The organism is uncultured Paenibacillus sp., from assembly GCF_963515335.1.
GTDB lineage: Bacteria > Bacillota > Bacilli > Paenibacillales > Paenibacillaceae > Paenibacillus_I.
This window is the reverse complement of sequence record NZ_CAUPYC010000016.1, coordinates 1-57,671: the sequence shown is the minus strand read 5'-3', so window position 1 is coordinate 57,671 and position 57,671 is coordinate 1. Positions and strand designations below refer to the sequence as shown.

The 57,671-nt window shown below is 60.4% G+C and carries 54 protein-coding genes (1 of these 54 running past the window's edge); 45 read left to right on the top strand and 9 right to left on the bottom strand.

The window, feature by feature from the left end:
• The 3 genes from RWM61_RS08005 to RWM61_RS07995 all read right to left on the bottom strand — a co-directional run.
• On the bottom strand, positions 1–393 hold the start of the coding sequence (locus RWM61_RS08005; protein WP_313999304.1) for a glycosyl hydrolase family 18 protein. The gene continues 1,524 nt to the left of window position 1, outside the view; the window shows 393 of its 1,917 coding nt (coding positions 1–393); it begins with the start codon at positions 391–393; its stop codon lies off the left edge, out of view.
• 189 nt (positions 394–582) lie between these two features.
• Positions 583–861, bottom strand: coding sequence for a YxcD family protein (locus RWM61_RS08000; protein WP_313999301.1), 279 nt, complete (start codon positions 859–861; stop codon positions 583–585).
• Between the two features lie 2 nt (positions 862–863).
• Complete coding sequence (locus RWM61_RS07995) at positions 864–1,283, bottom strand: hypothetical protein (protein ID WP_313999299.1); 420 nt, start codon at positions 1,281–1,283, stop codon at positions 864–866.
• A 157-nt stretch (positions 1,284–1,440) separates the two neighbouring features.
• On the opposite strand from RWM61_RS07995, the gene RWM61_RS07990 reads away from it, so the two are divergent.
• On the top strand, positions 1,441–1,974 hold the full coding sequence (locus tag RWM61_RS07990; RefSeq protein WP_313999297.1) for a DUF309 domain-containing protein: 534 nt from the start codon (positions 1,441–1,443) through the stop codon (positions 1,972–1,974).
• Positions 1,975–2,008: 34 nt separating this feature from the next.
• On the opposite strand, the gene RWM61_RS07985 is transcribed toward RWM61_RS07990, so the two are convergent.
• Positions 2,009–2,596, bottom strand: coding sequence for a carbonic anhydrase (locus RWM61_RS07985; protein WP_313999295.1), 588 nt, complete (start codon positions 2,594–2,596; stop codon positions 2,009–2,011).
• A gap of 45 nt (positions 2,597–2,641) precedes the next feature.
• Complete coding sequence (locus RWM61_RS07980) at positions 2,642–2,959, bottom strand: iron-sulfur cluster biosynthesis family protein (protein ID WP_313999292.1); 318 nt, start codon at positions 2,957–2,959, stop codon at positions 2,642–2,644.
• 103 nt (positions 2,960–3,062) lie between these two features.
• On the opposite strand from RWM61_RS07980, the gene RWM61_RS07975 reads away from it, so the two are divergent.
• The 20 genes from RWM61_RS07975 (at position 3,063) to glnA (ending at position 28,297) form a co-directional block, all read left to right on the top strand.
• The gene (locus RWM61_RS07975) at positions 3,063–4,577 is read left to right on the top strand and encodes a carboxypeptidase M32 (RefSeq protein WP_313999290.1); all 1,515 of its coding nucleotides are present in this window, start codon (positions 3,063–3,065) and stop codon (positions 4,575–4,577) included.
• Positions 4,578–4,703: 126 nt separating this feature from the next.
• Positions 4,704–5,708, top strand: a complete 1,005-nt coding sequence (locus RWM61_RS07970) for an ABC transporter substrate-binding protein (protein ID WP_313999287.1) — start codon at positions 4,704–4,706, stop codon at positions 5,706–5,708.
• Positions 5,709–5,753: 45 nt separating this feature from the next.
• Positions 5,754–6,593, top strand: coding sequence for an ABC transporter ATP-binding protein (locus RWM61_RS07965; RefSeq protein WP_313999284.1), 840 nt, complete (start codon positions 5,754–5,756; stop codon positions 6,591–6,593).
• A complete protein-coding gene (locus RWM61_RS07960) occupies positions 6,562–7,455 on the top strand; it encodes an ABC transporter permease (RefSeq protein WP_313999282.1) in 894 nt (297 codons plus the stop codon). The genes RWM61_RS07965 and RWM61_RS07960 overlap by 32 nt, the downstream gene beginning before the upstream one ends.
• Before the next feature lie 44 nt (positions 7,456–7,499).
• Positions 7,500–8,456 carry an aromatic acid exporter family protein gene (locus tag RWM61_RS07955; RefSeq protein WP_313999280.1) on the top strand — a complete coding sequence of 319 codons (957 nt, stop codon included), beginning with the start codon at positions 7,500–7,502 and terminating at the stop codon, positions 8,454–8,456.
• A 91-nt stretch (positions 8,457–8,547) separates the two neighbouring features.
• On the top strand, positions 8,548–9,108 hold the full coding sequence (locus tag RWM61_RS07950) for an outer spore coat protein CotE (protein WP_313999278.1): 561 nt from the start codon (positions 8,548–8,550) through the stop codon (positions 9,106–9,108).
• A 232-nt stretch (positions 9,109–9,340) separates the two neighbouring features.
• Positions 9,341–11,191, top strand: coding sequence for a putative amidoligase domain-containing protein (locus RWM61_RS07945; protein ID WP_313999276.1), 1,851 nt, complete (start codon positions 9,341–9,343; stop codon positions 11,189–11,191).
• A 291-nt stretch (positions 11,192–11,482) separates the two neighbouring features.
• Complete coding sequence (mutS, locus tag RWM61_RS07940) at positions 11,483–14,215, top strand: DNA mismatch repair protein MutS (protein ID WP_313999274.1); 2,733 nt, start codon at positions 11,483–11,485, stop codon at positions 14,213–14,215.
• A 19-nt stretch (positions 14,216–14,234) separates the two neighbouring features.
• Positions 14,235–16,259: a DNA mismatch repair endonuclease MutL gene (mutL, locus tag RWM61_RS07935; RefSeq protein ID WP_313999272.1), complete on the top strand. Its 2,025-nt coding sequence runs from the start codon at positions 14,235–14,237 to the stop codon at positions 16,257–16,259.
• Positions 16,256–17,032 carry a class I SAM-dependent methyltransferase gene (locus RWM61_RS07930; protein WP_313999270.1) on the top strand — a complete coding sequence of 259 codons (777 nt, stop codon included), beginning with the start codon at positions 16,256–16,258 and terminating at the stop codon, positions 17,030–17,032. The genes mutL and RWM61_RS07930 overlap by 4 nt, the downstream gene beginning before the upstream one ends.
• Positions 17,029–18,072 (top strand): tRNA (adenosine(37)-N6)-dimethylallyltransferase MiaA, encoded by a 1,044-nt coding sequence (gene miaA / locus RWM61_RS07925; RefSeq protein WP_313999268.1) that lies wholly within the window; start codon positions 17,029–17,031, stop codon positions 18,070–18,072. Before RWM61_RS07930 ends, miaA begins: the two co-directional genes overlap by 4 nt.
• Complete coding sequence (hfq, locus tag RWM61_RS07920; RefSeq protein WP_313999266.1) at positions 18,069–18,311, top strand: RNA chaperone Hfq; 243 nt, start codon at positions 18,069–18,071, stop codon at positions 18,309–18,311. The genes miaA and hfq overlap by 4 nt, the downstream gene beginning before the upstream one ends.
• A 177-nt stretch (positions 18,312–18,488) precedes the next feature.
• On the top strand, positions 18,489–21,149 hold the full coding sequence (locus RWM61_RS07915; protein WP_313999264.1) for a PBP1A family penicillin-binding protein: 2,661 nt from the start codon (positions 18,489–18,491) through the stop codon (positions 21,147–21,149).
• A gap of 237 nt (positions 21,150–21,386) precedes the next feature.
• On the top strand, positions 21,387–21,944 hold the full coding sequence (locus RWM61_RS07910; RefSeq protein WP_313999262.1) for a DUF402 domain-containing protein: 558 nt from the start codon (positions 21,387–21,389) through the stop codon (positions 21,942–21,944).
• Entirely contained in the window at positions 21,941–22,636 is a 696-nt protein-coding gene (locus RWM61_RS07905; RefSeq protein ID WP_313999260.1) for a YdcF family protein, read from the top strand. Before RWM61_RS07910 ends, RWM61_RS07905 begins: the two co-directional genes overlap by 4 nt.
• 129 nt (positions 22,637–22,765) lie before the next feature.
• Positions 22,766–23,743, top strand: a complete 978-nt coding sequence (locus RWM61_RS07900; RefSeq protein ID WP_313999258.1) for an AAA family ATPase — start codon at positions 22,766–22,768, stop codon at positions 23,741–23,743.
• An 18-nt stretch (positions 23,744–23,761) separates the two neighbouring features.
• Entirely contained in the window at positions 23,762–25,054 is a 1,293-nt protein-coding gene (hflX, locus tag RWM61_RS07895) for a GTPase HflX (RefSeq protein ID WP_313999256.1), read from the top strand.
• A gap of 136 nt (positions 25,055–25,190) precedes the next feature.
• Complete coding sequence (locus RWM61_RS07890; RefSeq protein ID WP_313999326.1) at positions 25,191–26,459, top strand: methionine gamma-lyase family protein; 1,269 nt, start codon at positions 25,191–25,193, stop codon at positions 26,457–26,459.
• Positions 26,460–26,520: 61 nt separating this feature from the next.
• Complete coding sequence (locus RWM61_RS07885; protein WP_313999254.1) at positions 26,521–26,934, top strand: MerR family transcriptional regulator; 414 nt, start codon at positions 26,521–26,523, stop codon at positions 26,932–26,934.
• Between the two features lie 34 nt (positions 26,935–26,968).
• A complete protein-coding gene (gene glnA / locus RWM61_RS07880) occupies positions 26,969–28,297 on the top strand; it encodes a type I glutamate--ammonia ligase (RefSeq protein WP_313999252.1) in 1,329 nt (442 codons plus the stop codon).
• A gap of 118 nt (positions 28,298–28,415) precedes the next feature.
• Here the strand turns inward: glnA and lexA are convergent, their stop codons facing one another.
• The gene (lexA, locus tag RWM61_RS07875) at positions 28,416–29,039 is read right to left on the bottom strand and encodes a transcriptional repressor LexA (RefSeq protein WP_313999250.1); all 624 of its coding nucleotides are present in this window, start codon (positions 29,037–29,039) and stop codon (positions 28,416–28,418) included.
• A gap of 214 nt (positions 29,040–29,253) precedes the next feature.
• Between lexA and RWM61_RS07870 the strand changes: the two genes are divergently transcribed.
• The 5 genes from RWM61_RS07870 (at position 29,254) to RWM61_RS07850 (ending at position 32,523) form a co-directional block, all read left to right on the top strand.
• Positions 29,254–29,649 carry a LysM peptidoglycan-binding domain-containing protein gene (locus RWM61_RS07870; protein ID WP_313999248.1) on the top strand — a complete coding sequence of 132 codons (396 nt, stop codon included), beginning with the start codon at positions 29,254–29,256 and terminating at the stop codon, positions 29,647–29,649.
• A gap of 243 nt (positions 29,650–29,892) precedes the next feature.
• Positions 29,893–30,081 (top strand): DUF896 domain-containing protein, encoded by a 189-nt coding sequence (locus RWM61_RS07865; RefSeq protein WP_313999246.1) that lies wholly within the window; start codon positions 29,893–29,895, stop codon positions 30,079–30,081.
• Positions 30,082–30,155: 74 nt separating this feature from the next.
• Positions 30,156–31,142, top strand: a complete 987-nt coding sequence (locus RWM61_RS07860) for an aldo/keto reductase (protein ID WP_313999244.1) — start codon at positions 30,156–30,158, stop codon at positions 31,140–31,142.
• Positions 31,143–31,185: 43 nt separating this feature from the next.
• A complete protein-coding gene (locus RWM61_RS07855; RefSeq protein ID WP_313999242.1) occupies positions 31,186–31,716 on the top strand; it encodes a hypothetical protein in 531 nt (176 codons plus the stop codon).
• 21 nt (positions 31,717–31,737) lie between these two features.
• On the top strand, positions 31,738–32,523 hold the full coding sequence (locus tag RWM61_RS07850; protein WP_313999240.1) for an HAD family hydrolase: 786 nt from the start codon (positions 31,738–31,740) through the stop codon (positions 32,521–32,523).
• A gap of 84 nt (positions 32,524–32,607) precedes the next feature.
• On the opposite strand, the gene RWM61_RS07845 is transcribed toward RWM61_RS07850, so the two are convergent.
• Positions 32,608–33,150 (bottom strand): acireductone dioxygenase, encoded by a 543-nt coding sequence (locus tag RWM61_RS07845; protein WP_313999238.1) that lies wholly within the window; start codon positions 33,148–33,150, stop codon positions 32,608–32,610.
• 157 nt (positions 33,151–33,307) lie between these two features.
• On the opposite strand from RWM61_RS07845, the gene metH reads away from it, so the two are divergent.
• Positions 33,308–36,745, top strand: a complete 3,438-nt coding sequence (gene metH / locus RWM61_RS07840; RefSeq protein ID WP_313999323.1) for a methionine synthase — start codon at positions 33,308–33,310, stop codon at positions 36,743–36,745.
• A gap of 98 nt (positions 36,746–36,843) precedes the next feature.
• On the top strand, positions 36,844–37,788 hold the full coding sequence (rnz, locus tag RWM61_RS07835; RefSeq protein ID WP_313999236.1) for a ribonuclease Z: 945 nt from the start codon (positions 36,844–36,846) through the stop codon (positions 37,786–37,788).
• 89 nt (positions 37,789–37,877) lie between these two features.
• Here the strand turns inward: rnz and tlp are convergent, their stop codons facing one another.
• Positions 37,878–38,105, bottom strand: a complete 228-nt coding sequence (gene tlp / locus RWM61_RS07830; protein WP_313999320.1) for a small acid-soluble spore protein Tlp — start codon at positions 38,103–38,105, stop codon at positions 37,878–37,880.
• A gap of 194 nt (positions 38,106–38,299) precedes the next feature.
• Here tlp and RWM61_RS07825 point away from each other — a divergent pair, with 194 nt between their 5' ends.
• From RWM61_RS07825 to RWM61_RS07745, 17 genes are all read left to right on the top strand, one after another.
• The gene (locus RWM61_RS07825; protein ID WP_313999234.1) at positions 38,300–40,585 is read left to right on the top strand and encodes a DEAD/DEAH box helicase; all 2,286 of its coding nucleotides are present in this window, start codon (positions 38,300–38,302) and stop codon (positions 40,583–40,585) included.
• Positions 40,582–41,919 carry a ribonuclease H-like domain-containing protein gene (locus tag RWM61_RS07820; RefSeq protein WP_313999232.1) on the top strand — a complete coding sequence of 446 codons (1,338 nt, stop codon included), beginning with the start codon at positions 40,582–40,584 and terminating at the stop codon, positions 41,917–41,919. The genes RWM61_RS07825 and RWM61_RS07820 overlap by 4 nt, the downstream gene beginning before the upstream one ends.
• Positions 41,916–43,004 carry a Gfo/Idh/MocA family oxidoreductase gene (locus RWM61_RS07815; RefSeq protein ID WP_313999230.1) on the top strand — a complete coding sequence of 363 codons (1,089 nt, stop codon included), beginning with the start codon at positions 41,916–41,918 and terminating at the stop codon, positions 43,002–43,004. Before RWM61_RS07820 ends, RWM61_RS07815 begins: the two co-directional genes overlap by 4 nt.
• Positions 43,005–43,036: 32 nt before the next feature.
• Positions 43,037–43,834, top strand: coding sequence for a TIGR01457 family HAD-type hydrolase (locus RWM61_RS07810; protein WP_313999228.1), 798 nt, complete (start codon positions 43,037–43,039; stop codon positions 43,832–43,834).
• Positions 43,835–43,926: 92 nt separating this feature from the next.
• Entirely contained in the window at positions 43,927–44,742 is an 816-nt protein-coding gene (locus tag RWM61_RS07805; protein WP_313999226.1) for a DNA-formamidopyrimidine glycosylase family protein, read from the top strand.
• A 5-nt stretch (positions 44,743–44,747) separates the two neighbouring features.
• Positions 44,748–45,599 (top strand): deoxyribonuclease IV, encoded by an 852-nt coding sequence (locus tag RWM61_RS07800; RefSeq protein ID WP_313999224.1) that lies wholly within the window; start codon positions 44,748–44,750, stop codon positions 45,597–45,599.
• On the top strand, positions 45,596–45,937 hold the full coding sequence (locus RWM61_RS07795) for a cyclic-phosphate processing receiver domain-containing protein (protein ID WP_313999222.1): 342 nt from the start codon (positions 45,596–45,598) through the stop codon (positions 45,935–45,937). Before RWM61_RS07800 ends, RWM61_RS07795 begins: the two co-directional genes overlap by 4 nt.
• A gap of 53 nt (positions 45,938–45,990) precedes the next feature.
• A complete protein-coding gene (locus RWM61_RS07790; RefSeq protein WP_313999220.1) occupies positions 45,991–46,773 on the top strand; it encodes an ATP-binding cassette domain-containing protein in 783 nt (260 codons plus the stop codon).
• Positions 46,773–47,789, top strand: coding sequence for an SAM-dependent methyltransferase (locus tag RWM61_RS07785; protein WP_313999217.1), 1,017 nt, complete (start codon positions 46,773–46,775; stop codon positions 47,787–47,789). Before RWM61_RS07790 ends, RWM61_RS07785 begins: the two co-directional genes overlap by 1 nt.
• Positions 47,790–47,908: 119 nt before the next feature.
• Positions 47,909–49,600, top strand: a complete 1,692-nt coding sequence (locus RWM61_RS07780; protein ID WP_313999215.1) for a serine/threonine-protein kinase — start codon at positions 47,909–47,911, stop codon at positions 49,598–49,600.
• Between the two features lie 87 nt (positions 49,601–49,687).
• A complete protein-coding gene (locus tag RWM61_RS07775) occupies positions 49,688–51,244 on the top strand; it encodes an ABC-F family ATP-binding cassette domain-containing protein (protein WP_313999213.1) in 1,557 nt (518 codons plus the stop codon).
• Positions 51,245–51,289: 45 nt separating this feature from the next.
• Positions 51,290–52,465: a chromate efflux transporter gene (gene chrA / locus RWM61_RS07770; protein WP_399538167.1), complete on the top strand. Its 1,176-nt coding sequence runs from the start codon at positions 51,290–51,292 to the stop codon at positions 52,463–52,465.
• Positions 52,466–52,594: 129 nt separating this feature from the next.
• Entirely contained in the window at positions 52,595–53,293 is a 699-nt protein-coding gene (locus RWM61_RS07765) for a response regulator transcription factor (protein WP_313999209.1), read from the top strand.
• Positions 53,290–54,657: a HAMP domain-containing histidine kinase gene (locus RWM61_RS07760; RefSeq protein WP_313999207.1), complete on the top strand. Its 1,368-nt coding sequence runs from the start codon at positions 53,290–53,292 to the stop codon at positions 54,655–54,657. Before RWM61_RS07765 ends, RWM61_RS07760 begins: the two co-directional genes overlap by 4 nt.
• 116 nt (positions 54,658–54,773) lie before the next feature.
• Entirely contained in the window at positions 54,774–55,442 is a 669-nt protein-coding gene (locus RWM61_RS07755; protein WP_313999205.1) for a GNAT family N-acetyltransferase, read from the top strand.
• A 42-nt stretch (positions 55,443–55,484) separates the two neighbouring features.
• Positions 55,485–56,153, top strand: coding sequence for a GNAT family N-acetyltransferase (locus tag RWM61_RS07750; protein WP_313999318.1), 669 nt, complete (start codon positions 55,485–55,487; stop codon positions 56,151–56,153).
• Positions 56,154–56,164: 11 nt separating this feature from the next.
• Complete coding sequence (locus RWM61_RS07745) at positions 56,165–56,962, top strand: MBL fold metallo-hydrolase (RefSeq protein ID WP_313999203.1); 798 nt, start codon at positions 56,165–56,167, stop codon at positions 56,960–56,962.
• A 117-nt stretch (positions 56,963–57,079) separates the two neighbouring features.
• Here the strand turns inward: RWM61_RS07745 and RWM61_RS07740 are convergent, their stop codons facing one another.
• A complete protein-coding gene (locus RWM61_RS07740; RefSeq protein WP_313999315.1) occupies positions 57,080–57,529 on the bottom strand; it encodes a PH domain-containing protein in 450 nt (149 codons plus the stop codon).
• Positions 57,530–57,671: the final 142 nt, after the last annotated feature.

The following is a 57,671-nucleotide window of genomic DNA, read 5'->3' as shown; positions in this document are numbered from 1 at the left end:
CCGGTAGCGGGCATAGCGGCTGTACGCCCAACCCGGCTGCTCCAAATCGCGGATATGTACGTTCGTCATCGTCTTGGCGACGCGAAGCGCTTCCGCATACGTCCGGAATTGCCAGTTGTCCGTCGTGACGCCGTTCTGATACACCTCATAGCGGGGAAAATTGTCCCAAGTCCATTCGCGGCCGGCTATTTTCTCGACGCGGCTGTAACGAAAGCTTTTCGCATAGGCGACGGCCTGCGACTCGGTCGCAAATTCCCGCAAGGCCTTGTCGTTCTGATACACCCGAAACTGCGTCATGCGCGCGGCATCCGGCGCCGCGGACGCGATCCCGGCCGTGAGGGTTGCCTGGACGGTAAGCAGCATCGCCAATCCAAGCTTGATCCTGTTGTTCATAAATGCGTTATCCACTCCTCTCCCAAATCATTAGACGCAAAAGAGTGGAAGAGGTTGCACAGTATGTTCACAGAATCTTCGGGAATGAAGCGGATTTTTCCGGCTTGGAGCGGCGGCAATTATAAAATTCGAAACAAAAAAGCTGCCGCCAAGTCATTGGACTTGTCCGGCAGCCTTTTGCCTGTTCAATTAAACGGCGATGTCAGCCCAGATTTCATCATCCAAGCCGAGCGTAATTTGCGAGCGGAAGGCGCGCATGCCGTATTGGCGCAGCACATATTGCTCGATCGCTTCAAGCAAATTCGCCTCGATCAGAAACTGGCTTCTGCCTTGCACCCAAACCTCGGCGGTATAGCCGTATTCCTCGTCCCATGCCAGCTCCACTTCGACCTCGGTCGGCTGGACGCCCTTCCGGTCGGCCATGTGGAGGCAGACGGCATTGATGACTTCATCCATATAAATCCGCATGCTTAGTACGGTCTCCGCTGATTATCCAGTCTGCGTTTCTCGCGGAAGTAGCGGATGGCCGAGCGGATCGCGACGATAATGAAATAGATCGCGAGCACATTGACCAGCAAGCCGAGAAAATCTCCGAACCCGCCCATATTGGCAAACATGCCGCCGAACAGAAGGCCGGCCAAGCCGCCGATCATCAGGCCTTTCACCAAGCTGCCGCCGCTGAAAAAGCCGCGGTTCTGCGCCGTCGTGCCTGCTGTGGCGCCCTGTTTATTCGGCTGCGACTTCTGCACGTTGTCGGCCGGTTTGGAAGGCGTTTGCGTGTAGCTTTTCCTGGGAGATTTGAAGCCCCCGCGTCTAGCGTCGGATGTATCCGGCATCGAGAATGCAAAAAATACGGTAAAAGCCATGACCAACAACATCAATTTCTTCATTTCGTCAATTCTCCTCCTGGTGAATGGATAGATTCTTTGCCTTCAACTATAATTACGTCTAATATAGACATTGGTTTCAGTTTTTATCCGATACAGCCGAGTGCGGGTTTCGGCCGGTCGCCGCAAGCCGGCAGCCGAATAAGGAGTGTGCGGGGTTATGCGCGATTATCCTGAAGCTTACCGGGATTATCTGATACAATTTCACGCGACGAGAGATTTTTTCGAGTGCCACGAGCTGCTTGAGGAATATTGGAAGAAGCTGCCGCCGTCCGAGCCGGACCGGGACGTATGGGTCGGCCTGATCCAGATCGCGGTGGCTTCCTATCACCATCGACGCGGCAACCGGAGCGGCGCGCGCAAAATGTTCGGCCAGGCTGCCGGCAGATTGAAGCGGGACGCGCTCGGCCGGCTCGGCCTGGACGGGGAAGCGCTGCTGCGCGTCGTCGACGGGCGAATAGCGGAGCTGGACGCGCATCCGGAATCGGCGCCGTACCGCGAGTTTGATCTGCCTTTTGCCGATCATGCGCTCCTGCAATGCTGTATGGAGGAGAGCAAGCGGAGAGGCTTGAAATGGGGAACGCCGAGCCCGATGGGGGATCGACGGTTGATCGACAGGCATACGCTGCGCGACCGTTCCGACGTCATTGAAGCAAGGGCGGAGGCGGCCGCATCGAGAAAGAAAAGGACTTGACGGCGCATCGCCTGCGCCTTCAAGTCCTTTTTGCTCACGGCTGAGACACGGCATCCGTTGCGCCGGTGTAACCGTCCACTACCAGCTCAAGCGCGCCGGTCTCGGGATCGACGATCATACCATGCACCGGCGTTCCGGGCGGCAGCAGCGGATGATTGTGGACGATGCGCACGCTGTTCTCGACGCTCTCGCGCACGCTGTCGAAGCCGGTCAGCCAGCGGTGAAGGTTGAAGCCCGCGTTCGTCAGCGTTTCGATCGTGCTGTCTTCGATGCCGCGCTCCGTCATATGGGAGAGAACGATATCGGGGTTGAGTCCGGTCATGCCGCATTTATGATGTCCGATGATGAGCACCTCGGCCGCATTCAGTTCGTAGAGGGCAATCAGAATGCTGCGCATGATGTTGCCGAACGGCTGCGTGACGATTGCGCCGGCGTTCTTGATAATCTTGACGTCCCCGTTGCGCAGGTTCATCGCCTTCGGCAGAAGCTCCGTTAGACGCGTGTCCATGCAGGTTACGATGACCATCCGCTTGTCGGGAAATCTATCAGTCAGATAGGCCTCGTATTCTTTGTCTTCGACAAACTTCTTGTTGAACGACAGTATGCTCTCAATGTTGTTCATTCTATTATTACCTCCTATACGCTCTCTTTATTGGCTTGCCTGGCTCTATTTAAGAAGACGAAGGTGGGTGGTGTAGGTCTGGTTGTCGCTCCGCAAAATGAAGGAGGGAGTCCCGGGCCGGCAGTCCACCTTCAGCTCGTCTTCAAAAAAGACTTCGTATCGCTTCTCATACCATACTTCAAAAGGTCCGCCGGCCGCCTTCACATCGCCTTCCTCGGGCCGGTCGATCCGCAGCAGCGTCGGCACGCCGTTCATGACGCAGCCGCAGCCGTCCGTATCGTAAAGCAGCTTCAAGCGGGCGGATTCTCCGGGCAGCTCGGACGATAGACGTTCGGACGCCGCCGGCGAAAATGTGATTTTCATGGTGCAACTCCTTTCGATCGCCTGGCGATTTGGATTAGATTTGATTATACGACGCGCAAAAAGTATGATCAAGTGGAGTACATAAGCGAAAGGTGGGCTTTCGATGGAGAACGGCGCGAACGGGACGCTGCAGACGTTCCGGGACCGGATCAAACAGATCAAAAGCTATGAAGAAGCGCTTGGCGTTTTGTACTGGGATTTGCGGACCGGAGCGCCCAAAAAAGGGGTGGAGCAGCGTTCCGAGGCGATCGGCGTGCTGTCGGCGGAGTCGTTCAAGCTGGCGACCTCGGCCGAGATGGGCGAGCTGCTGGACGCATTAGGCGCGGCCGGGACGAAGGAGCGGCTTGGAGACATCGACCGCAGGCTGGTGGAAGAAACGAAAAAGGACTACGACCGCAACAAGAAAATCCCGCCGAAGCTGTATCAGGAATACGTCGTGCTCACTTCGCAGGCCGAATCGTTCTGGGAGGAAGCCAAGGAGAACGACGATTACGCGGGCTTTCAGCCTTACCTGGAAAAAATCATCGATTACACGAACCGGTTCATCGACCTGTGGGGAGCCAGGGCTACCCGCTACGATACGCTGCTGGATATGTACGAGCCGGACATGACGACCGCGGAGCTCGATCGCTTGTTCGGCGGCCTGCGCGAGAAGCTGGTGCCGCTCGCCGCCGCCATCGCCGCTTCGCCGCATCAGCCGGACCGCTCGTTCCTCGGGCAAACCTATGATAAAGACGCACAGAAAAAATTCAGCCTGTTCATTCTCGGGCAGATGGGCTACGATTTCAGCGCCGGCCGGCTGGACGAGAGCGTGCATCCGTTCGCGACCGGCCTCAGCCCGGGCGACGTGCGGATCACGACGCGATACCTGCCGAACGACGTGACCAGCGCCTTGTTCGGCACGATCCATGAAGGCGGGCACGCGCTCTACGAGCAGAACATCATGCCGGAGCTGATCGGCACGACGCTGTGCACGGGCACCTCGATGGGCATTCACGAATCGCAATCCCGGTTCTGGGAAAATGTGATCGGCCGCAGCCGTCCGTTCTGGCAGCGATATTTCGGCGAGCTGCGCAAGCTGTTTCCTGGACAGCTGGACGTCGACGCGGAGGATTTCTACCGGGCGATCAACACGGTAGAACCGTCGCTGATCCGGATCGAGGCCGACGAGCTGACCTACAACCTGCACATCATCATCCGTTATGAGATGGAGAAGGCGATTTTCAACGAAGGCGCGAAAGCGGCGGATCTGCCCGCGCTGTGGAACGAGAAGTATAAGGACTACCTCGGCATCACCCCGCCCAGCGATAAGGAAGGCGTGCTGCAGGACGTCCACTGGTCGGGAGGCGCGTTCGGTTATTTCCCTTCCTACTCGCTCGGCAACATGTACGCGGCGCAGTTCGCCGATACGCTGGAGAAGGAACGGCCGGAGATCTGGTCGGAGGTCGGGCGTGGCAAGCTGCTGCCTACTAAGGAATGGCTGACCGACCGGATTTACCGGTACGGCAAGCTGGAGACGCCGTCGGAGATCGTCAGGCGCGTAACGGGCAAGCCGTTGGATCCTTCCTATCTCGTAGCGTACCTCGAAACGAAATACATGGATATCTATAAATTGTAGAATGAATCTGCAGGAAGCCGATTTGCGGAGCCCACGGGCGCCGCAAGTCGGCTTTCTGTGCTGAAAGCACCGCCGGGCGTCCGGCTGCATAGGCTATCGTACCAAACGTTTAGGTAGGTGGTTCGGATGCGGTGGCGCAAAGCCATGGCGCTGGTGCTGTTTGCGGGAATGCTCGCTTCGCTTGCGGCCGGGTGCGGGCAAGGGAAAGAGGAAGGCAAGGTGAAGGTCAGGGTGGGCGAAGTAACCCGCTCGCTGTTCTATGCGCCGGAATATGCGGCGCTCAGCCAGGGATTTTTCGCGGAGGAAGGGCTCGACGTCGAACTGCAGACTACCTTCGGCGGCGATAAAACGATGACCGCGCTGCTCTCCGGCGGCATCGACATCGCGCTGGTCGGATCGGAAACGTCCATTTATGTGTACCAGCAGGGCTCGGATGACCCGGTCATCAATTTTGCGCAGCTGACCCAGACGGACGGTACCTTTCTCGTCGCGCGCGATAAGCCGGCGAAATTCGATTGGAACCAGCTGAAGGGCAGCACGTTCCTCGGGCAACGCAAAGGCGGCATGCCGCAGATGGCCGGCGAGTTCGCCCTTAAGAAGCGCGGCATCGATCCGCAGGGCGATCTGGAGCTGATCCAGAACGTCGACTTCGCCAACATTCCGGCGGCGTTCGCGTCGGGAACGGGCGAGTACGTGCAGTTGTTCGAGCCGCAGGCGTCGATTTTCGAGAAAGAAGGCAAAGGATTTGTGGTCGCTTCGTTCGGCGTCGAGAGCGGACGTCTGCCCTATACGGTTTTCATGGCTAAGCGGAGCTTTATAGACGGCAACAAGGATACGATCCGGAAGTTTACAAACGCGCTCTACAAGGCCCAGAAATGGATCGCCGAGCAGCCGCCCGAGACGATCGCGGACGCGGTGCTGCCTTACTTCGAGGATACCGAACGCGAGCTGGTCGTCAGCGTCATAAAAAGATACAAGGATCAGCAGTCGTACGCGGCCGACCCGGTTATCGACGAGCAGGAATGGAACAACCTGCTTGACGTCATGGCGTCCGCCGGCGAGCTGAGCGAAAGGACGCCGCACGAGGCGATCGTCGACAACAGCTTCGCGGAGCAGGCGATGAAGCGGTAGAACCGGAGCCGGTCGGCGCAGGACTGCGGAAAGGAGAAAGAGCCCATGCAATCGAAGCATCGGAACGGCGCGCGCAACGTGATGCTCGAGCTGACGGGCGTTTCACACGCCTACGTCGGCGCGCACGGCGCCCGCCTGGCTGTGGAAGGCTTTAACCTGGCGATAGGAGCGGGCGAATTCGTCACCCTGGTCGGACCGAGCGGGTGCGGCAAAACGACCGTTCTCAACCTGCTTGCCGGGCTCTTTCCGCCTTCAAGGGGACGGGTGCTGTTGTCCGGGAAGCCTGTAACGGGACCTTCCGCAAAGATCGGCTATATGCTGCAGCAGGATTATTTGTTTCCGTGGCGCACGATCCGGGACAATGTGCTCGTCGGCTTCGACATTGCGGGCAAACGAAGCGCAGAAGCCGCCGCTGCGGCGGACGGATTGCTCGCCGAGCTCGGCCTGCCGGACTCGGGCGGCCGTTACCCGCACGAATTGTCGGGCGGCATGCGGCAGCGCGCCGCGCTGGCGCGCACGCTCGTCGCCGGGCCCGACGTGCTGCTGCTCGACGAGCCGTTCTCCGCGCTGGATATGACGATCAAGCTGCAGCTTGAGGATCTCGTCTGGGAGACGCTTCGCAGACTCGGCAAGACGGCGGTTCTGGTCACGCATGATTTAGCCGAGGCGGCGGCGATGAGCGAGCGGGTCGTCGTGCTCGCCGCCGATCCGGGAAGGATCGCCGACGTCGTCGACGTGCCTGCTGAAATCCGGCGGTTGAAGCCAACGGAAGCACGCAAGGCGGAAGGGTTCCATGCGCTGTTCGAGCGGCTTTGGAAAGGGAACGGTTTGAGCGGCTCGGAAGGAGGCGGGGATGTTGGCGATGGAGAAGGATCGCGGCAATGACAGGGAGGCTGCGCGGATCGCTTCGGCTGCGGCCCGGGTGGCCGGCGCGGGGCAGCCGGGTTGGCTTAAGGCGCTTGAAGCGGAATATGCGCGGCGGGCAAGACGAACGACGGCGGCCGTACGGCTGGTGCAGCTGCTCTTGCTCGCGGGTATGCTCGTTCTCTGGGAAGCGGCGGGGCGCAACGGGTGGATCGACCCGCTGCTGTTCAGCTATCCGAGCAAAATTTTCACGTATTTGGGGACGACGGCGGCGGACGGCACGCTCTGGCCCCATCTGCTGACGACCGTGACCGAAACGGTGTCCGGCTTTGTGCTCGGCACGCTGCTGGGGGCGGGGCTGGCCGCGCTGCTGTGGCGGGTTCCTTTTTTGTCGCGCGTGCTTGATCCTTACATGGTCGTGCTGAACAGCATGCCCAAGGTGGCGCTCGGACCGATTCTTATCGTCGGCCTCGGCCCCGGCTACCTTTCGATCGTCGCGACGGCGCTGTCGGTCACCGTCATCATCACGACGCTCGTGATCTACAACCGGTTCCGCGAAATCGACGCCAATTACGTCAAGGTCGTCCGCCTGTTCGGCGGCACGCGCGCCCAGGTATTCCGGTTCGCGATTCTGCCCGCCTCTTTTCCGGCGATCGTATCGGCTTTGAAGGTGAACGTCGGGCTTGCGTGGATCGGCGTGATCGTCGGCGAATTTCTGACGGCAAAGCGGGGACTCGGTTACTTGATCATTTACGGCTTTCAGGTGTTCAATTTCACGCTGGTGCTGTCCAGCCTCATGGTGATCGCCGTCGTCGCGGCGGCGATGTACCGGCTCGTGTCGGCGCTAGAGTCGTGGTTGACGTCCGGATGGCGGGAACGGTAGACTTTCTGGTAAAGTACAGAAAACGGCCGTTGGAGGTTCCCCGGATGGGCATTCGCGTCATTAAAACCGCTTTGGCGGCTCTGCTTGCGATTTATACCGCTTATTATTTTCAATTGGCGTCTCCGCTGTCGGCCGGCTTGCTTGCGGTCATCGGCGTCGAGGTGACGCGCATGAAAGGCCTGCAAAGCGCGCTCGTCCGATTGGCGGCGGCGGTGCTCGGCCTTTTTTTCGCTTCCGTCATCTTTCTCGTGTTCGGGTTTCATATCTGGGCGGTTTCTTTATTTATCCTGATCGGCTTTCCGGTTATGTCGCGATTGGGGCTCAAGGACGGAATCGTGACGAGCTCGGTCGTCGTATTTCATCTGTTCGCGGAGGGTGAAGTGTCGGAAGCCTTGTTCCTGAACGAAGCGCTTCTGCTGCTGACCGGCCTTGGCTGGGCGACCGTCGTCAATCTCGTCTACATGCCGCGCGAGGACCACAGGCTGGAGGAGCTGCGGCGGAGAGCGGAGGAGAAGCTGACGGACATTTTCCGCGAGTTGGCCGCCACGCTGCGCGATCCGTCCCGCGTCTGGAACGGGGAGCAGCTGTTGGACGCCGAGAGCGCGATCGAGGAAGGCGCCCGCCTGGCGGAGCTGAGCCGGGAAAACCGGTTTTGGCGGTATCAGGCTTATTGGGGGACGTATTTCGATATGCGCGCAAGGCAATTCGAGACGGTCGGGCAGATGACCGCGATCATCGCGTTTGTCTATGAAAAAAGGCCGCAAGGCGAGCTTATCGCCGACCTGCTCGATATTCTCTCGGAAGATATCAAGTCGGACGTATACACAGGCGTTGCCGAGCGGGAGCTCGCGGCCCTGGAGCGGCGCTTTCGTTCGATGCCGCTGCCGCAGACGCGCGAGGAATTCGAAGTGCGCGCTGCGCTGCTGCAGCTTTGCCGGGAGGTCGACCGCTTTCTCTCCATCGCCAAGAGATGGAAGAAAAAAAGCTTTCAACAGCCGTAAGTCGTCCGAAATAAAATAAAAGAAACAGTCACCCTAGACGAATGTCCTGCATACACTTTAAATGAATGATTGTATGGAGGAGGTTAAATACATGGCATTGGCAGATAAACAGCTTTCGTGCAGAGAGATTATTACAAAAGCTGTCTGCGGCAAAGGTCGTAAGTTCTCCACCGTAAGCCATACCGTAACGCCGCCTCACCATCCGTCGAGCATCCTGGGGGCATGGGTCATCAACCACCAGTACGAAGCGGTTCGGTCGGGCGACGGCATCGAGGTGATCGGTACTTACGATATCAACATCTGGTATTCTTACAACCGCAACTCCGAAACGGATGTGGCAAAAGAAACGGTTTCGTATGTAGACAGCGTGCCGCTGTCCTATCTTGACCCCAAACATAGGGCTTCCACGGAAGAGGTGTCCGCGGAAGCCACCCAGGAGCCGAACTGTGTGGAGGCGAACATCACTTCCGGCGGAACGGGCGTCCTCGTGCGCGTCGAGCGCGAGTTCGCCGTCGAGATGATCGCCGAGACGAAAGTGTGCGTAGCGGTATGCAAGGGAGGCTGCGACGACGACGGCAAGGATTACGAATACGGGATTGCGGACGGCGGTTACGAGGATCTTGATCCGGATTTGCTGGACGACGAGCTGTAATCCGGAGCCTCGGGCCGCATATCGGCCGGTCTCGGGACCCCCGCAAAGTAATCGGTGTTGCTTCAAAGCTTCACGTCACTTTGTGGGTGAGTTGTTGGGATCAGTGTATGCGGCAAAGGTCGGCGTTTTGAGGGCGGAAGCCCTCTTTTTTGTTGAAAACGCCAAAATAGGCGAGGGATAGGCGCGAGATGGCACGTGTGTTTCGGTCTGCGTAAGCGAAGGGGGGGTGAACGTGGCTGGAATCGTATGGATCGCGTCGACCGGGGAGAAGCGATCGGCAATCGCGAAAGCGGCCGCTCTGCTTGACTGGCCCGTAGCAGGGAGGGACGGTGAGCCGGAGGACGGCGACGTCGTGCTGGACGCCGTGCCGGCGGCCGGACGCGGCGCGAAGCCGGACGGTGGAGGGACTGCGGAGCGGAGCGATGGGCTGCGGGGCGAAGCGACGTCCGGGCGAAGCGAAAAGGCAAAAAGCGCGCCGGGTACCGGCGAGCGCATGGCCGAGTGGGAGCAGCGGGGCATCTGGGTGCTTCGCGGCTGGGGCTCGCATGGAGGCCCGTCCGATTGGGCGGAAGCCTCGTTGCGGCTTGGGCGCGCCGGATTCCGGACGGGTTTGGACGAGGGAGGCTTCGACCTCCCCGCCGGGCTTGCGTCCGTTCGCGGCCATCCATCCACATCGCGGAGCACAGGCCGATCGGTTCCCATCGGACCGGCGGCTGTCGGCGGGGGGGCGGGCGGAGCCGCAGACGCGGCGCAACGGCGGAACGCTGCCGACAGGGCCGTTGAAGCCGCTGCGGCAGCCGGTGCGGGCGTCGATGAGGCAGCTGGTGCCGGAGCTAAAGCGGTTGCCGCGGCGGGAGGTGAAGCGGCGAAGCGAGCGCCGGTTGATGCGGAGGAGCGCTCGCGTTCGAATTGGCGCTTTTTCGAGGTGCCGGTATTCCATCTCGAAGCTTTGGCGATCCGGCGAACCGGGCAAGGCCGGGTGCCTGCGGATTGGAGCGCAGCCCATCCGCTGTACCGGAAGCTGTCGCGCGAGGCGGTGCGTGCCGTATATGCGCTGGGACTTGACTACGCGGCGGCGCGCTTGGCTGCCGACGATGAAGGAAGTATTCGCATTGTAGGAATGCGAGCCCCCGTTGTGCAAGAAACGCGACTATGGAATGCGGCGATGGCGGCGTTCGCCGCGGAATGGCGGCGGGCTGTTCGCGGCGAAGCGGATGATAGCGGAGACCGCATTCGAGCGGTGGGAGACGGAGGGCACGGGGACGGAAAAGGCAATCGGGCGGCGGGCGGCGGAAAGCAGACGGCGTTGTTGATCGGAGCCGACCCCGAGTTCGTGCTGCTCCGTCCCGACGGGATGATCGCTTCCGCCGACCGGTTTTTTCCGCCGTCGGGCGCCGCGGGAACGGACACGGTGCGGGCGGGTACCCGGCTGCTTCGCCCGATCGTCGAGCTGCGTCCGGATCCCGCGGAGGATCCGGGCGAGCTGTCGCGCAACCTGTGGAGGCTGCTCCACCGGGCTGCCGGCTTGACGGTCGGACAACCGCTGCGTTGGCTGGCCGGCGCCATGCCGGTGCGGGGAGTGGCGCTTGGCGGCCATCTCCATCTTAGCGGCGTTGAATTGAACGCGCGGCTGCTGCGTACGCTCGACAGCCTAGTCGCGCTGCCGCTCGCCGCGGCGGAGGATTCAGCCGGCCGCAGGAGACGGCTCCGATATGGGGCGCTCGGCGATTTCCGCCGCCAGCCCCACGGCGGATTCGAGTACCGGACGCCGCCCAGTTGGCTCGTATCGCCGATGGTCGCGAACGCCGCCTTCGCCTTGGCGCTGGCGTCGGCCCGCGACTACAGGCGCCTTACCGTACCGGAGCTGCCCGCCTGCGACGAGCGTTACCGGCGCGCTTATTACGATGGGGATCGGGAGCTGCTGCGGGAGGCATGCGGAAAAACGCATGACTCATTAAGACGGCTGCCGTCCTACGCCGCGCTCGGCCAATGGATCGAGCCGCTTTTCACCGCGATCCGGCTTGGAGCAACGTGGGACGAAAGCGCCGATTTTCGGCCGAAGTGGGGCATTCCGGTGCCGTAATGATGTGAAACGGCGTTTTGTCCGGGCGGGGCGCCGCAGTAAGCCGCAACAACCGTGCTGCAGCGCGTCCGGACCGCCGGTTGCGCAACGCAACGTCTTATCCGGCATGGTCCCGCCCGAAACCGCTCATGCCGGCGAATCGACTCCGGATGCAGGTGTTTTGCGGAACGCAAACCGGACGATAAGCGAGAGACGATGAAACCCTCCCGGCCTGTTCGCTCCACGCGCCGGACCATTTCTGGTATAATGGCGAAAGACGTTGAATACGGGCGAACCCCTAGGAGGAGCGGCATGACCACCACATATACGCCGATGATGCAGCAATATCTCGCCATCAAGGAAGAGGCAAGGGATGCGTTCCTGTTCTTCCGGCTCGGCGATTTTTATGAAATGTTTTTCGAAGATGCGATTCTCGCATCCCGCGAGCTTGATATAACGCTGACCGGTCGCGAAGCCGGGACGGCAGACCGTGTGCCGATGTGCGGCGTGCCGTATCATTCCGCGGAAAATTACATAGCGCGCTTGATCGAAAAGGGCTACAAGGTCGCCATCTGCGAGCAGGTGGAGGACCCGTCCGCCTCCAAAGGCGTCGTGCGCCGCGAAATCGTGCGCGTCGTCACCCCGGGCACCGTCATGGAGACGAAGTCGCTCGATGGCAAAGGAAACAACTTCATCGCCGCCGTAACGGAGGAGAACGGCTTCTGTGGCGTCGCAGTATGCGATCTATCGACCGGCGAGCTGTATGTCACCTCATTTTCGTCGTCGTTTGAGCTGATGCTGGACGAAATCAACATTTACCTTCCGGCCGAAATCGTCGGCGACGTGCAGCTGCTGGACCGTCTCCGGGCGGGAACCGGCTCGACCGGACGGCCGATCGTCTATACGGAGCGTGAGCCGATTGAAGAAGAACGCCTTGCCGAGCGCTTCGGGCAAGAGAAGCTGGCGCAATTGCCGTCCGTCAGGCGCAAAGCCGTCAGCCTGCTGACGGGATACCTGGAGGATACCCAGAAGCGTTCGCTCGGCCATGTGACGCAGATCCGAACTTACGAGCCAAACCAATATATGATTTTGGACCAGTTCACGCGCCGTAACCTGGAGCTTACCGAAACGGTGCAGGAACGCAGCAAGAAAGGCTCGCTGCTCTGGCTGCTTGACCGCACCTGCACGTCGATGGGCGCGCGGCTTATCAAGCGGTGGATCGACAAGCCGCTGCTCAGCAAACCGGCCATTGAAGAAAGGTTGGATGCGGTGGACAAGCTGTATCATGACCTGATTCTGCGTGACGAGCTTCGCTCTTCGCTCAAAGAGATTTACGATCTGGAGCGGCTTGTCGGCCGCGTCGCTTACGGCAGCGCAGGCGGACGCGACCTCAACGCGCTCAAGGCGTCGCTGCGCCAAGTGCCGGCGCTCGCCCGGCTGTGCGCCGATTCTGCTTCCGGGACGCTTCAGGCGCTCGTGAGCAACCTGGACGATTGCGCCGACCTGGCCGACTTGATCGATACGGTGCTCGTCGACGAACCGCCCGTATCGGTGCGCGAAGGCGGCCTGATTCGTCCGGGCTACGACGAGTATCTGGATCAGCTGCGCGAGGCAAGCACGAACGGCAAGAAATGGCTGGCCGACCTGGAACGCCGCGAACGCGAGGCGACCGGCATCCGGTCGCTGAAGATCGGCTACAACAAAGTGTTCGGCTACTATCTGGAAGTGTCGAAAGCAAACCTCTCGATGCTGCCCGAAGGGCGTTACGAGCGCAAGCAGACCTTGGCCAATGCGGAGCGATTCGCGACGCCCGAGCTGAAGGAAAAGGAAAGGCTCATCCTCGAAGCGGAAGAGAAGACGGTCGATCTCGAATACGGGCGCTTCATCGAGCTGCGCGACCATATCGCCTCCCACCTGCGCCGACTGCAGCGGCTGGCGGAGGTCGTTGCGGCGGTCGACGCGTATCAGTCGCTGGCGACGGTCAGCGCGGACCATCGGTTCAGCAAGCCGGCCATAGCGGACGGCTATGACCTGAGGATCGAGGAAGGGCGGCACCCGGTCGTCGAAGCGGTCATGGAAGGAACGCCTTTCATCGCGAACGGCTCGGCATTGACGAAGGACAGCCCGATGCTGCTCATTACGGGGCCGAATATGGCGGGCAAAAGCACCTACATGCGGCAGGTCGCGCTTATCTGCATCCTTGCGCAGATCGGCTGCTTCGTGCCGGCGAGGCGCGCGCAGATTCCGCTGACGGACCGGATTTTCACCCGGATCGGCGCGGCCGACGACCTGATCGGCGGACAGAGCACGTTCATGGTCGAGATGAAGGACATTCAGGTCATGACCGAAAAAGCGACCGCGCAAAGCCTCGTCATTATCGACGAGCTCGGACGAGGAACGTCGACCGGCGAAGGGATGGCGATCGCGCAGGCGGTCATCGAGTTCGTGCACGACCGAATCGGCTGCAAGGCGCTGGTGTCGACGCATTTTCACGAGCTTGCCCATCTGGAGGAGTCGCTCACCGGCTTGAAGAACGGCTGCATGGCCGTGGAGGAAAGCGGGGACGACGTCACGTTTCTGCGCAAGCTTGTCGCCGGAGCGGCCAGCACAAGCTACGGCATTTATTGCGCGCAGCTCGCGGGCTTGCCCGATTCGATCATCGGGCGCGCGTATCAGCTGCTCCATGCGGACGCCGCCGCAATCGCGTTCTCGCCGCCGGCTCGCCCGCGTGCCGCAGACGCCGTACGCGAGACCGCGGCGGCGGTTCAGGTGCTGGAGGCGGAGCCTGCCGAATCGATACGATCGGCACTATCGTCTCTATCGTCACCATCGGCAGTATCGGCAGTATCGGCTTCATCCGCTTTAGCGCCGGGCGTAACGCAGCTTTCCCTGTTTGAGGAAGCGGCTCCCGATCCGGCCAAATCGAAGCGGGCGGCCAAAGCGGAGCAGCTGGCGGACCAGCTCAAGAAGGTCGATTTAATGAATATGACGCCGATGCAGGCGATGCAGTGGATTTACGATATGAAGGCGAAGCTGTCGGAATAGGCGGCGGGGAGGGACGAGCATGGGCAAAATCAAAGTGTTGGACGAGCAGCTGGCGAACCAGATCGCGGCCGGCGAAGTCGTCGAACGGCCGTCCTCGGTCGTGAAGGAGCTCGTGGAAAACGCGATCGACGCCGGGAGTTCGGCGATCGACGTCCAGGTGGAGGAGGGCGGACTGGCGCTGATCCGCGTCACCGACGACGGCTCCGGCATCGAGCCGGAGGATCTCGAAACGGCATTTCAGCGGCATGCGACGAGCAAGCTGCTGACGAGCAGGGATTTGTTCCGTATCGCGAGCCTCGGCTTCCGCGGAGAGGCGCTGCCGAGCATCGCGGCGGTGGCAAGGGTTGAATGCGTCTCCTCCGCGGGCGACGGCGGCTTGGGCAAGCGGCTCGTGATCGAAGGGGGCGCGGTTCGCGCCTTCGAGAACGCGAACGCTCCGCAAGGCACCGATATGACGGTGCGCGATTTGTTTTACAATACGCCGGCCCGTTTAAAGTACATGAAGTCGATCCAGACCGAGCTCGGCCATATTTCCGATTATATGAACCGGCTTGCGCTCGCCCATCCGGGCATCGCTTTTACGTTGAAGCATAACGGCAACACGCTGCTCAGGACGCTCGGCAACGGCGACCGTCTGCAGGTGATCGCCGCCGTATACGGCACGAACACCGCCAAAGGGATGATACCGGTATCCGGCGACCACCCGGATTATCAGCTGCTCGGCTTCGTCTCGAAGCCGGAGCTGACGAAGGCGAACCGCAACGGCATTACCGCGATCGTCAACGGCCGATACATACGCAGCTTCGTCATCAACCAGGCGATTTTGCAGGCGTTCCATACGCTGCTTCCGATCAACCGTTATCCGCTGGCGGTGCTGGAAATCGGCATGCATCCCGGCCTCGTGGACGTGAACGTCCACCCGTCCAAAATGGAAGTCCGCTTCAGCAAGGAGCCGGAGCTGAAGTCGTTCATCGAGGAGACGCTCCGCGCGGCGCTCGGCGGATGCGTTCATATTCCGTCCGGCGCCCCGCAGCAGCGGTCCAAACCGGTTTTGGTGCAGGAGCGCATATCGTTCCGCCGGCCGGAGCCGGATTTCCCGCCACCTTCCCCTACGGCGAATGAACGTTCGAATGGCGGGCGCGGCCAGGCGCCGAACGGGACATTCGCCGCTGAGAGGCAGCCGCTGCACCGCGGCCCGGACACGTTCGACAAAGGCCGGGACAAGCGTGCGGGCGTTCCGCCGCTGCCCGCCGTGCCGCCGGACGCCGCGGAGAAGCTGTATGCCCCGCCTGGCAAGCTGCAGGCGGATTGGGCGATCCGGGAATCGTCTGCCGCGCTTGAAGCGGCCGGGCATCCCGAACAAGCGCAAACGGTAGCCTTGCCTGAACGGCCGCCGGCTCCCGGCGAAGCCGAGCTTTTGGCGCCGTCGGAGAAATCGGAAGCGGGCGACAAAGGCCGTTTCCCCGAGCTGTCCTGGATCGGCCAGCTGCACGGGACGTATTTCGTCGCCCAGAATGAGAACGGCCTTTATCTGGTCGATCAGCACGCCGCGCATGAGCGGATCAACTACGAATATTATTTGCGCAAATTCGGCGAGCCCGCGCCGTACACGCAGCCGCTGCTCGTTCCGCTGACGCTGGAATTTACGGCGGGCGAAGCGGAGCTCGCGCGCAGCCGGCTGCAGGCTTTCGCCGAGGCCGGCGTCGAGCTGGAGCCGTTCGGCTTGAACGCCTTTCTCGTCCGCGCCCATCCCGAATGGCTGCCGAAGGGCGAGGAGCAGGCGATCATCGAAGAGATGGCCGAATGGATCCTGTCCGAGAAAAAGGCGGTCGACATCGCCAAGCTTCGCGAGAAGGCGGCGGTCATGTGTTCCTGCAAGGCGTCGATCAAGGCAAACGACCGGATGACGCGCGAGGAGGGAGAGGCGCTGTTAGGACGTCTCGCAGCCTGCGAGCAGCCGTATACGTGTCCGCACGGAAGGCCGATCGTCGTTCATATATCCACCTATCAATTGGAGAAAATGTTCAAACGGGTGATGTCATGATCGTCACGACCTCGGGCAAGCCGACGGAGGCGCAGATTGCCAAGGCGGCCGCATTGGCCGGCGAGCTGGGAGGCCGCTTCGTCAGGAGGGGCAATGAGACGTTGGCCGGCATCCGCCGCAAGCAGGCCGACGACAAACTTCTTGTCGCCGGCCCGGAAGGCATTCGTTTCTATGACGGGGACGAGCCGGCGCTCTATTTTCATCCCAGCATGGCGTTCGTCCGGGTCAAGCGGCTTCGCGGCGGCGAGCGCGACCCGATGATTGAGATAAGCGGCTGCGAGCCAGGCGACAGCGTGCTCGATTGCACGGCGGGCCTCGCCTCCGACGCGATCGTGTTCTCGTACGCGGTAGGCGGCGGGGGCGCCGTCACCGCGCTGGAGAGCGAAGCGGTGCTGCATGCCGTAGTCAAGGACGGACTGCAGACGTACGATACCGGTCTGCCGGACGTCGACGAAGCGCTCAGGCGCATCGTCCTCCTGCGGACTCACCATCTTGATGCGCTTGCTTGCATGCCGGAGCGCAGCGCCGACATCGTCTATTTCGATCCGATGTTCAGACGCCCGCTGCACGACTCCAGCGCTTTGGAGCCGCTTCGAACCGCAGCCAATGCCGAGCCGCTGACAGTCGAGGCGATCGCGCACGCGAGGCGCGTCGCCCGCAAAACCGTCGTGCTCAAAGAGCACCGGGACAGCGGCGAGTTCGACCGTCTCGGCTTCGAGCGGGCGCGGCCGAAAAACACGACGAAAATCACATATGGAGTGATCCGGATTTGACTCTGCACGGGAACGAACAAGACAATTGCGGCAATCAAGTCGTGAAGTCCCGCAAGCCACGTTTGGCGGCGCTGATCGGCCCGACCGCCGTCGGCAAGACGGCCTACAGCCTTGAAATCGCCAAACGCTGGAATGCGGAGATCATTTCCGGCGATTCCATGCAGGTGTACAAAGGCATGGACGTGGGCACCGCCAAGCTTCCGTTAGAGGAGCGGGAAGGCATACCCCACCATCTGATCGACATTTGCGAACCGGAGCATCCGTTCTCGGCCGCCGAATTCCAGGAGCGCTGCAGGGAGCTGATCGCCGAGATAACGGCCCGGGGCAGGCTGCCGTTCATCGTCGGCGGCACCGGGCTGTACGTGGAGTCGGTCTGCTACGAATATGAATTCGCCGAGACCGGATCCGACGAGGCTTTCCGGGCCGAGCAGCAGCGCTTCGCGGAGACGCACGGCGGGGAGGCGCTGCACGCCAGACTGAAGCTCGTCGACCCCGCGTCCGCGGAGCGGCTGCACCCCAACGATCTGCGGCGCGTCATCCGGGCGCTGGAGATCGCGCACTTGACCGGTGTGACCATGTCCGAGCAATTGGCCGGCCAGACGAAGACGTCTCCCTATGACCTCTGTCTCGTCGGTTTGACGATGGACCGCCAAAAGCTGTATGATCGGGTGGACAGGCGTGTCGATCTGATGCTCGAGGAAGGGCTTGCGGACGAGGTCCGCAGGCTGCTGGAGCGAGGCGTGCCGGAGAACGCCGTATCAATGCGGGGACTTGGCTACAAGGAGATCGTCCCGTATATTCGGGGCGAGCGAACGCTGGAGGAAGCGGTTCGCCTGCTTAAGCGGGACACGCGCCATTTTGCGAAGCGGCAGCTTTCCTGGTTTCGGCATATGCGCGGCATTACGTGGGTCGACGTGACGGATGAGAGAAATTTTTCGGGCAACGTTCAAGCAATTCATGATATACTAGCAGGAAAGTTTGAAAACCAGCTTGAATATATTTGTAATCAATCTTTTTTCGATGGGGGTAACGGCCAATGAACAAATCGATCAACATTCAAGATACGTTTCTCAACCAGCTGCGTAAGGACAGCATTCCTGTGACGGTCTACTTGACCAACGGGTTTCAGATCCGCGGCGTAATCAAAGCATTCGACAACTTTACGATCGTGATTGACAGCGAAGGCCGCCAGCAGATGGTGTACAAACACGCCATTTCGACCTTTACCCCGCAGCGCAGCGTATCGCTTATGCAGCAGGAGCCGAGCGGCGACAACTGAAACCTTTTGCCCTGCGGTTTCGTTTAAAAGTATACCGGTGTGCCAGAGCAACCCGTCTTGCACGTGCTGCCTCCCGCTTTCTTGACGGGCGGCCGCCGGCCCGGGTTGTTCTTTTCGTTTCAATCCGGGGTATAAATAGGCATGATAGAGAAAAAGAAACGGGAAGGGGAGTCTGACGTGTCGGAGAAACGTGCTGGACGAACAAGCGGCAACGCGAATGACGCGGCAAAACGCGTAAATAAAGGAAAGCACAAGCGGTCCGGTAAAAAGATCGGCGCCATCCTGTTCTTCACGGCGGCAACGGCCGTCATCAGCGGAATTATCGGGTATTTGCTGATCGTGCTGAACGGCGAACGGATTCTTGCGGCCAACCAGGGAGCCTTCGATTTTGCCGAAACTTCGGCCATCTATGACGCGAACGGCGTCGAGGTATCCAAGCTGTTCGCAACGGAGAACCGTGAATATGTGGACTTGCCGAAAATTCCGAAATTGCTGCAGGAAGCGTTCATCGCGACGGAGGACAAACGGTTTCGCGAACACTCCGGCGTAGACTTCTGGGCGATCGGAAGGGCGCTCGTGAAGGACGTCGTGGCCCGCGGCGCCGTTGAGGGCGGGAGCACGATTACGCAGCAGCTTGCCAAAAACATGTTCCTAAACCAAGACAAGACGTTTTTCCGCAAAGCTTCGGAGGCGTCGATCGCGGTGGCGCTGGAAAACAAAAAGACGAAAGACGAAATATTGGAGCTGTACCTGAACCGGATTTATTTCGGCAAAGGGGCGTACGGCGTACAGGCCGCGTCCGAGCTGTATTTCGGCAAAAAGGATTTAAACCAGCTGAAGCTGTGGGAGATGGCGACGCTCGCCGGCATGCCGAAGGCGCCGAACGGCTATAATCCGATCGGCAATCCGGAGCGATCCCGAGAGCGGATGGATGTCGTTCTTGACCTGATGCTCGAGCAGGGGCTTATTACTTCGGCCCAGGCCGAAGAAGCGAAAGCCGAGGCGGAGCAATACGAGCCTCCTGAAACGACCACGGAAAAGACGTCGACCCAAGCCTACCCGGCGTTCGTCGATTTCGTCGTGAACGAGGCGGAGCGCGTCACCGGCTTGACCGAGGAGGAGCTGCGGCTTGGCGGCTACAACATTTATACGACGCTGAATGTAAAGGCGCAGAAAGTGGTCGAGAAGGAATTCGCGGATCCGGACAACTTCGAGAAGAGCGTCGACGAACAGATCGTGCAGGGCGCGATGATTATTATGGACCATCGGACCGGCGAGATCGTGGCGATCGGCGGCGGGCGCGAATATGAGAAAAAAGGCACCAACCGGGTGCTCGAGCCGCGCCAGCCGGGCTCCGCGTTCAAGCCGATCACGGTGTACGGTCCGGCGCTTGAGACGGGGGACTGGTTCCCTTGGTCGATCCTGCGGGACGATAAGAAATGCTACGGCGATTACTGTCCGACCGATTCGAACCGCGTCAAGTTTATCGGACCGGTCACCATGGAGCAATCGCTCAAGGAATCGCGGAACGCGTCGGCCGTATGGTTGTTGAACGAAATCGGCATCCAACGCGGGCTCGGCTTCGCCAAGACGCTCGGCTTCCAGCTGGCAAAGGAAGACCGCAACCTGGCGATCGCCCTCGGCGGCTTAACGAACGGCGTTACGCCGATGCAAATGGCGACGGCTTACAGTGTGTTTGCCAACGGCGGCAAATCGGTCGATCCTCACGCGATCGTACGAATCGAGAGCAAGGACGGCTCGGTGAAGTATGAATATGAGAAGCCTCGGGCCAAGCAGCTCATGGAGCCGGAGACGGCCTGGTATTTGACCGAGTTGATGCAAGCCGTCGTGCAGAAGGGCGGCACGGGAACCCGGGCTGCGATCGGCGGCCGCCAGGTGGCGGGCAAAACCGGCACGACCCAGCACGGCATCCCGAATTTCAATTCGAGCGGCAACCGGGACGTCTGGTTCGCCGGATATACACCGGAATGGACGGCGGCGGTCTGGATGGGTTATGTCAAGACCGATCGCGAGCACGTGTTGAAGAACGGCAGCGGCATGGCGGCCTCCTTGTTCAGCAAGGTCATGTCGCAGGCGCTTGAAGGTGTTCCGGGCGGTAAATTTACAAGACCCGAAGGGGTGAAGGCGATTGAGAAGCCGCCGACCGTCGGAGGATTCTCCGTAACCTGGAACGAAGCCGAACTGGCCGTTCAGATCAGCTGGAACGGCCGGCCGGGCGAGGGGCTGGTTTACAATTTGTACCGCAAGGAAGCGTCGGAATCCGAGTTTTCGCTGATCAGCCAATCCGCGGACACATCGGTTCTGGACCGTGCCGTGCAGGCAAATTTGACCTATGAGTATTATGTGGCAGCTTATAACGAGCAATCGGGCGCCGAGGGCGATACCTCGAGCCGGCAGTCGATCACGATTCCGGAGCCGCTTGCGGAGCCGGAGCCGGAACCGGTTCTGCCGGAAGACCCGGGAAATGTTCTGCCGGGCAATGGCGCCGATGCGCCGGATGAGGGAACCGACTTGCCGCCGGGCGAGGGCGGCAACGGAGGCAACGGAGGCAACGGAGGCAACGGCTCCTTGCTGCCGGATGACGGCATCGGCAACCTGCCGCTGGAGGGCGGTACGGGCAATGCTCCGCCGGAAGGCGGCACCGGTACCGGCGACGATGGCGCGGCACCGCCTTCCGGAGACGGTACGCCGCCGCCGGAAGGCGGCACCGCGCCGTCCGAGCCGGCGGCAGGCGGAACGACTGGGGAGCCCGAGCCCGCACCGGCTGGCGGCAGTACGCCTGCCGCCGACAACGACGCGGCGGCGCCGCAACCTTGATAAGGGAAGCCGGCATAAGATGCGGGCCGCGTTGACGGCTGTATACACGGGGGACCGAGCCCCCGTTTCTTTTTTTCGAAGACGGTTTTGACCGCAGGCTCGGTTTATTTTTTCCGTTAACTGGAGATGGCCCGAAAGATGTGGTAAGCTTTTTTCATAACAGGTTGGATAGACGGGTTCCGAAAGGCCCGGCAAGCAAGCGGGCACTTTCCAATTCAACGGAAAGGTACGTAGCTTATGAAACGAAAATTTTCGGATCGCGCCAATTGGAGACGCATCCTTCGGAAAAGCTACACCTGCTTGTCCATGGACGGTGACGATTTCAAGGGGCTTGTGACATTTTACCGGATCCATGAGCTTCGCGAACCGCTGTGGAAGGAATACAACGGCCGCAAGCTGTGTCTGGCGGACCGGGGGTTCCTGTGGATGCAGCATTATCCGAAGGGCGAGCATTTCGTCGTCACGACGATGTTCGACGACAAGGGCAAGGTTGTGCAGTGGTACATCGATATTTGCAAGACGCAGGGATTAACCGACCAGAAGGTGCCGTGGTTCGACGACCTCTATCTCGACATCGTCGTGCTGCCGTCCGGCGAAGTATTTTTGCTTGATGAAGACGAACTGGAGGACGCGCTGCGTTCGGGCGATGTGAGCGCGAAGGACGCCGAGATGGCCCGCAAGACGGCGGGACGCCTGCTGTCGTTGATCCGCAACGGGCGATTCCGCTATTTTACGCTTAGCTTGAAGCACAGAAAGACGCTTGCCGAGAGGGTGAGCGGAAAGGAGCCTTCGTGAGAACGGGAATGCAAGCAAAGGCCCGGGTCAAAGCCAAACGGCGGAAGAAGAAACGCTTCCGGCCGTTTGCTTTTGCGTTTCGCACCGCTATCGTTCTGGGCCTGGCCGGAGTCGGCTGGATCGGCTATCTGCTCTGGACCATATATGCTTTTCAACCGGCGCCGCTGAAGGACAAATACGATGCCGGCATCGTACTGGGAGCGGCGCTGTGGCGCAATGAACCGACCGCGGTCCTAAGGGAACGGCTCGACCATGCGCTTAAGCTGTACAAGCAGGGCAAGTTCGACACCTTCATTCTGACCGGCGGCTACGATTACAACGGCTCGACCATTCCGGAAGCGGAAGGGATGCGCGATTATCTGCTTGCCAGAGGGGTGCCGCAGGACCGGATGCTGCTGGATCCCGAAGCGCAGAGCACCTATGATAATCTGCTCAACAGCAAAGCGATCATGAAGCGGGAAGGCATTGCATCCGTCGTCATTATCACGCATGAGTTTCACACCGCTCGCGCAGCCGACATCGCCCGTTATCTGAACTATGACCGGCCCGCATTTTCGATGGCGGAATCGCGGGCACGGCCGGTCCGGGAGCAATCGCGACGCGAGGTGATGGCTTTTACGAAATGGAAGCTCGACAGCCTGCTGCTCCGTTTCGGGACGCGGCTGCCGGATAACAAGGAGATGGGGCTGTAAGTCCGCCGGCGGTAGGACCAAACCGCTACTATGGGGGGCGCCGCACGCATACATTGGATAAAGCGGCGGATGCGGAAGCAGGCGCGTGTCCGTGTCGGATCGACTCTCATAAGGGTAGGTGATGCCCGCATGAACGGACGTGCGGCCTTGACGAACGAAACGGCCCCAACGAGGCCTTCCAGACAGATCAGCGTAATTTTGCGCGGGAACGAAGCCCAGGCGCAGTCGGCGCCCGCACCGGGCCCGGAAGCGGACAACGCCGCCAAGGCCAGGCACAGCGAGGGCCATCCCTTCGCGGACATCCAGAAGGAGCTCGACTCGATGGTCGGCCTCGACAACGTCAAGTCGCTCATGTATGAAATTTATGCGCTGCTCAAGGTTTCCCGGCTGCGGGCGGACGCGGGACTGGCCGGGGGCTCCCATGTTTACCATATGGTGTTCAAAGGCAATCCGGGCACGGGCAAAACGACGATCGCGCGTATCGTGGCAAAGCTTTTTCAGCGGATGGGCGTCCTGCATAAAGGCCACCTGATCGAGGTGGAACGGGCGGATCTGGTCGGCGAGTATATCGGGCATACGGCCCAGAAAACGCGCGATTTGGTTAAAAAAGCGATCGGCGGGGTATTATTCGTCGATGAGGCCTACAGTCTCGCGCGCGGCGGGGAGAAGGACTTCGGCAAGGAAGCGATCGATACGCTGGTGAAGGCGATGGAGGATTATAAAAATCAGTTCGTGCTGATTCTGGCCGGTTATCCGGACGAAATCGAGAACTTCCTGATGACGAACCCGGGGCTGCCGTCCCGTTTTCCGATCCAGATCGATTTTCCCGACTATACGGTCGATCAGCTGATCCTCATCGCCGAACTGATGGTCAAGGAGCGCGATTACACGCTGCTGCCGCAGTCGCTGTTCAAGCTCAGGCAGCATTTGACGTCCGAGAAAAACGAATCGTTTTTCGCGTTCAGCAATGCCCGTTATGTGCGGAACGCGATCGAGAAGGCGATCCGCCACCAGGCGGTACGGCTGCTTAATCAATATGCGAACGGTTCGCCCGGCAAGCACGAGCTGATGGCTCTGCGGCCCGAGGATTTGAAGTGGGATACGTGATATAAGGAGCTGCAAAAGATGGCGACGTCTACTTACGATACGAATCACGATATGCGGGACAGGGCCGTGCTCGTCAGCCTTGTGACGGATGAGGCGAAGCGCGGCTCCGCCGATCCGGAGCATTCGCTGGCCGAACTGGTCAGCCTGGCCGAAACGGCCGGCGTTCAGGTGCTGACGACGATGGCGCAAAACCGGGAAACGCCCGACTCCAAATGGTTCATCGGCAAAGGCAAGGTGGAGGAGTTGCGCGCCGTCGCGTCCGAGCTGAGTGCGACGACCGCGATCTTCGACCAGGAGCTGTCGGGCGCGCAGGTGCGAAACCTGGAGGAAGCGCTGGATTTGAAAATCATCGACCGGACGCAGTTGATTCTCGATATTTTCGCCGGCCGGGCCAAAACGCGCGAGGGCATCATCCAGGTCGAATTGGCCCAGCTCAGCTACTTGCTGCCGCGGCTGTCCGGGCACGGCAAAAACCTGTCGCGGCTGGGCGGCGGCATCGGCACGAGAGGCCCCGGCGAATCGAAGCTCGAGACGGACCGTCGTCATATCCGGGGCCGCATTTCCGAGCTGAAAAGGCAGCTGGAGGAGGTTGTGCGACACCGCAAGCTTCACCGCGAGCGGCGGAAGAAATCCGGCGTCATCCAGGTGGCGCTTGTCGGCTACACGAACGCGGGGAAATCGACGCTGCTGCGCGAGCTGACCGAGACGGATGTGTACGTCGAGAATCAATTATTTGCGACGCTCGATCCGACTTCGCGCAGCTGGGTGCTGCCCGGCGGCAAGGAGGTCGTATTGACCGATACGGTCGGATTCATCCAGAATCTGCCGCATGACCTGGTCGCCGCATTCCGCGCCACGCTGGAGGAAGTGAACGAGGCCGACCTCATTTTGCATGTTGTCGACAGCTCGTCGCCGATGCGCGCAGAGCAAATGTCGGTCGTCGCGGACATCCTGACCCAGCTGGGCGCGGGAGACAAACCGCAGTTGACCGTGTTTAACAAAAAGGACCTGTGCTCCGAGGATTGCAGCGAGCTGCTTGCGGGCGGGAGGGACGCGCTGTTCGTGAGCGCTTACTCGAAGCCGGATCTGCAGCTGATCCGCGAGGCCGTGCAACGGAAGCTGACGGGAGAAACGCTGACGTTCGCGATTCCGGCCGACCGGGGCGATCTGATCGCGCTGGCTTACCGCAGCGGCGAGGTGCTTGGGCAGGACGCAAGGGAAGAGGACGGCTTGATGAGGCTTACAGTCCGGTTGAACAAACAGGAATACGAATTAAACGGGTATAAGCTGCAGCCATACGTACAGCGATAATATCGTGCGGGCTGCGTTTGGCCGCATAGGTCTTTGGCTGGCAGGGCGGTTAGCTGATTCGATTGGCAGGTTAAGGGTGGGAGTCGGCGGGTACTACAACAGGGGAGAGAAGGGTTTGAGGCAACTGGCGGATAACATACATTGGCAGGCATGCTTGAGGGTGGCCGAGTCGGCGGAGGAACGGCTTCAAGGCCGATTCCGGGAGCTCGACCGCATGGCGGAGCGCAACCATTGGAAGGTGATTCAAGCGTTTCAGCGCCATCGCGTCAGCGATTTTCATTTTTTCGGCTCGACCGGTTACGGCTATAACGACCGGGGCCGCGAGACGCTCGATCTGGTGTATGCGGACGTTTTCGGAGCGGAAGCGGCACTGGTGCGTCCGCATTTCGTATCGGGCACGCATACGATCGGCTGCGCGCTGTTCGGCGTATTGCGCCCGGGCGACGAGCTGCTGTACATAACGGGCAGGCCTTACGATACGCTGCACAAGGTGATCGGCAAACCGGGAGACGGCGGAGGGTCGCTGCGGGATTGGGGCGTCGGTTACGGCGAGGTGGCGTTGCCGGAAGACGGGAGCGTTGACTGGGCGGGTGTGGAAGCCGCCGTGAACGGGCGCACCCGGGTGATCGGCATCCAGCGGTCCAGAGGGTACGATTGGCGGGCGTCGTATACCGTGCGCGAGATCGGGGAGATGGTGCGCCGGGTCAAGGCGATCAAGCCCGATGCGATCGTGTTTGTCGATAACTGCTACGGCGAATTTACGGAGGAGACGGAGCCGACCGAAGCGGGCGCCGACCTGATGGCGGGCTCCTTGATCAAAAATCCCGGCGGCGGCCTGGCGGCCACCGGCGGCTATATTTGCGGCCGGGCGGATTTGGTCGAGCAGGCGGCTTTCCGGTTGACCGCGCCGGGAATCGGAGGTGAGGTGGGAGCGACGCTCGGCACGCTTCGCGGCGTGTATCAAGGGCTTTTCCTTGCGCCTCATCTCGTGGGACAAGCCTTGAAGGGCAGCGTTCTGGCGGCGGCTGTGTTCGAGGCTCTCGGCTTCGAGTCGCAGCCGAAATGGGACGAGCAGAGGACGGATTTGATCCAGGCGGTCCGCTTCGGGTCCGCCGAGCATCTGATCGCGTTCGTCCAAGGCATTCAGCAGGCGGCGGCGGTCGATGCGCATGTCGTGCCGGAGCCGTGGGACATGCCCGGCTACGAGCATCCGGTCATTATGGCCGCCGGCACTTTCATTCAAGGGGGAAGCCTTGAGCTTTCGGCCGACGCGCCTATCCGCGCGCCTTATATCGCCTATATGCAGGGCGGGCTCACTTATTCGCATGTCAAATATGGCTTATTGACCGCCTTGAGCCGCATGGCTGAGAAGGGAATAATTGTGATCAAACCTAACATACCTTGACATGTTTAGGTCGGGAAGCTACAATAAACCCATATCACAACAATTGGAAGGTTGATGCGGCATGGGGGATGAAATACGCAGGAATATGGCGCTGTTCCCGATCGGAATCGTCATGAAACTGACGGATTTGACCGCTAGGCAAATCCGGTATTACGAGCAGCACGAGCTCATCGTGCCCGCGCGGACGGCCGGTAACCAGCGGCTGTTTTCCTTTAACGATGTCGAGCGTCTGCTCGAGATCAAATCGTTGATTGAGAAAGGCGTCAACATCGCCGGGATCAAGCAGGTCATGCACCCGGTGTCGAAGGAATCGGAGGAAGCGACGGTTATTACCGAGCAAACCGAAAGCAAGCGCCGAGAGCTGTCCGACATGCAATTGCACCGCCTCCTTAAGCAGCAGCTGCTGGACAAGAGACCGGGCAAAGCCTCCATGATTCAAGGCCAGTTGTCCCGTTTCTATAGCAATAAGCCATAACGTAAGAATAACGCACGTAGAAGGAGAGGATCCCGTGAGTTTGACGAAAGAAGACATTTTGCGCATTGCCAAGGAAGAGAACGTCCGGTTCATCCGTCTGCAATTCACCGATTTGCTCGGAACGATCAAGAACGTGGAAATTCCGCTCAGCCAGCTTGAAAAGGCATTGGACAACAAAATGATGTTCGACGGATCTTCCATCGAAGGGTACGTTCGGATCGAAGAATCCGATATGTACTTATATCCCGATTTGGATACATGGGTCGTGTTCCCATGGGTGACCGAGGATCGCGTGGCCCGCTTGATTTGCGACGTGTACATGCCGGACGGCACGCCGTTCGCCGGCGATCCGCGCGGCATTCTGAAGCGCTGCCTGAAGGAAGCCGAAGAGCTGGGCTTCACCGCCATGAACGTCGGCCCGGAGCCGGAGTTTTTCCTGTTCAAAACCGATGAGAAGGGCAATCCGACGATGGAACTGAACGACCAGGGCGGTTATTTCGACCTTGCTCCGACGGACCTCGGCGAGAACTGCCGCCGCGAAATCGTGCTCACGCTCGAGGAAATGGGCTTTGAGATCGAGGCCTCCCACCACGAGGTGGCTCCCGGCCAGCACGAGATCGATTTCAAGTATGCGGACGCCGTCAAGGCCGCCGACCAAATTCAAACGTTCAAGCTCGTCGTAAAAACGGTCGCACGCCAGCACGGCCTGCATGCGACGTTCATGCCGAAGCCGCTGTTCGGCGTCAACGGCTCGGGTATGCACGCGCATCAATCGCTGTTCCGTGGCAAAGAGAACGCGTTCTACGACGAGAGCGACAAGCTGGGCCTCAGTCAAACGGCGCGCCAGTATATGGCGGGCGTCCTGCGCCATGCCCGCGGTTTCGCGGCCATCACGAACCCGACGGTCAACTCCTACAAGCGTCTCGTACCGGGCTATGAAGCGCCGGTCTATGTCGCCTGGTCCGCGAGCAACCGCAGCCCGATGATCCGTATCCCGGCCTCCCGAGGACTCAGCACGCGGATCGAAGTGCGCAATCCAGACCCGGCGGCCAACCCTTATCTGGCGCTCGCCGTTATGCTGAAAGCCGGATTGGACGGCATCAAGAACAAGCTTCCGCTGCCTGCGCCGACGGATCGCAACATATACGTTATGACCGAAGAAGAGCGTCTGGACGAGGGTATTCCAATTTTGCCGTCCAGTCTGAAGGAGTCGCTGGAGGAGCTGCTGCGCGATGAAGTTATTTGCGAAGCGCTCGGCGACCACGCGCTGGCGCATTTCTACGAGCTGAAGGAAATCGAGTGGGATATGTACCGGACTCAAGTGCATCAATGGGAACGGGATCAGTACTTGACGCTTTATTAATCGGTCCGTTACGGATGTATATGCGAAAGCCGTCCTTATTCTGCCTGCTTGGCGGAAGAGGACGGCTTTTTTGATCACTTTTGAAGGTGATGCGGCTGCTCTGCTTCTGAGATCGAAATCAGTGGATGTCCCGGAACAAGCCGATGACTTTGCCCAGAATCGTTACATGCTTCAGCCGAATCGGCTCCATCGTCGGATTTTCGGGCTGCAGGCGAATATGATCCTTTTCCTTGTAAAACGTCTTGACGGTCGCTTCGTCATCCTCCGTCATGGCGACGACGATTTCGCCGTTCATAGCCGTCTGCTGCTGGCGTACGATAACGTAGTCGCCGTCATGGATGCCGGCCTCGATCATGCTTTCACCGATGACATTCAGCATGAACACCTGATTGTCGCCGACGAAATGGGCCGGCAGCGGGAAATACTCTTCAATGTTCTCGGTTGCGGTAATCGGGACGCCGGCCGTTACTTTGCCGACGACGGGCACCTTGGATACGGCGAGCGGGAAATGAATGTCGCTCTCTCCGTCCTGATCCAATATTTCGATTGCGCGGGGCTTCGTCGGATCGCGGCGGATTAGCCCTTTCTTCTCCAACCGGTCCAAATGGCCGTGGACGGTGGAGCTGGAAGCGAGACCGACCGCTTCTCCGATTTCCCGGACGGAGGGAGGGTAACCTTTCTCGCGGACTTCATTCTTAATGAACTCCAGTATCGCTTGCTGGCGGTTGGAAATTTTGGACACCATCATCACTCCATCGATCATTGTTGTGACAAATTATAGCACAGAACCCGAGTTCGTACAAACATAGGTTCTCAAAAACATCCGTTCGCACCGTGTTTTGGAGCTTGCCGTTAAAAAAGGGAACAAGTGTTCCAAAAAAACGTTGACTGCAAACAAATGTTCGTGATATATTGAATTCAAGTGAAAGAGAACAAATGTTTGGGGTGCTGTGACAATGGCAAACGGTATCGGATCTCTATCATACATATCGATGCATACCAGTCATAATAAAGGAACGGCTGCGAACGGACGCGCCGGCCGCAAGAATGATGTCCGCCCGAGCGATCGGATCTTAACCGCGCGCCTGACGGCTGCGGCATTGTTTTTCCTCATTATTTTCACCGGCTTTGCCATCGTGCAGTCGGGAGCCTCGGGCACGAGGGCGGAAACCGCTGCGAACGGAGAAAGAACGATCGTCGTGTCCTCGGGAGATACGTTATGGGATATCGCGCAAAGCGTGAAGCCGGAAGGCGGGGACGTTCGCAAGACGGTATATATGATTAAGAAACGAAACAATCTCTCGGGCAGTGTATTGCAGCCAGGACAGTCACTCATCGTACCCGCGAAGTAGGTAACGATCCTGAATCCCGCGAGCTCGAACGTCAAATCGCAGTCAGGCCGCATAAGTCACGAACAATGAAATTGACCGCAGGCAGCGGAGTGTAACCCCGGCGCCGCGGTCTTTTTCGTTATCTTTGGATTTGGATCAGGCGTGGGAGCGGCGTCCTTGACAAGGACTTATCGATAATGTCAAAGTAAGGAGAGGGCAGCAGCGCCGGTCGGCCGGTGGGAACATCGAAGGAGGAATCAGGATATGGGTAAATTGCTGGACAGGATCAACGAGCTATCCCGGAAGCATAACTCGGTCGGGCTCAGCGACGAGGAATTGGCCGAGAGGGACGAGCTGCGAAAGCAATACCTGGCCCAGTTCCGGAAAAATTTCAAGGATCAGCTGGACAATATCAAATGGGCCGACGAAGAAGAGGATGCGACGAAGCACTGATTGGCTTTTACGTCCGGAGCGGCCTTCCCGGCCGTTCCGTTCTATTTTTTATATCCGTAGACGGAGGGGAATGCATGGAATACCGGTTGTTGGGAAGAAGCGGGCTGGCCGTTTCCGAGCTATGCCTGGGGACGATGACGTTCGGCAATACGACGAGCGAAGAGGATTCGATTGCGATGATTCACCGGTTTTTGGAGGCGGGAGGCAATTTCCTCGATACGGCGGATGTCTATGTCGACGGCCGATCGGAAGAGATTGTCGGCAAGGCTATTAAAGACCGGCGATCGGAGGTCGTATTGGCGACGAAGGTACGCTTCGCGACAGCGAAGCATCCGAACGGCGTCGGCGTCTCTCGCAAGCATATGTTGGATGGGGTGGAAGCGAGCTTAAGACGTCTGCAAACCGATTATATCGACCTGTACCAAATGCATGTCTGGGACCAAGCGACGCCGATCGAAGAAACGCTGCGCACGCTTGACGATTTGGTGTCGTCCGGCAAGGTCCGTTACATAGGGTGCTCGAACTATTTGGCTTGGCAGCTGATGAAATCGCTCGCTTACAGCGATTTCAACCGCTTTGTCCGGTTCATCTCGATTCAGCCGCAGTACAGCCTGGTCAGCAGAGAGATGGACCGGGAGATCATGGAATTATGTCTTAGCGAGCAGGTCGGCGTCATTCCGTGGGCGCCGCTCGGCAGCGGATTCCTGACCGGCCGTTACGGCCGGGAAGAGCCGCGGTCCGGCAGATTGACGTCCAAATCGGGAGAAAGCTCCTGGACGAATCGCTCCACCGAGAAAAATTTCGCTATCTTGGACGAGGTGTGCAAGGCGGCCGGCGAGCTCGGCAAAACGCCGGCGCAGGTCGCTCTTCGCTGGCTCATCCAGCGTCCCGGTATTACGGCGCCGATATTCGGCGCCAGCACCTTGGAGCAGTACGAGGACGATATCGGCGCCGCCGGATGGACGATGCCCGAGGAGATTTGGAACTGCCTCGACGAAGTCAGCGCCTTGCCGTCCGAATATCCGACTCGATTCATCGATAAATTCCGCCGGCCTATATAAGTGACCCGCTGCCGATGGATAGACACAACAAGGAGGAACGACGATGTCCCGCTCGTGGGAACGCAAAGTAAGACGCAATACCGCTGTCGTCAACAAGCAGCGCAAGAAAGAAGGGAAGCCGAATTTGTCGGCTCCCGGCGTCAGAATCGACCGGTATTTGGGCCGCAATTTTTTGTTGCCGTCCTTTCTGGTGCTGTTTACGGCGGTTTACATCTATATGGTGACGATTCCGACGAATGATCCGAATGCCGTCAGAGCGACGGATTCAGCGATGTTCTGGGTGACGGTCGCGGCTTATTTGCTGCTCGCCGTTTTGTTCTTTTTCAGGCGTCCGTATCTGAGCGTGGCGAAGGATTATTTGGGAACGCGCCGGATGACCGGCGATAAGCTGTTGTTCGTTCCGAACATCAAGTCGATCACCGTTCAGCCCGGCCATGTGGTCGTGGAGCAGGCCAAAGGCGCAAATTGGGTGTTCTCGCGGACGATGAACCGCTATCCCACCGATGAGATGGCTGAACGCCTTCGGGCGTTTGCAAAGGACAACGGCATACCGTTCCAAGAGAAAACCAAATAAGTACGGGAGCGAATACAACGAATGGCGAAAAAAGCGGTTCTGTTTGATTTGGACGACACCCTGCTGTGGGATGAACGCAGCATAAAAGAAGCGTTCGAGGCGACTTGCCGGGTGGCATCGGAGCGCGCAGGGGTTGACGTCGGACAGCTGGAAGAGGCGGTAAGACGCGAAGCGAGGGCTCTTTACGAGTCTTACGAAACGTTTCCGTTCACGAAAATGATCGGCATTAATCCGTTTGAAGGACTTTGGGCGAAATTCCGCGAAGGGGAGCAAGCCGAGTTCCGCAAGCTGCAGGCGCTGGCTCCGGAGTATCGGCGCCAGGCATGGATTCGCGGCCTGCGTGCGCTCGGCGTGGATGACGAATCGCTGGGCGCCGAGCTTGCCGATCGTTTTCCCGCGGAGCGCAGGTCGCGGCCGATTACGTATGAAGAGACGTTCGAGGTGCTGGATCAACTGCGCGGCAACTACAAGCTGCTGTTGCTCACCAACGGTTCGCCGGATCTGCAGCGGGAGAAGCTGGCCGGTGTGCCGCAGCTGGCGCCGTATTTCGATCATATCATCATCTCGGGCGAATTCGGCGAGGGCAAGCCGGCCGCGAACATTTTCCGTCATGCGCTCACGATGCTGGGAATCGATCCGGAGGACGCCGTCATGGTCGGCGACAAACTGACGACCGACATCCTGGGCGCAAATACGATCGGCATGGATTCGGTATGGATCAACCGCCATGGGGCGACCCGCACGGATGAAATCGTGCCGAAGCATGAAATCAAGCATCTCGGTGAGCTTCTGGACATCCTGCAATAGAGGCAGCGGCGGTTCAAACAGAAAGCCCGTTCTCCGCATGGCGCGGAGGACGGGCTTTCTGCATCGCCGGTACAAACATGATCGTCACGCTTTCTGGAATGCGGGATCCTCATAAGGATGGGCAATCCAGCCTTCGGTTTCGATGAACAGGCGGACGGCCACAATCTGGCGGTTTTCCATCAGCGTGAAGAAGTGAGGCTTATGCTCGGGAACGGAGATAACGTCACCTGCTTCGAGCTCCACGTCGAAATAGCCGACATCCTCCGTGCCTTTGATAATGAAGATGCCGCGGCCGGCCGTAATGGCGCGCACTTCATCCTCGGTGTGCGTGTGCACGGATTCGAACTTTTTCAGCAGCTCCTCCAGGTTCGGCGTCGCTTCGGACAGGGCGACGATGTCCCACGTCCGATAGCCGCGGCGGGCGGCCAGATCGCGAATTTCTTCATCGAAGGTGGAGAGGATCTGGTTTTTCTCGTCGTCGGACAGCGCAAATTTATGTTGAAGCTCTTGCGGCAGCTTGGAAGCGTCCCAATGTTCGTAAAGCACTTCTTGACTGTTCAGGAAAGCACGCACGTTTTCTTCGCCGGAAATGCGTTCGTCCGTATTGCGGATGCGGATTTCAGCCAACGTTAATCCCTCTTTTCCAATAAGATAAAATCGGTCGATTCCATTATAAAACATTAACCGTGGAACTGTCGACCGAACACGGCTCAACACGGCTTTTCAGGGCCGCGCGATTCTGGTAGACTAAGGGTTAACGATTTTTGCGGAAAGGTGCCTGATGATGACGAAACCGAGCTTGCAAGATTTACTGAAACAGCGCATCCTCATTCTGGACGGCGCGATGGGTACGATGCTCCAGCAGGAGGATTTGACCGCGGACGACTTCGGCGGGGAGGAGCTGGACGGCTGCAACGAAATGCTTGTCCTGACCCGCCCCGACGTTATACGAAAAATACACGAGCTCTACTTCGAGGCCGGCGCCGATATCGTCGAGACGAACACGTTCGGCGCAACGAGCGTCGTTCTTGCCGAATACGACATTCCCGAGAAAGCGCGGGAGATCAACCTGGCGGCGGCGAAGCTGGCCCGTGAGGCGGCCGACAAGTATTCGGCGCCGGACAATCCCCGCTACGTAGCCGGCGCATTGGGGCCGACGACCAAAACGCTGTCCGTCACAGGCGGCGTCACTTTCGACCAGTTGGTTGAGAGCTACTATGAGCAGGCGCTGGCGCTCATTGAAGGCGGCGTCGACGCGCTGCTTCTCGAGACGTCGCAGGATACGCTGAACGTCAAGGCGGGAAGCATCGGCGTCCGCAAGGCGATGGACGAGCTGGGCATACAGCTTCCGATCATGATTTCCGGCACGATCGAGCCGATGGGCACGACGCTGGCGGGACAAAATATCGAGTCCTTCTACATTTCGCTGGAGCATCTGAATCCGATATCCGTTGGGTTGAACTGCGCGACCGGCCCGGAATTCATGCGCGACCATATCCGTACGCTGTCCCAGATCGCGCACACGGCGGTCAGCTGTTATCCGAACGCCGGCCTGCCGGACGAGAACGGGCAATATCACGAATCGCCGGAATCGCTTGCCCGCAAAATCGCCGGCTTCGCCGATCAGGGCTGGATCAACATTGCCGGCGGCTGCTGCGGCACGACGCCCGCTCACATTCGCGCGCTGGCCGAAACGCTGCGGCAATATGCACCGCGCCCTCAAGAGGGCAGCCATCCGCCTGCCGTATCGGGCATTGAAACCGTCTATATCGAGCCTGAGAACCGGCCGATCATGGTCGGCGAGCGGACGAACATTTCCGGTTCCCGTAAATTCAAGCGGCTGATCAAGGAGGAGAAGTTCGAGGAAGCGTCGGAGATCGCGCGCGCGCAGGTGAAGAACGGGGCGCATGTGATCGACATCAACCTGCAGGATACGGACATCGACGAAGCGTACGCGATGGAGAACTTTCTAAAGCTGGTCGTCAACAAGGTCAAGGTGCCGCTCATGATCGACTCCACGTACGATCATATCATTGAGCTCGGACTTAAATATTCGCAGGGCAAGGCGATCATCAACTCGATCAATCTGGAGGACGGCGAAACGAAGTTCGAGAATATCGTTCCGCTCATCCACCGCTACGGCGCGGCCGTCGTCTGCATTCTGATCGACGAGCGCGGACAGGCCGTTTCACGCGAGGCGAAGATGGAGGTCGCGACGCGGGCGTATGAGCTGCTCACAGGCAAATACGGGCTGAAGCCGCACGACATCATTTTCGACCCGAACATGTTCCCGGTCGGCTCCGGCGATCCGCAGTACATTGGCTCTGCTGTGGAAACGATCGAAGGCATCCGGATGATCAAGGAGAAATATCCGGAATGCAAAACGATTCTCGGGCTCAGCAACATATCGTTCGGTCTGCCCGATGCCGGCCGCGAGGTGCTGAATTCCGTGTACCTGTACCACTGCACGAAGGCCGGCCTTGACTACGCGATCGTAAACACGGAGAAGCTTGAGCGATACGCCTCCATACCGGAGCACGAGCGCCAGCTCGCCGAGCGCCTGATTTACCATACGAATGACGAGACGCTCGCCGAATTCGTCGCCGCTTTCCGTGACAAGAAAGTGGACAAGAAGGAAAAGGTATCGAACCTGACGCTGGAGGAGCGGCTTGCGTCCTACGTCGTGGAAGGAACGAAGGAAGGTCTGATCCCGGATCTCGACGAGGCGCTGACAAAATACTCGCCGCTTGAGGTCATTAACGGGCCGCTCATGGCGGGCATGGAAGAGGTCGGCCGGCTGTTCAACGGCAACGAGCTGATCGTGGCCGAGGTGCTGCAAAGCGCGGAGGTGATGAAAGCATCGGTAGCGCATCTGGAGCAATTTATGGAGAAGTCGGAGTCCTCGGTCAAAGGGAAAATCATTCTGGCGACTGTCAAAGGCGACGTGCACGATATCGGCAAAAACCTCGTCGAGATCATCCTGTCGAATAACGGGTATAAGATCATAAACCTGGGCATCAAGGTGCCGCCCGAGCAGTTGATTGAAGCGTACCGCAACGAAAAAGCGGATGCGATCGGCTTGTCAGGCCTGCTCGTCAAATCGGCCCAGCAAATGGTCGTGACGGCGCAGGATTTGCGCACCGCCGGAATCGAAGCCCCGATCCTTGTGGGCGGCGCGGCGCTGACCCGCAAATTCACGAAAACCCGCATCAGTCCGGAGTACGACGGATTGGTTCTTTATGCGAAGGACGCGATGGACGGTCTCGATATCGCGAACAAGCTGATGGATCCGAACCATCGCGCGCGCATGCTCGAAGAGCTGCAAGTATTGAAGGCGTCCGGCTATGAGGAAGAGGAGGCGAAGCCGCTTCCGACGCTGACGAGGGCGGTCCGCTCCAATATTTCGACCGATGCGGCGGTGTATATCCCGCCGGATACGGAGCGTCACGTGCTGCGCGACATACCGCTCGGACACATTCTCCCTTATGTAAATATGCAAATGCTGCTGGGTCATCATCTCGGCGTGCGCGGCAAGGTCGAAGAGCTGCTGGCCGCCGGCGATCCGAAGACGGTGCAGCTGAAGGAGACGGTCGACGGTCTGCTGCAGGAGGCGGCCGCTCAAGGCACGCTCCATGCCCATGCGATGTACCGGTTTTATCCGGCGCAAGGCGACGGCAACGACATCGTCATTTACGATCCGAACGATCACGCCAAGGAGATTAAGCGGTTTTCCTTCCCCCGCCAGCAGGTCGAGCCGTACTTGTGCCTTGCCGATTATTTGAAGCCGGTCGAGAGCGGCGTCATGGATTATGTCGGATTCCTGGTCGTTACCGCCGGTCAAGGCGTCCGCGAACGCGCGAACGAAATGAAGGACCGCGGCGACTATCTGCGCTCGCATGCGCTGCAGGCGGTGGCGCTCGAGGTGGCGGAAGGCTTGGCGGAACGGGTCCATCATATGATGCGCGACGTTTGGGGGTTCCCGGATCCGCACGACATGACGATGAAGCAGCGGCTCGGAGCCAGGTACCAGGGCATCCGCGTATCGTTCGGCTACCCGGCGTGTCCGAATCTGGAAGATCAGGAGCCGTTGTTCGATTTGATGAAGCCCGAGGATATCGGGGTTCATTTGACGGACGGGTTCATGATGGAGCCGGAAGCATCGGTATCGGCGATGGTCTTCGCCCATCCGGAGGCCAATTATTTTAACGTGGACAAGGCTTAAACCATGGTTAAGACTCCGTTTCCGAAATGGGAACGGAGTTTTTCATCCGTTTAATCCGCCGGGTATTGGCGGATGCTACACATCGGAGGTGAGGACCTTTGGAGCTCACGTTCTTGGGAACGGGCGCGGGACGGCCGCTGCCCGGACGCAATGTGACGTCGGTCGCGCTGCGTCTGCCGCCCGGATGCGGCGGCGGCTATTGGCTGTTCGATTGCGGGGAAGGGACCCAGCATCAGATGATGCGGACACCGGTGAAGCTGAGCAAGCTAGAGCGCATATTCATTACTCACCTGCACGGCGATCATACATTCGGTTTACCCGGGCTGCTCAGCAGCCGGGCGTTTGCGGGCGGCACTTCGCCGGTCTGGCTGTACGGTCCGCCGGGGCTGCGCGAATGGATCGAGACGAGCCTTCGGATCACGGAGACGCGGCTGGAGTATGAGCTTCACCTGGCCGAAATCGAGCGGGAAGGCATGGTCTATGAGGACGAGCGCATTCGGGTCATCGCGGCTGAGATGGCGCATCGAACCGCATGCTTCGGTTTCCGGATCGAGGAAAAAGCGGCTTTCGGCAAGCTGGATGCGGCGAAGCTCCAGGCTTTCGGCGTGCCGAACGGGCCGCTCGCCGGCAAGCTGAAGTCGGGGGAGGACGTCACGCTCCCGGACGGCCGGATCGTTCGCTCGAAGGATGTGGTAGGCCCCCCTGTCGAGGGAAGGGTTATAACCATACTCGGCGACACGTCGCCGTGCGATAATGCGGTGAGGCTGGCGAAGCGGGCGGACGTCGTGGTGCATGAGGCGACGTTCGCGGCCGAGCTGGAGGAGAAAGCGCTTGAATACGGTCATTGCACGACCGTTCAGGCGGCGGAAACGGCGCGGAAGGCCGGAGCCAAGCGGCTGCTGCTGACGCATTTCAGCACCCGCTACCGCGATGACGACCTGCAGCGCCTTGCCGAAGAAGCGAAGGCTGTCTTCCGGGAATCGTTTGCCGTTCACGATCTGCTCGAGGTGCGCATTCCGAAACCTAATGAGCATGAAGGATAGAGGGCCGGCCGCAAAAAAAGCAACCCCGCAGTGCTCGCTCACGCGCAGAGCTGCAGGGGTTGCTTTGTCCGTTTGCGGCGAAGAAGCGATTAGGATTGATGATCGTAGCGGGCCTCGTCCTTGATTTCCGAACGGAAGCCGCGGATGCTCTCGCGGCGGTTTTCGTTTTTCTCCTCGATCCGGCTCCGTTCCGTGGAACCGATCTCGTCGGCATGCTCGCTCAAATAATCCTCCGCTTCGTTCAGGTTCTCGATCGTATTTTGTACCGCATCCTGCAAGTGCTCGACATTATCCGAACGGTCGTCCGGTTTGGCCACGGTGATCACGCCTTTCATCGGGTATGGTCTCATGCGAGAGCGGCTGCGCAGTGCGGTGCGCTCCGCTTGATAGGATGCGGAGAGCCGGCTTGTGTTATGCATTTGCTTCAAATAGGATTGCAGGGCGAACATGCATTCTGTACAATGGAACGTAACGATGGAAATCGGAGACTTGCAACGGGGAGAGAACGGACATGAACCGATGGACGGGAAAAACGTCGAGCCTGGAAGAATGGCTGGAGCTGCTGCGGAAACAGCCGGAGATCATGGCCAACGTGACGCACTGGCATACGATTCCGCCGCGGGAGGCGCGGACGGCGCCTTTGCCGGCCGATCTGCATCCGAGCCTGGCCGAAGCGCTTCGCTCCAGAGGGATCGAACGGCTGTTCACGCACCAGCGGGACGCCTACCGGGCCGTGCGGGAAGGACGGAACATTGTGGCCGTCACGCCGACGGCTTCCGGCAAAACGATGTGCTATAACCTGCCCGTGCTGCAGTCGCTGCTCGAGAACGGCAGCGGCCGGGCTTTATATATGTTTCCCACCAAGGCGCTGGCGCAGGACCAGGTAGCCGAGCTGCAGCAATTGGCCGACATTATGGGCGTCGATATCAAGACGCATACGTATGACGGGGATACGCCTCCGACCGTCCGGCAGGCGATCCGCAACGCCGGGCATATCGTCGTCACAAATCCGGACATGCTGCATTCGGCGATTCTGCCGCATCACACCAAATGGGTCAAGCTGTTCGAGAACGTGAAATATATCGTATTGGACGAGCTGCACGCCTATCGCGGCGTATTCGGCAGCCATGTGGCGAACGTCATCCGCCGGCTGAAGCGCATATGCCGGTTCTACGGCTCGAACCCGCAGTTCATCTGCGCCTCGGCCACGATCGACAACCCGGGAGAGCATGCGCAGCGGCTCGTCGGCGAACCGGTCACGGTAATCGACGACAACGGCGCGCCGATGGGCGAGAAGCATTTCATCTTCTATAATCCGCCGGTCGTGAACCGGCAGCTCGGCATCCGCCGCAGCAGCGTGCTGGAAACGCAGCGGCTCGCCTCCATGCTGCTGAAGCAGGGCGTGCAGACGATCGTGTTCGCCCGCAGCCGCGTGCGAGTCGAGCTGCTGCTTACTTATTTGCAGGATCTGGTGAAGCGGGAGCTCGGCACCCAATCGATCCGCGGCTACCGGGGCGGCTACCTGCCGAAGCTGAGGCGCGAAATCGAACGCAGGCTGCGCAGCGGCGAAATCCGCGGCGTCGTCAGCACGAATGCACTCGAGCTCGGCATCGACATCGGCCAGCTGCAGGCCTGTGTCCTGAACGGCTATCCCGGCACCGTAGCGAGCACCTGGCAGCAGTCGGGGCGCGCCGGCCGGCGGCAAGGAAGCTCGGTGACGTTCATGGTCGCCAGCAGCAACCCGCTCGACCAGTACATCATCCAGAATCCGGATTTTTTCTTTACCCGGCCTCCGGAGCGGGCGCTGATTCATCCCGACAACCTGCTGATCCTGATCGATCATATCAAATGCGCGGCCTACGAGCTGCCGTTCGAGGGGAACGAAACGTTCGGCGGAGAGCCGCTCCGCGACATGCTGGAGTTTCTGGTCGAGGAGAAGGTGCTGCACCATGTGAAGGACAGGTGGTACTGGATGGAGCAATCTTTTCCGGCCCACGGCATCTCGCTTCGCTCCGCGGCGCAGGAGAACTTCGTCATCATCGACACGACCGAAGGCGCCCGCGTGCTCGGCGAGGTCGACCGCTTCAGCGCGCCGACCCTCCTTCACGAGGAGGCGATCTACATCCACGAAGGCGTGCAGTATCAGGTCGAGAAGCTCGATTACCCGGAGAAAAAGGCGTACGTCCGCGAGGTCGACGTCGACTACTTCACCGACGCCAATCTGGCGGTCGAGCTGAAGGTGCTGCATGTGGACAAGGAGCGCGTCGAAGGCGACATCGTACGGCAGTACGGCGAGGTTACGGTGAGCGCAAAGGCGACCATTTTCAAAAAAATCCGGCTCCGCACGCACGAGAACATCGGCTCCGGCCCGATCCATCTGCCGGAGGAGGAGCTGCATTCGAGCGCCTACTGGTTCTCCTTCAGCGAGGAGGCGGCCGCGCGGCGCAGTTCCAACGACATGCAGCACGCGCTGCTCGGCATCGCCAACGTGCTCGTTCATATCGCCCCGATCTATCTGATGTGCGACCCGTTCGACATTCGCGTCTATCCGCAGGTCAAGGCGATTCATACGAAGCGGCCGACGATTTATTTTTACGATCGGTATCCCGGCGGGATCGGCCTGAGCGAACGGCTGTACGAGGTGCATGACGAGCTGCTGCGGCGCGCGAAGGAACTGATCCGCTCCTGCGGCTGCCTGAGCGGCTGCCCGGCATGCGTCGGTCCGATCGATGAGGTCGGCTTGCTCGGCAAGACGCAAGCGCTGCAGCTGCTCGAGGAAACGGGAGGCGCGCGATGAGCGGCATTCGCGAGCGGATGAACCTGCTGCGCGGGCGTCCGTCTTCGGAGCCGCAGCCTGTCGCTGATGACGCCGTGTTGGAAGCGTTGCGGCCCGGCCCGGAGGAGCCTGCGCCGGACGTCAATTCACACGGCTCGAACGGGGAAGAGATCGCTGAGCCGGCGTGCGGCTGGACCGGCATGGACGTGCGGACGCACAGCAACGAATGGGGCGATTTCCTGCTGCGCCGCATCGAGTACGGGCTGGAACACCGCCATGGCGACCATAGACTGGCGGAGCTGATCGAGGCCGCTCCCGCGCTGTCGGCTTTTCATCCGGCGCAGGCTGACCGACCGGCTGTCGAACGATTGCTGTTCCTCGACCTGGAGACGACCGGCCTCGGCGTCGGAACGGGCAATGTGCCGTTCATGACCGGCCTCGGCTACGCGGATGGGGACCGGTTCGTCATCGAGCAGGCGCTCATCCGCCATCCCGCCGAGGAGCGGGCGATGCTGCGGCATGTGCTGGGGAAGCTTGGGGAACGGCCTTATCTCGTCACTTACAATGGCCGCGCCTTCGATTGGCCGCTGCTGGCCGGGCGGTATATCATGAACGGCATGGGACGGATGGCGGCGGATCCGCTGCATCTCGATTTTCTGCATCCGTCCCGGAGCATTTGGCGGAACACGCTCACCTCCTGCCGGCTCAGCCATGTCGAGGAGGAGCGGCTGGGCATCAACCGGAAGGACGATGTGCCGGGCTCGCTGGCGCCGGCGATCTATTTTCAGTTTTTGGCGGACGGCCGTCCCGAGCCAATGGAGGGCGTGTTCAGGCATAACGAGGACGATATGCTGGCGCTCGCTTGCCTCGCCATCCGCTTCGGTCTGCTGCTCGGCGGCGCTCTGGGCGGCCCGCGGCTGCCTTATCCGACGGAGCCGGAGGAGCTGCTTCGCACCGGCTTGTGGCTGGAGCGGATGGGGGAGGCCGCGGAGGCCGAAGCGCTGTTCGAGCGGCTGTCCGGTCTGGAGCCCGACGCATCGTGGTGTATGCCGCTGGCCGCGCGCGACAAGAAATGTGGAAATTGGGAGCGGGCTGTGCTATTGTGGCAGAAGGCCGCCCGTGCGTCAGAAAGATCGCCGTTCGCCTCGGGCGAGGCGCATATCGAGCTGGCGATTTATTACGAGCACCGGGCCAAAGATTACGGAACCGCGCTGCTCCACGCGGAGCGCGCGATGGAGCTTGCCCTTGCGCGGACAGGCCTGTACCGGAACGACCCCAAAAGGCGCGCCGCGGCGGATGCCATCCGCAAACGGACGGAGCGTCTAAAGAAGAAAGCCGGGAGGAAAACGATATGAAAACAGTCCGTTTCGCCGTAATCGGCTTCGGAAACATAGCCAAAACCCATATGACGGCCCTGCGGGCGATGCCGGTCATCAAACGGCTGCCTGTCGTGCCGGTATTGGATACGCTCGTCACACGGTCGCCGGACAAGCATGCGGAGCAGGCGGCAGCGATCGGCTTCCGCTCCGTTGTCGCCTCGCCTGAGGAAGCCGCAGCCGCGGGCGGCATCGACGCCTTCGACGTATGCACGCCGAACGCCAGACATCCGGAGGATGTGGCCGCCGCGGTGTCGGCGGGAGCGGCCGTATACTGCGAGAAGCCGCTGTCGGACACCTATGAACGCTCGCAAGCGCTCGTCTCGAACGCCGCGGAGCATCCCCGGCTTATTACGCAGCTGGCCTTCACGTTTCGTTATCATCCGGCCGTCATGCGCATTAAAGGCTTGCTCGAGTCCGGTACCGTCGGCGATCTGCTGCAGTGCAATATTTCGTACCGGAGGTCGGGATATTTGAATCCGGAACGCCCGGTCAGCTGGCGGCTGGAAAGCGGCATGTCCGGAGGCGGCGCGATCAGCGATCTCGGCGTGCATGTGCTCGATCTGATCCGGCATTGGTTCGGCGAGCTCGCGGCGGCCGGCGGTCAGACGAATACATATGTGAAGAGACGGAAGGACGCCGCCGGACAAGGGTGGACGGAGACCGACGTCGACGATTGGGCGTGCATCGGCTATACGACCGAATCCGGGGTGAAGGGCATGCTGGAGGTGTCGCGCATCGCCTTCGGCGCGGACGCGTTCGAGATCCGAATTGTCGGCTCCAAAGGCAGCATCGTTTGCGACCTGGAACGGCAAGCCGTGCCGGCGGTGCATGTGCTTGCGGGCAGCGTGCCGGCGGTGCCGTCGCCTGCATCCCTTGCGCTGCTGCCGGATGAGAAGACGACGATGGGCTTCGCGGTAGACTCCCATTTCGGCGCGCTCCATCATTTTTTGCTCAGGCTTGCGGATGAAGACAGGTACCCTTCGCTGGCTCCTTCCCTGGAAGACGGCCTGAAGACGGAATACTGGATTGATCGAATACTGGGTAAGGATAAATTGGCGTAAACGATACGGACGAAAGAGGAAGGAAGCTTCCCATGACTGAACCGAAAGGGCTTCTGATCGATCTGGACGGAACCCTCTATCACGGCGACCGGATGATCGACGGAGCCGATCGATTGATTGCGCTTCTTCGCCGGCTCGGAAGGCCGTATTTGTTCGTGACGAACAACTCCTCGGCCACGCCGGAAGCGGTCGCCGCCCGGCTCGAGGGAATGGGCATCCCGGCCGAGCCCGGGGAGGTGTGCACCAGCGCGCAGGCCGCCGCCGCTTATATCGCCGGATCCAAGCCGGACGCCCGCGTTTTCGTGATCGGCGAGGCGGGCTTGCTGGAAGCGGTGAGGGGGGCCGGCTTGCGGGAGGTTGAAGAGCACGCGGACTTCGTGCTGCAAGGCATAGACAGGCAGTTCACCTACGCGCGGGCGGCGCGGGCGGTGAGCCAGATACTGGAGGGGGCCCGGTTCGTCATGACGAATCCGGATTTGCTGCTTCCTTCCGACCACGGCCTCATACCGGGAGCCGGCTCGATCGGAGCCATGCTGCGCGCCGCATCGGGCGCGGAGCCGACCGTCATCGGCAAGCCGTCCGCCATTCTGATGGATTTTGCGCTCAAGCGGCTCGGTCGCAGCGCCTCGGAGACGCTCGTGGTCGGCGACAATCTGGCGACCGACATTGCAGCCGGCGCCTGCGCCGGCTGCGAAACGGTGCTCGTTCTGACCGGCTTGACGAACGACGCCAATTACGAGACGCTTCGCTTGGCCGCCGGCGTCACCCCCGACCGCACGCACCGCGACCTGCACGCCTTAATGGCCGAATTGAGCGGCGCCGGCGGATAGATATAGGCGGCGCCCTTGTGTTAATGGACGGCGGCGCCCCGGGTCATGCTAGAAAATAGAATGGACAGCTTAGGCGAAAAGAGGTTGATCCCATGCCGGAATGGCCGGAAATGGAGAATTACCGCGGTTTGCTGGCCGAGCGAATCGCGGGCGCGCGGATAACGGGCGCAGAAGTGACGAGAGAGAAATCGATCAACGTGCCGGCCGACCGTTTCGAGGCCGAATTAACCGGACAGACGGTATGGTTCGTCGAGCACCGGGGCAAGCATCTGATTTTTCATTTGGATAACGGGAAAAGGCTGCTGCTGCATCTGATGCTGGGCGGCTTGCTCGCGTTCGGCACCGATGAAGAGGCGCCGGACCGGAGCGTGCAGGTCACGATCCGTTTTGCGCATGGAAATCTGTACTTTATGGGACTGCGGCTCGGCTATTTGCATCTGCTCAGCGCCAAGGAAACGATCGCCCGGCTTGCCAAGCTCGGACCCGAGCCCTTCGATAAGCGGCTTACCGCGAAGGCGTTCCGCGCAAGATTCGCAGGGAAGCGCGGCAAGCTTAAGCCGTCGTTCGTCGATCAGGCGGTGATTGCCGGCATCGGAAACTGCTACGCGGATGAAATCGCGTTCCAGGCCGGCGTACGGCCGACGGCCTCTGTCCCGTCCATCAGCGACGAAACGTGGCGTAAGCTGTACGACGCGATGCATACGGTGCTGAACCGCGCAACCGCGCTCGGCGGTTATATGGAAATGCCTCTCGTGGAAGGCGATACGTTGACGGGCGGCTACAACGAGCACTGCCTCGTTTACGATCGCGGCGGCGAGCCTTGCCTGCGCTGCGGCGCTCCGATCGTCAAGGAAGAGCTTTCGTCGCGCAAAATCTTTTATTGCCCGAATTGCCAGCGGGAGGAGTGAGGCCGGTGCGGATCGGCAGCCATGTCAGCATCCGCCGGGGGTTTCGCGAAGCGGCGGCGCATGCGCGGTCGCTCGGCGGCGGCGCTTATCAATATTTTCCGAAAAACCCGAGGTCGCTCGGCGTCAAAGCGTTCGACCGCCGGGATGCGCTGCGCTGCGCCGATTATTGCCGCGAGCACGACCTGGCTTCGATTGCGCACTCGCCTTATCCGGTCAATCTTGCCGCGGAGGACGAGGCGCAAAGAGAAAGAACCGCCGCTTCGCTGCAGAACGATCTGGATATCGCCGATGCGTGCGGATCGCTGGGCGTCGTCGTGCACTTCGGCATTTACAAAGGCCGCGACGTGCTGCAAGGATACCGGAACATCATACAGTGTCTGGACCGTGTCCTGTCGCAATGGGAAGGGGCGGCGAAGCTGCTGATCGAGAATCAGGCGGGCGATCACGCGTTTATGGGCACCTCGTTCGAGGAGCTCGTCAATATCCGTTCACTCAGCCGCCACCCGGATAAAATCGGGTTTTGCCTCGATACGTGCCATCTGTTCGCAAGCGGCGTCTGGAACGGCCCGAACGGCGAGGAATGGGCCGCCAAAGCGAGGTCGCTCGGTTATTTCGACGCATTGACCGCCGTCCACGCCAACGATTCCGTTTACGCCAGCGGCTTGAAACGTGACCGGCACGCCGCGGTCGGGCAGGGGGAGATCGGCGAGGCCGGATTCCGCTGGCTGCTTTCCGTTCCCGAAATCCGCGCCGTGCCGCTGGTGCTGGAGACGCCGGAGACGGCGAACGCTTCGCACGCGGAGCAAATTCGGCTGTTGGCCGAATGGGCCGATGCCGATAAGGAGGGAAACCGATGATTCACGTTTATTTGGACGATTACCGGCCTTGTCCCCGCGGCTTCGTCCTCGCTTCGACGGTGGAGGAATGCAAGCTGCTGGTCGATTCGGAGGAAATCGATGTGCTGTCGCTGGACTACGATCTCGGCTGGGGCCAGCCGGCAGGCATCGAGGCGGTCCGGCATATCGTGGCGGCGAACCGGTTTCCCCGCCGCATTTATTTGCATACATCGAGCCCGGCCGGACGGCAGCAAATGTATGCGCTTCTTATGGCGCACGCGCCTGCCGATGTGCAGCTGTACAACGGCCCGATGCCGGATACGCTGCTGCGTGACCTGGCCGAGGCTGATCAAGGCTGACGAGAGGCGGAGGACTGAAAGCTCATTCATCGCACAGGTCTGGGGGGTTCATAGTGATCGCATTAAACGGCATTACCTGGCGGCGGGACGATCGCGATATTTTGCAGGGGATCGATCTGCATATCCGCCAAGGCGAGCATTGGGTCATTCTGGGACGGAACGGCTCGGGCAAAACGACGCTGCTCGAAATGATTACCGGCTACCAGTTTCCGACTTCCGGCACGGTCGACGTGCTTGGCCACCGGTACGGAAGAGTCGACGTGCGCGAGGTGCGCAAAAAAATCGGCTATATCAGCCAATCGATGGTGGAAAAGCTGACGCTCGCCGATCCGGTGTGGGAGATCGTCGCAACCGGCGAATACGCGTTTCTCCGGTTCTATCAGGCGATTGATCCGGCCGTAATCGCGAAGGCGCGCGGTATGCTGGCCAATATGGGACTCGGCGGGCTTGCCGACCAGCCGTTCGGCGTCCTGTCGCAGGGCGAGCGGAAAAAAGTTCTCTTGGCCCGGGCGCTGATGGCGGAGCCGGAGCTGCTTATTATGGACGAGCCGTGCGCGGGCCTTGACCTGTATGAGCGGGAGAAGCTGCTTGCGGAGCTGAACCGTCTCGGCGGCGGCCGGATGACGATTCTGTACGTGACGCACCATATCGAGGAAATTGTGCCGCTGTTCACCCACGTCGCGCTGGTTCACAACGGCAGGATCGCGGCGGCCGGTCCGAAGCGGGACGTGTTGACCGGCGGCATTCTGGGCGGCGCCTATGAGCTTCCGGTTGAGGTCGATTGGGTTCACGAGCGTCCCTGGATTCGCGTGGCGGCCACGGGAGCGGGCTCCTGATGCGCTGGGTATGCACGGCCAACCGCGGGTTCGCGAACCTGGCGATGGAGGAGCTGAGGCGGATGTTCCCGGAAGCCGCCTTTCAGCAGTTGGCCGCCGGGGAAGTGTTTGCCGCGGATATTCCGTCGGAGCGTCACGAGGTGCTGGAGTCGATCTCCGGGAAGGAGCCGATTTTTCTTCGCCACATTCAACCGGCGGATCGCGCGCTGCCTGTGGCGGGCAACGTGGATGACCTGAGCGCCCTTTCCGATACGATCCGTTACGTGGGCTACACGTTCGACGGCAAAAGGACGGCGGTCCATGTGCGCCGCTCGGAAGGCACCCGGTTCCCTTATTCCGTCTCGGATACGAAAGCGGTGCTGGACGCCGTCCTGGCCGAGATCGGCGGCGAGCCCGCCATGCAGGAGCCGGAGGTCATTTTGTCGGTGTATGCCGCTGCCGGGGAACTGCTGGTCGGCTGGGGGACGCCGCGGGAGATGCTTTCCGATTGGCCCGGCGGCGCGGTGCGGTTCCAGCGGGAGGAAGGCCAAATTTCCCGCGCCAAATTCAAGCTGCTCGAAGCGGAACGGACATTCGGCCTGCGTTTATCGGCTTTTCGTGAAGCGCTCGACGTCGGCGCCGCCCCGGGAGGCTGGACATCGCTGCTGCTCGAGCGGGGACTGGCCGTAACCGCCGTCGATCCGGCCGAGCTGCATCCGTCATTGACGGACCATCCGAAGCTCACCTACCTGAAAAAGAACGCGGGAGACGTCCGTTTCGAGCGGGGGACGTTCGATCTGCTCGTATGCGACATGAGCTGGAGTCCGATGCTCATGGTCAAGCTGATCATGGAGCTTCGCGATGCGCTGCAGCCGGGCGCGACGGCGGTCATCACCGTGAAGCTGATGCACCGCAAGCCGCTGCAGACGATCCGCGACGTCGTGGACAAGCTGGCGGGCGCGTTCGAGCTGCGCAAGGCGAAACAATTGTTTCACAATCGGGATGAAATTACGTTATACTTGACGAAACGAGCATAGGCAGAAGGCGGTCGGGAAAGCATCCCGGTTCGGCGCGCGAGGGCGCCGGACCGGGATTTTTTGTTTGCGGGGTCCCGCCGTCCGCCTGCCGACGCAAGACCGAAAGGAATGATCGACGAATGACGGAAGATGAGAAGCAACCGGACCGGATCGACGCCCTTGTGCCGGGACAGCTGATCGAAGGACGCTATGAGATAGGCCGGCGTCTCGGACAAGGGGGAATGGGCAGCGTATACTGGGCGGCCGACCGCAAGCTCGGCGGCAAGCCTCGGGCGCTCAAGCTGCTGAGGCTGCGGCCCGGTGACCTTCATGCCGCCGAAGCCGAGGCGGCGATGCTGATGCGTTTAAACCACCCGCGGCTGCCCCAATTGATCGATTATATTCCCGCCGTTCCGGATCAGCCGGCCATGCTGGTGACCGATTTCGCCGAAGGGGAAAATCTGTCCGATTATTTCGAGCGCCGCGGCAGACGGCTCCCGGTTCGGGAGGTGATCGATATCGGCGTTCAGCTGTGCGGCGCGCTCGCTTATTTGCACGCGCAATCGCCGCCGGTCGTTCACCGGGACCTAAAGCCGTCTAACGTGATGATCGATCGCACCGGATTCGTGCGCCTGATCGATTTCGGGATCGCGAGGCTTGTCAGAGCCGGGGCCGATTCCGACACGCAGCTGCTCGGCACGCCCGGATTCGCGGCCCCCGAGCAAGCGGGAGAGGCCGGCCAAAGCGACCCGCGAAGCGATATTTACGCATTGGGGGCGCTGCTTCGGTATCTGTTAAGCGGCGGCGAACCTGCGTCCGCCGCAGCGGCCGCCGATCACCCGGCCGCCGGATTGCCCGCGGCGCTTCCGCCGGGACTTAAGCAAGCGGTCGCTTCCATGCTGCAGCGGGATCCCGCCCGCAGGCCCGCTGAGGCCGGGGAAGCCGAACGGCTGCTTGCCTTGGCGGCAATAGAGGCCGGTGCCGGGGAGAACAAGCGCGGAAAACCGGTGCCGCCGGAAGGCCGCATTTCCAACGGGCAGGGAAATCCCGCGGCAGCTGCGACGGTGATAGCGGTCGCTTCATTCACGCCGGGAGCGGGCGGCACGTTCGCGTCCGTTACGCTGGCCAAACTGCTGGAGCGCGCCGGGACGCCGGTCGTGCTGCTGGAGCATCCGCTCCTTGAACCGGAGCTGTTCGTTCTGCTCGGAGGAAACCGGGCGTTCGCCCGGCAGTCCGAGGCGGGCAAAGGCCCGGCCCCCGTCAAGCCGCTCGACGGCCGATTTGCCGCCTGGCGCGACCGCAACTTGCTCATTCAGGCGCTCTATCCTCTTGCCGAAGAGAAGCCGCTCGCCGCAACGGACGGCAATGACAGCGTTCTGCTGACGCCGGACGCCGTTAAGCAAGGACTCGGACAATGCCTGAGCGGCCGGCAAGCGGCGGAGCGGGCAATCGTCATCGCCGATATGTCCGCCCACTGGATGCACGCGGCTGCCGCCTCGTGGCTTGCCGGAAGCGATCTGCTGCTGATGGCCGCCGATCCCGAGCCTTCCAAGTGGACCCAAGCCCGTTTGGCCGGTTGGCGGGATATTGCCGAACAAAGGGAAAGCGCGGGATTGCCGTATGTTTGGGCGGCCAACAAGGTTGCGGCGTTCAAGGGAAGGGACGATTGGCTGCGGATGTTCCCGCACAGGCCCGCGGCGCTTGTTCCGCTGCTTCCCTTCGGAGAATGGAGGACCCTGCTGTGGCGCGGCCGCTGGGCGACGGACCATCCGGCCTGGCGCGCGTCGCTCGACCGCTCGCTCGCGCCCGTTTTTCGCCGAATTTTCAACTAAACGGACGAATTTTTTCGGCACATATGGTACAATGTTGTGCGGCGGCGAAGTCCGCCCGAACACACGAGAAGGATTGGAGCCGGAGAAATGAGTTTATTAACGGTTGAGGAGCTTTCGCATAATTTTGGAGATCGGACGTTGTTCAAGAACGTTTCGTTCCGGCTGCTGGCAGGCGAGCATGTGGGCCTGGTCGGCGCGAACGGCGCGGGAAAGTCGACGCTGATGAATATATTGACGGGCAAACAGCTGAAGGATAACGGCAAGGTGGAGTGGACACCGAAGGTGCGGTACGGTTATTTGGACCAGCATACGAAGCTGACGCCGGGCCAGACGATTCGCGACGTGCTGAAGGACGCTTTCCTGCCGCTGCTCGAGCTGGAGCAGGAAATGAACGACATCGCCATGCAGATGGCCGATGCCGATCCCGATACGCTTGAGCAGCTGCTGGAGCGGATGGGCGAGATCCAGGAAGCGCTGGAAATCGGCGATTTCTACCTGATCGACGTGAAGGTGGAGGAGATGGCCAACGGCCTCGGCCTGAATGCGATCGGGCTCGAACGCGACGTCGCCGCGCTGAGCGGGGGCCAGCGCACGAAGGTGCTGCTAGCCAAGCTGCTTCTCGAGAAGCCGACGGTCCTGCTGCTTGACGAGCCGACGAACTATCTGGATGAAGAGCATATCGCCTGGCTGACGAACTATTTGAAAAATTATCCGTACGCCTTCGTCCTCATCTCGCACGATACCGGATTCATGAACGACGTCGTCGACGTCATTTACCATCTCGAGTTCGCGAAGCTGACCCGCTATTCCGCGAACTACGAGAAGTTTCTGCAGATGGCGGATATGAACAAGACGCAGCATATCGACGCTTACGAGAAGCAGCAGGAATTCATCAAGAAGCAGGAGGACTTCATCCAGCGGAACAAAGCCCGGTATTCGACGTCCGGCCGCGCGAAGAGCCGCGAGAAGCAGCTCGACCGGCTGGAGCGGATCGACCGGCCGGAGGAAGCGCAGAAGCCGACGTTCCGCTTCAAGGAAGCGCGCACGAGCGGCAAGACGGTATTCGAGGCCAAAGGCCTCGTCATCGGCTACGACCGGCCGCTGCTGCCGGCCATGGACGTGCTGATCGAGCGCAACGACAAAATCGCCGTCGTCGGCATGAACGGCGTAGGCAAGTCCACGCTGCTCAAGACGGTGCTCGGCAAAATCCAGCCGCTCGACGGCACGACGTATCGCGGCGATTATTTGCATCCGGCCTACTTTGAACAGGAAGTGAAGGCGCAGGCGATGACGCCGCTGGACGACGTGTGGAACGAGTTCTCATCGATGAACCAGCATGAGGTGCGCGCCGCGCTGGCCAGATGCGGACTCAAGAACGAGCATATCACCCGCAACCTGAACCAGCTGAGCGGCGGCGAGCAGGCCAAGGTGCGGCTGTGCAAGCTAATGCTGCGCGAGAGCAACTGGATTCTGTTCGACGAGCCGACGAACCATCTGGACGTCGTGGCGAAGGCGGAGCTGAGGCGCGCGCTGCAGGAGTACAAAGGCACGATTCTCCTCGTCTCGCACGAACCGGATTTTTACGAAGATTGGGTGACGAAAATCTGGGACGTCGAGTCCTGGTCGATGCAAAGCGGAAGGTGACGGCGGGTGGGCGGAGTTAAATCCGGCGGAATATGGGACGTTTTTATGACGGCGCTGAAGTTGGGGCTTACCTCATTCGGCGGACCCGTCGCGCATGTCGGCTATTTTCGGCAGGAGTATGTGATGCGGAAAAAGTGGCTCGACGATCGGACGTTTGCCGATCTGACGGCATTATGTCAATTTTTGCCGGGGCCTGCCAGCAGCCAGCTCGGCATGGCGATCGGCATGCGCCGGGCAGGCATCGTCGGCGCGCTGGCCGGCTGGCTCGGCTTTACGCTGCCGTCGGCGCTGCTGATGGCGCTGTTCGCCATTTGGCTTGGAGCGGCGGGCGCCGATGTCGGCGACGCCGGCTGGCTGCACGGCTTGAAGCTGGTCGCCGTCGCGGTCGTCGCGCAGGCGGTCTGGAGCATGGGCCGCACGCTCGCGCCCGACCGGCCGCGGGCCGCGCTGGCGTTCGCCGCAGCCTGCTGGGCGGTACTCGTGCCGGGACCGGCAGGCCAGCTTGTCCCGCTTGTTCTGTGTGCGCTGGCCGGCCTCGCGCTTCTGAAGCCTGTCGTCGCGGAGGAAGAGAAGCCGTCGCCGGACGAACGCCAACCGCTCAAGCGCCGGACGGCGCTGGCCTTGTTCGCCGTTTTCCTGGCGCTGCTCGCCCTTCTTCCCGCGGCGGCGCGGCAATACCCCGATTCGACGGCTCTGGCGCTCGCCGACAGCCATTACCGCGCGGGCTCGCTCGTCTTCGGCGGCGGACATGTCGTCCTGCCGATGCTGGAAGGCGAGATCGTGGACCGCGGCGTTTCGGGCATTACGGCCGATACGATGATGGCGGGGTATGGGGCGGTTCAGGCGATGCCGGGCCCGCTGTTTTCGATCGCCGCGTTCATCGGCGGCGTTTCCGCGCCGGGCTGGAACGGCGCCCTGCTGGCGGCGCTGGCGTTGACGGCCATTTTCATACCTTCGTTCCTGCTGCTTGCCGGCGCGATGCCGTTCTGGAACGCGTTGCGCGGAGACCGCCGCGTCCGGGGCGCGCTGAACGGCGTGAACGCCGGCGTGGTCGGATTATTGCTGGCCGCCTTGTACGACCCGGTGTGGACCGGAACGGTCCGTACCGCGACGGATTTTGCTTTTGTACTGGGCGTATTTGCCTTCCTTCACTTCTGGAAGCAGCCGCCCTGGCTGGCGGTGGCGCTGTCGGCGCTCATCGGCCGGCTGCTGTGGCCGTAAAAGCTTGTTTGCTTTTGCGGTCTATGTTTTTGTACGATATAAGGTAGTTGTAAGTAACTGAATAAGTTGAAATTTGCGATAGCGTATCGACTATCCGGCCGCTGACAGGTCTTAAGGAGTGGGTACATCATGAACGAGAGACTATTGATCGTCGAAGACGAAGAAGGAATCGCGCGCATCCTCCAATTGGAGCTGGAGCATGAAGGCTACACCGTCGGACGGGCGGAAGACGGCCGGACCGGACTTGAAATGGCCCAGTCGGGCGAGTGGGATCTGGTGCTGCTGGATGTGATGCTTCCCGGGCTGAACGGCATTGAGGTGCTGCGCCGTCTGCGCAGCGCGGGCAGCCCGATTCCGGTCGTTCTGCTGACGGCCCGGGACACGGTGCCCGATAAGGTAAGCGGCTTCGAGACGGGTGCGAACGATTACATTACGAAGCCTTTCGCGATGGAAGAGCTGCTCGCCCGGGTCAGAAACCTGCTGCGCATCTTCCAGCAGGCTTCCAAGGAGACGGAAGGCTCGGACATGCTGCGCGCCGCCGACCTCACGATCGAGCTGCGCTCGCGCAAGGTGTTCCGCAAGGAGCTGGTGATCGAGCTGACGCCGCGCGAGTTCGATCTGCTCGTCTATTTGGCTGAGAACAAAAACCGGGAGAAGACGCGCGAGGAGATTTTGTCCGACGTATGGGGCTACGATTTCATCGGCGAGACGAATCTGGTCGACGTGTACATCCGTTATCTGCGGCAAAAAATCGACCGCGGCTTCCGGTACAAGCTCATTCATACGATTCGCGGCGTCGGATATGTGCTTAAGGAGCCCGACGCATGACGCTTCGCAAACGATTCACGTTTTTCACGATATTCTGGTTGATCTTTATATTGATCCTTTTTAATATTTTCGTCTATTTTTTCGTCATTAAAATTTCGACCGGCAGCGAGGAGCAGCTGCTTCGCAACAAGGTGACCCTGCTGCTCGAGAACGCGAAGGTCAATTCGGCGGCGCGAATGGCCGAACCGGGGCTGCTCAGCGATTATTACAATATCAACGAGGCGATAAGGATCGTGGACGTGCGGGGACGCATCGTCAACGCGGAAGGCTCCGACGAGGATCTCCTGAACAGGCCGATCGCCTTCAGCCGCGTTCACGAGTCGGGCATGACGAATATCGGCGGCATGCGGGTGCTTTATATGAAAGTGCCGCTGTACAGCGGCATGGAAGTGATCGGCATGCTGGAGATCACCCGGAAGCTGACCTTGCTGGACACGTATTTGCAGGTGCTGGTCGCCGCGCTGTCGGTGACGAGCCTCGGCGCCGTCTTTTTCGCGATATTCGGCACGTATTGGTTCACCTCGAAGCTGACCGCGCCGATCCAGACGATGGTGCAGACGATGCGGGAAATCGACCGGAGCGGCAAGCTGCGCAAAATCGAATTGAAAGGCAAGGAAGAATCCGCCGAGCTGCTGCAGCTTATACGCGCGTTCAACCAGATGATCGAACGGCTGGACCGCACGTTTGCGAGCCAGAAGGCGTTCGTCGCCGACGCTTCGCATGAGCTGAAAACGCCGCTTACGGTCATCAGCAGCTACGCCAATATGCTGAAGCGGTGGGGGCGAAACGATTCCACCGTCCGCGACGAGGCGATTGAGGCGATCTCGAAGGAATCGGAACGGCTGCAGAAGCTGATCAAGTCGATGCTGACGCTGGCCGAAGCGGAGCAGGAGGATTGGCTCAGGCTCGAAACCTTCGACGTGATGCAGCTGTCGGACGAGCTGGCGTCGATGCTGCACACGACGTTCCACCGCACGATCCGCGTCCATGCCGATTCTGTCGACGGCAACGGGATCCGGATGACCGCCGACAAGGACAAAATTCGCCAGCTCATGGTCATTCTGATCGATAATGCGATCAAGTACAGCAAAGACCCGATCGATATCACGATCAGCCAGACGCGGAATATGATTCGGATTCTGGTCAAGGATAACGGGATCGGGATTCCCGAGCATGAGATCCCGAACCTTTTCGAGCGTTTCTTCCGTGTGGACGGCGCCCGCAGCCGTGCGACCGGCGGCGTCGGCCTGGGCTTGTCGATCGCGAAGCGGATCGTGGATCTTCACGACGGCCATATCGACGTGTTCAGCAAACCGGACAAAGGAACGACGATCGCGCTGCAATTTCCGAAAAAAAACGGCTGATCCGGCGGAGGGCCGTTTCAGCCGATTCCCATCGAGCGAGAGTCCGCGCGGAAATATGGAAGTCGGAAGCTATTGATCAAGCGACGTGGGCAGGGAGCTGTTCAAGGAGGGATGTTGTGCGCAAAGAACTGTACATATTCAAGGACGGCAAGCCGTTAAAAATGACGATCCGCCGCTACGGGACGTCCGATTTCCGGCAGATGATCGCCATCCAGCAGGAGAGCTTTCCTCCGCCTTTTCCAGCCGAATTGTGGTGGAACGAGGAGCAGCTCGCGGAGCATGTCGTGCGTTTTCCCGAAGGGGCGATCTGCGCGGAGGCGGAAGGGCGGCTGATCGGTTCCATGACCGGGCTGCTGGTTGACGGAATTACGCTCGCCGGCGCCCACAGCTGGGCAGCCGTCACCGATAACGGTTATATCCGCAACCACGATCCGGACGGGGATACGCTTTATGTGGTGGACATCAGCGTCATACCCGCTTTCCGCAAGTCCGGCGTCGGAAAATGGCTGATGCAGACGATGTACGAAACGGTCGTGCATCTCGGACTTCGGCGCCTGCTGGGAGGCGGGCGCATGCCGAATTATCATCTGCACAAGTCGGAGGCTACGCCAGAGCAGTATGTGCGGAAGGTGCTGGAGGGCGAATGGCGCGATCCGGTGATCGGCTTTCTGCTGCGGTGCGGTAGGGTGCCTGTGGGGATTGCAGAAGGCTATTTGAAGGATGAAGAATCCGGTCATTGCGCGGCCGTCATGGAATGGCGCAACCCTTTTTTCGAGGAGCGGTAAGATGAAAGGTCAGGAAAAGGGAGGAGAGGAGCAGCTATGAAGATGGAGTATGTACGTATCCGGTCGATCGACGAGCCTGTTTTTGCCGGCATGCATCGGCTTATGCAGGAGGTGTTTCCTCCTGAGGAAGTGCTGGCTTATGAGCTTTGGGCCGATCCGCTGCGGGACGAGGGCATTCATGTACACGCAGCCGTCCTGGGCGGCGAGGTTGTAGGGGCGACCGAATACCGGTATTTCGACGATATGCGGGTGGCCGTTACCGATTTCACGATCATCGGCAGGGCCGGTCTCGGCATCGGCCGGTTTCTGATGAAGAACCGGGAAGCGGATTTGCAGCGCATGGCCCGTGAGAGCGGGACGCAACCGCTCGGCATGTTCGCCGAAATTTACGATCCGACGGAAACCGATCACGGCTTCGGCGGGGCGACGCCGATGAATCCGATCGTTCGCCGCGAGGTGCTGTCCCATATCGGCTACCGCAAGCTCGACATCGATTATGTGCATCCGTCATGGGACCACGAAGGCAAGGCGGTCACGGAACTGGATCTTTGCTTCCTGTCCGCGGACGAATCGATGGACTCACTGCCGGCCTCTCTCGTCACGGCATATTTGGAGCGGTATTATTCGGCTCTTCCGAACAAGCCGCAAGCATGGCTGACCATGATGGACGGGCTGCGCGGCCGGGATTCGATCGCGCTGCTGCCGATCTGACGGGGTCCGGCATGGCGGCGATAACGTTCTGGGGAACCGGGGACGCGATGGGCGTCCCCCGGGTTTATTGCGGCTGCGCCGTGTGCGAGGAGGCGCGCGGCGGCGGCGTGAACCGCCGGCTTCGCTCGTCCGTTCTGCTTGAGGATGGGGACAGCGGATTGACACTGATCGATTGCGGCCCGGATTGGGGCAGGCAGATGGAAGCGGCGGGGCTGCGGAACGTCGACCGGATGCTGATCACCCATGCCCACTTCGATCACATCGGCGGCTTGGTGGAATGGGCGGATGCCTGCCGCTGGCTCGACCGCAAGGGCGAGGCTTACGCGCCGTCGGAGGTGATCGGGGCGGTGCTCGAACGTTTTCCGTGGCTGGACCGGCATATCGACTTTCGGCCGGCGGACGGGCCGGTGACGATCGGAAGCTGGTCGGTCGCGGCCTGGCGCGTGAACCACGGCAAGAACGGCTACGCTTATGCCTATCGCTTCGTGGAAGCGAACACGGGCTATGCCTGGGCGTACTGCTCCGATTCGATCGGGCTGAACGAGCGGGAAAAAGCGCCCCTGCACGGGTTGGATCTGCTCGTGTTGGGCACGAGCTTCTTTGAAGAGCCTTACGCTTACGAGACAAGATCCGTCTACGACGTGAAGGATGCGCTGGAACTGCTTGGGGAAGTGCAACCGAAGCGGACGGTGTTCACGCATATGTCGCACGACATCGATCTGACCCGCGACTACGTACTTCCGGACGGCGTCCGTTTCGCGGAAACGGGCTTGCGCCTGCCGGTCGGAGGGCGCGGTGAGGCGGAATAACGCCGGAATCCGGCGTTAAAGTGCCTGACGGTGGTCGTTTGAAAAGATTCAACGTAAAAAAGGTTGCTTTCGAGACAAAACGGAAGCAACCCTTTTTGTCTTTGCCGCGGAACTGCTTCAGTCCTTGCGCCGGAGCCAATCGGTCAGCTCCCGGCCGGATTCCTGAGGCATGTGGCGGATGCCGAAGTCGGCTTGGCCCGGTCCCGACGCCAGCGCCACCTTGAAGTTCGTCAGTTTCCTGCGCGTTTGAAAGGGAGAGACGGACGCGCCGTGCCATTGCACCCGCCGTTTCGGGATGAGCGCGAGATGCGAACTGAAGCTGCCGAAGCGGATCGCAAGCTGGTCGTCATCGGCCATCCATGCGGTTTGTTTATACCGCATATACGACCAACCCCCCGCTGCCAAAGGCAGTGCCAGCGCGCTCCAACCGAAGCCGTACGGAATCCAGATCAAACCGGGTATTGCGGCGAGGCCGGCCAGCGCAACCGGAACGGTCAGATAGCCGCCGAGCGAACGGCGGGTCAAGCGATGCAGATCGCCGGGAAGCCGGTAGCCCGGTAGAAACATTGCCAATATTTCGCCCGCTTCCGAGCTTCTGATGATCGGGATAAGCAGCGAAGCCGTCCCCGCGTTGTCCGTCGAACCCGCCGTGACGTATGGTGCTACAAGATGTCAAGACAGTTTTTTAGAATTTTTAAGGTGTGAAATA

Bases quoted from the DNA above. Each gene is read 5' to 3' on its own strand.
- RWM61_RS07910 (WP_313999262.1), top strand. From the start codon at position 21,387: ATGAAACGAAAATTTTCGGATCGCGCCAATTGGAGACGCATCCTTCGG.
- RWM61_RS07805 (WP_313999226.1), top strand. From the start codon at position 43,927: ATGCCGGAATGGCCGGAAATGGAGAATTACCGCGGTTTGCTGGCCGAG.
- RWM61_RS07760 (WP_313999207.1), top strand. From the start codon at position 53,290: ATGACGCTTCGCAAACGATTCACGTTTTTCACGATATTCTGGTTGATC.
- RWM61_RS07900 (WP_313999258.1), top strand. From the start codon at position 22,766: ATGAACGGACGTGCGGCCTTGACGAACGAAACGGCCCCAACGAGGCCT.
- hflX (WP_313999256.1), top strand. From the start codon at position 23,762: ATGGCGACGTCTACTTACGATACGAATCACGATATGCGGGACAGGGCC.
- RWM61_RS07990 (WP_313999297.1), top strand. From the start codon at position 1,441: ATGCGCGATTATCCTGAAGCTTACCGGGATTATCTGATACAATTTCAC.
- RWM61_RS07815 (WP_313999230.1), top strand. From the start codon at position 41,916: ATGAAAACAGTCCGTTTCGCCGTAATCGGCTTCGGAAACATAGCCAAA.
- mutS (WP_313999274.1), top strand. From the start codon at position 11,483: ATGACCACCACATATACGCCGATGATGCAGCAATATCTCGCCATCAAG.
- RWM61_RS07855 (WP_313999242.1), top strand. From the start codon at position 31,186: ATGTCCCGCTCGTGGGAACGCAAAGTAAGACGCAATACCGCTGTCGTC.
- RWM61_RS07985 (WP_313999295.1), bottom strand. From the start codon at position 2,596: ATGAACAACATTGAGAGCATACTGTCGTTCAACAAGAAGTTTGTCGAA.
- RWM61_RS07745 (WP_313999203.1), top strand. From the start codon at position 56,165: ATGGCGGCGATAACGTTCTGGGGAACCGGGGACGCGATGGGCGTCCCC.
- RWM61_RS07810 (WP_313999228.1), top strand. From the start codon at position 43,037: ATGACTGAACCGAAAGGGCTTCTGATCGATCTGGACGGAACCCTCTAT.
- RWM61_RS07825 (WP_313999234.1), top strand. From the start codon at position 38,300: ATGAACCGATGGACGGGAAAAACGTCGAGCCTGGAAGAATGGCTGGAG.
- RWM61_RS07960 (WP_313999282.1), top strand. From the start codon at position 6,562: ATGTTGGCGATGGAGAAGGATCGCGGCAATGACAGGGAGGCTGCGCGG.
- RWM61_RS07970 (WP_313999287.1), top strand. From the start codon at position 4,704: ATGCGGTGGCGCAAAGCCATGGCGCTGGTGCTGTTTGCGGGAATGCTC.
- RWM61_RS07860 (WP_313999244.1), top strand. From the start codon at position 30,156: ATGGAATACCGGTTGTTGGGAAGAAGCGGGCTGGCCGTTTCCGAGCTA.
- RWM61_RS07980 (WP_313999292.1), bottom strand. From the start codon at position 2,959: ATGAAAATCACATTTTCGCCGGCGGCGTCCGAACGTCTATCGTCCGAG.
- RWM61_RS07975 (WP_313999290.1), top strand. From the start codon at position 3,063: ATGGAGAACGGCGCGAACGGGACGCTGCAGACGTTCCGGGACCGGATC.
- RWM61_RS07870 (WP_313999248.1), top strand. From the start codon at position 29,254: ATGGCAAACGGTATCGGATCTCTATCATACATATCGATGCATACCAGT.
- chrA (WP_399538167.1), top strand. From the start codon at position 51,290: ATGACGGCGCTGAAGTTGGGGCTTACCTCATTCGGCGGACCCGTCGCG.
- RWM61_RS07785 (WP_313999217.1), top strand. From the start codon at position 46,773: ATGCGCTGGGTATGCACGGCCAACCGCGGGTTCGCGAACCTGGCGATG.
- RWM61_RS07850 (WP_313999240.1), top strand. From the start codon at position 31,738: ATGGCGAAAAAAGCGGTTCTGTTTGATTTGGACGACACCCTGCTGTGG.
- RWM61_RS07795 (WP_313999222.1), top strand. From the start codon at position 45,596: ATGATTCACGTTTATTTGGACGATTACCGGCCTTGTCCCCGCGGCTTC.
- RWM61_RS07765 (WP_313999209.1), top strand. From the start codon at position 52,595: ATGAACGAGAGACTATTGATCGTCGAAGACGAAGAAGGAATCGCGCGC.
- metH (WP_313999323.1), top strand. From the start codon at position 33,308: ATGACGAAACCGAGCTTGCAAGATTTACTGAAACAGCGCATCCTCATT.
- RWM61_RS07740 (WP_313999315.1), bottom strand. From the start codon at position 57,529: ATGTTTCTACCGGGCTACCGGCTTCCCGGCGATCTGCATCGCTTGACC.
- RWM61_RS07865 (WP_313999246.1), top strand. From the start codon at position 29,893: ATGGGTAAATTGCTGGACAGGATCAACGAGCTATCCCGGAAGCATAAC.
- RWM61_RS07820 (WP_313999232.1), top strand. From the start codon at position 40,582: ATGAGCGGCATTCGCGAGCGGATGAACCTGCTGCGCGGGCGTCCGTCT.
- RWM61_RS07780 (WP_313999215.1), top strand. From the start codon at position 47,909: ATGACGGAAGATGAGAAGCAACCGGACCGGATCGACGCCCTTGTGCCG.
- RWM61_RS07950 (WP_313999278.1), top strand. From the start codon at position 8,548: ATGGCATTGGCAGATAAACAGCTTTCGTGCAGAGAGATTATTACAAAA.
- RWM61_RS07965 (WP_313999284.1), top strand. From the start codon at position 5,754: ATGCAATCGAAGCATCGGAACGGCGCGCGCAACGTGATGCTCGAGCTG.
- hfq (WP_313999266.1), top strand. From the start codon at position 18,069: ATGAACAAATCGATCAACATTCAAGATACGTTTCTCAACCAGCTGCGT.
- mutL (WP_313999272.1), top strand. From the start codon at position 14,235: ATGGGCAAAATCAAAGTGTTGGACGAGCAGCTGGCGAACCAGATCGCG.
- RWM61_RS07885 (WP_313999254.1), top strand. From the start codon at position 26,521: ATGGGGGATGAAATACGCAGGAATATGGCGCTGTTCCCGATCGGAATC.
- RWM61_RS08000 (WP_313999301.1), bottom strand. From the start codon at position 861: ATGCGGATTTATATGGATGAAGTCATCAATGCCGTCTGCCTCCACATG.
- RWM61_RS07750 (WP_313999318.1), top strand. From the start codon at position 55,485: ATGGAGTATGTACGTATCCGGTCGATCGACGAGCCTGTTTTTGCCGGC.
- RWM61_RS07775 (WP_313999213.1), top strand. From the start codon at position 49,688: ATGAGTTTATTAACGGTTGAGGAGCTTTCGCATAATTTTGGAGATCGG.
- RWM61_RS07930 (WP_313999270.1), top strand. From the start codon at position 16,256: ATGATCGTCACGACCTCGGGCAAGCCGACGGAGGCGCAGATTGCCAAG.
- RWM61_RS07955 (WP_313999280.1), top strand. From the start codon at position 7,500: ATGGGCATTCGCGTCATTAAAACCGCTTTGGCGGCTCTGCTTGCGATT.
- RWM61_RS07995 (WP_313999299.1), bottom strand. From the start codon at position 1,283: ATGAAGAAATTGATGTTGTTGGTCATGGCTTTTACCGTATTTTTTGCA.